The following is a 57671-nucleotide window of genomic DNA, read 5'->3' as shown; positions in this document are numbered from 1 at the left end:
CAAAGACCGGCACTGGATAAACACATTCCTTTTTGAGGGAAGCGTGAAAGGATTCCATTGGCGCATTATCATACGGACAACCCTTACGGCTGTATGAGTGGCGGATATGTAGCTCAGTTAAACGTTGATTGTAATCATCGCTGGTATACTGTGATCCTAAATCCGTATGGATAATCAGGTCCCCAGTAATGGTTCGATTTTTAACCGCGCTTTCAAGGGTCTTTAAGACTAAATCAGTAGCCATCTTTTTTGAGAACGAATAGCCGATAATCCGTCGTGAGTGCAGGTCCATGATGGTTGATAAGTAACACCAGCCATTACGCTTCGTTTGAATATAGGTCATATCAGCGGTCCATTTTTGATTTAAACCAGTGGTCGAGAAATCCTGCTTAAGCAAGTTGGGACGCTGTTCAACCTTGGTTTTGGAAGCCGAAGCCGCTTTCCACTTATTGACGGTAACGGAGTGGATATCCAGTTCCTTCATGAGCCAGGAAATCCGTCGTGGACTGCACCGAAGCTGCAGTTGTTGAAGTTCCAGATTCAATTCATGGTGGATCTTCATAACACCGTATCGCTGCTTAAATTCCGCAAAGATCCGCAGAATCCGTTGTTTCAAGCCCGCATCTTCGGCCCGGCGTTTTGAAGGTTTGGGGGATCGATAACGATAATACTGAGCTCTGGAAACACCGAGGATTCGGCACATCTTGGTTACCTGGTGGTGATGGCTTTCTTGGTGAATGTAATCAAAGATATTGGTTACTTCTGCGCAAGGAAGCCCAGGGCTTTTTTTAGGATTTCGTTCTCCTCAGACAGCGAAGCCAGTCGCTTTTCCATCGCTTTGATTTCGTCTGGCGATTTACCGGATTGAGTTTTGGCCTGGCCCTGGATCCACTTATGAACTGTTGAATAGCCAATGCCATATTCTCTGGCCAGTTGGGCAGCTGATTCGCCTTGCTTATATAGGTTGATAATGTTTTGTTTGAATTCTTTGTCGTAACGAGTTGGCATGTAAAAATTCCTTCCTTTTGAGAGATGATTTATTCATTATACCCTCTCTTAAAAGTTGTCTCAGGAATCAGCTTACATCCAGCTCGTTGTTTAACTATTTTGAGCAACAACGCGATGTCAACGTCGGCTTCATTGATCAATTGTTGATGAGTGAGCCACTACCCGCCATTGCGGGAGAATTCATGGAACTACCGGCTGGTGCCCCTAGTCTGGTAGTCAAAGATGAAACTTATCTGACAACTGGTAAAATGCTGGCATTTTCAAAACAATATTATGATTATCGACGCGCCCGGTTATTCATGGTGAAAAAGATTCGCTGAGGTGGCTATTGATCTGTTGCGGGGATTACATAGGTGGGAGCCTGGTAATCCTTGTTTTTGTGTGGGGAGGGTGATGTTATAAGATGAAAATATAATTGCTTTTATGATGTTGATTTGGATATTGGCAAATATAGTTGAATAAGAGTGATTTAGTTAAGTTATTTTACCTCCAAATAAGATATAATTAACTTTGTATAAGTAAATAATGAACGATAATTATTGATATTTAGTAATGATTAAATGCGGGGGAAGTAAAATGCACTTTTGTCCAAATTGTGGTGTAAAAATAACAAATAAGGTCAACTTTTGTCCAAACTGTGGACAAAAATTAAATTCTATTGTCGAAACGACGGTAAGCACGACAAAATCAGAAAATGAAAGTGATAATCGTGCAGTTGTAGGGGAGAAAAAAGTTCAGCACAAATTTGTATCAGGTTCCCATGATGAACCATCTCGAGAGCAACAACTATTGAATGACCAATTAAGCAGAGCTTTGAAAACTTTATATTCCATATTATTAAGTACCTTTGATGCTCCACGTAGTAATGGTACGTTAGAACAAAACTTTGGACGAATTCGAGTTCGAAGTTCAGATAAAATTAAAGGGTATGATTCAGATGAATTAGCTAAGCGTGTGGAGCCACTCTGCCGACCCAATTATGTGGCAACTTCGGCAGATGTCCAATTCATTCAAGAATTAATGAAAAAATATGAAAATTATTTTCAGAAAAGCAAGCTTGAAAATATCTTAAATATGTTATCAGGACAATCAAGTACGGCGATTGTTGATGATAAACATTTAAATCGCGTTCAAGAATATTTACATGTGGACCGTGGCAATTTAGAGCAAGATTTTCATGATGTATTGATGCAGTTCAATAATCAACGCGGAAAGCTGGCGTTTTTGGTTGGAAATGTGGGTGACGGAAAATCCCACTTAATTGGGTATATGAAGTCACAGTACCCAGATGTTTTTAGTCTGAACAAAATAAATATTCATTACGATGCAACTGAAAGCTTTGACCCTCAAAAGACAGCGATGGACACACTAATGGAATTATTACAGCCGTTTTCTGATAATTATGTGGAGAATAATCGTGAAAATTGGGTCGTTGCCATTAATATGGGTATTTTGGTGAACCTAATCAACCGAATGAAAGCATCTGGACAATTTACTAAGCTATTGTCATTTTTGGCTGAGACGGGAATTACAGAACAATCGTCAAGTCTCCATATAACTAAGAACGACTTTTTTGAATTACTGTCGTTTCGTTCTTATCCTGTATTTCAAATTGATGAAACTGGGGTCAACAGTGCTTTTTATGATGAGCTATTCAGCAAAGTTACAGTGCAGTCTGAAAGTAATCCATTCTATAATGCATATCTTGAAGATAAAGAAAAACACATTGTCCATCTGACACACCATAATTATGAATTCTTTAGTAACAAAAACACGCAGAAAGCTTTGAAATACTTATTAATCAAGGTGCAAGTAGAATCTAAAGTGATCATTTCCACCCGAGCGTTATTGGAATTGATTCATGATATCCTGATTCCGGCTAAATTAGAAGAGCATCAAGTGATAAATTATGAAGGATCATTACCATACTTGTTATTTGCAGGTTTTGGCGACTCCCCGTTAATTAAGAAAATCAACGAATTTGATCCAATTGATTTTCAAAATGATCAGATTGAACGGCTGACAACTAAAGTCTATAGTTCGCAGCGGCAACTGAGTGATTTAGCGCACGATGTTTTAAATCGTGATGATCTTCAGAATATCCAATGGTTGTGGAGTTACATTAGTGAGGAAAGTGGAGATCCTAGTGGAAAAATCGATTTTAGTGAAAAAGTTGGATTGTTGATCCGGATTAAATATTTGGTTGATTATCAGGATGCTGCATTTAATGATCAGTATTACCTAGATTATTTGAAACTTATAAGAGATGCCAGAGAAAATGGACAACGGGCTGAGTCAGTACGACAATTATACAAGCTTATCAAGGCGTTTGTCTATCAGTGGTGCGGCAGTCCAAAGAGTGATTTTGTTTATACTTTTATTAACGAAGAGAAAAAGTTTGGGATTGCAATTCCATTTGATATGAACTTTACAGGTGTTACAGTAGTTGGAAATAATGTCGTTTTGAGTCTTAAAAATTCGGATGTTAACACAAGTTACTCGTTGTCCGTCGATTATGATTTATTCAAGCTGATTGAAACAGTGAATCAGGGGTATTTATTGAAGAATAAGGATAAGCGGCAATTTGTTAATGTTGCTAATTTCATTGAGAACATTATTAAGAGCAATCGAGCAGTCAAGGAAACTGTGATTGGAAATATTGAAACTAAGGAATTTTATCGTCTGACGGATGATGGCTTTGAAGTCGAAATGGAGGCTATGAATTAATGAATAACTTGGTGTCTGAGCTTGGCCGTGCACTGAATTTTGATAAAACACTGAAGTATAAGCATGATATCAGTACTTGGTTGCTACCGTTTTATACAAGAAATCCGGAGCGAGTAAAATTCACTGAAGGGTTTGGGGCCATTGTAGGAGTAATTGCCCGACAACTAAATGGTGAAAGCGTGGAAATGATTCAGAAACCTTTCGCACTGACGTCGACTTCTTTGGAGACCACTGTCGATACTGAAAAAGTGGCCGAGCTGTTTGATCGGAGCAATTATCAACAAATGCAAAGTGCTAAGTTACTACAGTATCAGCCACTATCAACGGATCAACAAAGCAAAGGTGAAATTAGGCTAGGCCTTTTTCTGATTCAACTGTTGAAACTACAGGATAACCAAGACTTTGTGAATGCATTTAAGGCCGAGCAACCGTTTAATTTGTATGAAAAGATTCTATACGAATCGTTAGCGAACTCGGATGAACATACTCAGGGAACTGATATGGTCTTTACTTTTTATGATCATGAATGGTTTAGTAAATGTTTTTCTAGAGATATTCAGCATTTCTTAACGAACAAAGACTATTTTTATCAACACATCGATGAACTACTAGAATTTTATTATTTCACGTATGTTATTCAATTAATCAGCCGTATTAGTGACGCAACAGAGCAAGAAACAATCATACCGCTCTACTTTACGTTGGAAAATGAACCTGTGTCGCAATCACGACTCTCAATTCAGCAAGGTTATCAATTAGTCTATCAGCACGGACAAGATTTATTAGTTGATATGGATGTTATAAATTACTTGAATGCGTTAATTCCAGCTGATTGTTTTTATTGGAAATCACAAATTTTAGATGAGACGTTCAAATATCGTATGGAACTAATGGATAATTTGAAGCAATTTATAGAAGCATATCGCGAACAAGTTCCAGAGGGAAAGCTAGATGATATCGAGTTTAATTATACAAGTTTGCCGTCTGCAATTAATACACTGAGAATGATCCTGGAAAAACAAAAGGGTGCTCCAGATTCACGATACGCTAAGTCATTGGACGAGATTGCGCAACAAGGATATATTCGGCAGCATGGTCGTTTAGGGCGCGTTTTTTCATTAAGTAATCAGACTGTATTGATGTTAACAGCTGCAATAGTTGGAAACCATAAGATGTTGTTAAAAGATGTTTTCAATGAGTTGCAACAACGCGGTGTCTATTTTGATCGCTTAAGTAGGGAAAGAGTCATTAGATTGTTTGAACGTGTCAATGTTTTGGAAAAACTGAGTGATAGTGGGGATGCACAATATGTTAAGGGAATACTATAAATTTTTAGGCAATCGGCTGATTGATTGGAGTCAAACAATCACTATACAGGCCGGAGACAGATATGTCTTAAACTTTGAGAATGATGATCAAGTAAGACAATTTATGAGCGTATTATCTGAATTTAATGACATTCATAATTTTCAGTTAATGGATGAGCAGTCTGGTCCTAATGCGCTGGCATTTGACATAGATACAGATAGTCATATGCAACTAGTTGTTGTTTCCACAGTTGAGGTGACCCCTGATTATTTAGTTAATTTGAGAAATAGAATTGGACAACAGCAAGGTGTTTGGGAAAATACGGCGCTATTGTTTGTCTCAAATAAAGTTTTGGATAGTATCAATAGCGGTGCTAAGGACATCGGGCGTCAAGGAGGACCTTTTAATACGGGCGCGCTTAAACGTAATGTGCAAGCTACTGTCGATAAGAGTGAAAAACTCAGTAAAGACGATAAAGATGTTCTGAAATTTATGGTGAAAACCATTTATGATGGTGAACAAGAGCTTACGTTAATGGATTTTGCTGATGTGTACGGCATCATCGAAAAAGGTGAGTTGTCTGATTCTGACTACATTCAAATGGGGTATTTTCAAGATCAGGATTTATCCACATATTCATCTAAGGAAGAACGCTTAGCGGAAAATCATGCTGATTACGTGAATATTAGCTTGGCACATGGCTTTGGCGATGTACGTTCTCGAATTACTAAGATTGTTGATGGTGAGAAGCTCATCAGTGATTTATCTGGCAATAATTGGCAATCTGTTAACTATAAGCAAATTTTGGCAGGAAAAGAACGGTTAAAGCAGAATAAGAAAATCAGTTTAGTGTATGATGCAGAAATAATGCAGGGAATCAATGAAGACATGCTAATTTGGGATCGTCCAAAAGGAACTAGCAAAGCTGGGCAACGAACACGTTATATTATCGTGTTTAATGATAAACACCAAAACAAATTAACGGTTAAATTCCCCTTCGACGCTACAGTTCAAGATAAATGGATTACTCAGTCCAAAATCAATCATAAGCACTATACGGTTGGAACACATAAGAATCAGTTAGTGGTTGACTTTTCTGATTTGAAAACTAATGAACCTGAAAGTGTCAAAGTACGATATCGACACCATGATATTGGTAGTCTAGGCTTTACTTTTAATATACTGATATTACCCTTTACTGACAACAAAATATTGGGGTTGCGCCCATATTACAGAGTTAAAGTTAAAGGGGAGAAAAAGGCTAACTTAGAGATACCGAGTGATATGGACGAACTAATTTTGGGCTCCGGGATTCAATCTAAAAAATTGAATGTTGATAAAACAAGCCAACTTGATAATCTGATGCTCGGTCCAAATGATCAATTAAAGGCCGATCTCAGTCAATTATCGCTTGATGATGATAATGAAAGCTTTACAGTAACACTAGGTAGTGTTCCACTCAATTTTAATGTCTTTGATAATGATGATAATAAAATTCAGCCTAAAAGTGCGCTAGATATTGAACGTTATCGTCGCGAACATTCATATGATGGTCATTATCAGAATCAGCGAATCATTTTTGGTAGTGAAATCAGTAGTGTTTTTAACAATCAGAAAACTTTTTTTGATTTAGAAGAGAAACAAATTAATACTGAAACACTGATTGAAGATGGTGCTGAAATTTCAGCGCAATTGACAGAGAAGTATCGGCATTTATTTGGTGTTTTGAAGAAACGTATGACATTGATGAGCTTAATTAATTGGGATCAAGAGGTCATTGAGAGTGTACGTGATATTTTGGCTGAAGTCGAACAAGAAATTACACATACTGAAGACGGTGTAGAGTTACCGACAGAAGTCCGCAACATAAGCCGAATCGGTGAACATTGGAACAGTAGCCATGAAGTTAGTTATTCCCCCCTCAATCCGATGCAATTAAGCTATCAGCTTCAGGTGGAAAGCGATGTTCATGATGAAAAACTCTCCAGAACCTTAGAGCAGAAGTTATCCCCAATCCATCTGGTACCGTTTTTGAAACGCAATCAACTTAACTATCGTGCGTTTACTTCGGAAAATGCGCCACGGTGGTTGTGCTATTCAGAAAACAATAGATCAAAGTTCAGTCGGGTTTCGCAAGCGATTATTACAGAACGACTCAAAGATTTTAAGAAGCATTTCAATTACTTGTTTGATATTAACCCTCAGAGTACTTATAATATCAAGTTTGTTAATGTTACTGATGAAAAGCCGTTAATTAAGAGTTTAGTTGATTATTTGTATTCGGAAATTGAACAAGTAACTAAACGTCGGCAGTCTATCAATGAAATCAATCCAGTTAATGTTTATATGTTACGCGCTAGCCACGATGCCGTTAATTCCGACTTTAATGGATTTTATCAATTGAGTAACCGAGATGAATTTGCTGACTTCTTCACTGAACCATTGAAGAAAAATAAAGAAGTTTCCGATGAAGAAGTTCTTGAGCTGATGAAAGAAAAAATCAATGTCTTTTATGATTTTGAACCAGACGAAGGCTTTCACATTACTTTCTATCAATTTGCAAATGAATTAACATTAGATGGTGCCGATAGGTCAAATCTAGAGATGAACTATTCTTTAAATGGTGTCATTGGTGGTACAGAGTACACCAGTATTCAAGACAGTTTAAAAGATGGATTTGGAACTAAGGGGCTAAATGATGGTGATAGTGCTCAAGTAGTTCATTTTGCAGAATCCTGGAACGAGTTATTAGTGGCGACGGCGCAGAAGCATGTTGCGATGACCCATGGTATGACGTTGACGAATAGTATTGAAGAAGTGGATAGTCGTGATTTTCAAGCTCAATTTGATAAAAGTAATTGGGTAACAGTATTAAATCCAGAAGTAAAATTGGATTATTTTAATAAGTTAAGCCAAGATATTTATGTCATTCATTATACAGACTACACGAATTCAGTAAATTATGAGTCAATCACATTAACAAAGCAAGTCGATCAGTATCGCACAATTTTATCTGAGAATTTGCCACAGAATATCAAGCAACGTAATAGTAGTTCGTATATTGATAATGTTATTAAGACATTTAATATGATCAATGGTGAGTGGCTATTGCGTTTAGTCAGTCATAGGCAGCAGAAAACGACAGTCAAAGAAAAACTGAGCATTCTGGCAGTTTCAAAAGAAATGTTGGGAATCCTTCAGCGGGATGATGTAATCTGGGTACCATTGTCCTTAGAAGAAATATTACGTGTTTCTGGATCATTTGTCGGTGAAAGTCGTTCTGATGCAATCTTTAGTGCAAAAAGCCTCGGAGCTAAAGGTAAAATATCTGATGACTTGTTATTCATGGGATTAAAGGAAGATGGAGCTCATTATGATGTGATGTTCTTGCCGACCGAAGTTAAGGTTGGTGTGAATTCCAGTACAGTTATTGATAAAGCAATTGAGCAAGTTCAGCATACCGCTGCAGTCTTGAATGAGACATTAGTAAAACAACAGAATTTTAAAGCAAAGTTCTACTTAGACTTTTTCATGAAACTATACTTTGCAAATGCTGCAAAGTTATACTCCAACGGTGAGATGGACTTGACTAGTTTTAATGGACTGATGTATGCCAAACAGCGGATTGTCCAAGGAGACATTGAAGTAAACCAATCAATGTTGAGTTGCTACCATAACAAATTCATCTTCTCATTGAAGACAGGTTATACGAACCGGCAAATTCGAATTATGGACGATTATACTTCGGTTGAAGTACCGGAAGATGATGCCTTTTCATTTGCTGGTCAAGAGACGCAATGGATAATTGATGAGATTCAAAATAATCACTTCGGTTTTGATCAACATCGGTTATTAACAAATGAAATGCTAATTAATGATATTGAAACTAAAAGTATACAAGCCGAGCAGGCTGAAGTGCATACGGAAAATGATGAAGCAGTACCAGATTCCGACAATGGAGAAGTGGAAGCAAATGAAATGACAGAAGCAGAAGCGCTTAGTTATCCCGGCAAGCACACTACGCTTCAAACTGTTGGTGATGTCTTCGAACCTGAGGGTAATGAGGTGTCACCAAATGAAAATCAATCACATGTTTCTGCTAAGGACGAAGACACATATAATAAATTGGACGAGGAAAATGATATGTTGGATGAGAAAGAAGAAATTGAGGCAACTCGTCGTATTCGTATTGGAACAATTGATGGTTCTACTAGTAAAGTGTACTGGGAGTATGGAAGTGATAAGCTAGCAAATCGACATATGCTGATTACTGGTAAATCAGGTCAAGGAAAGACATATTTCATTCAGACACTGTTGCTAGAGTTTTCAAAGGCAAAAATCGATACAGTGGTTATTGATTATACAGATAGTTACATGCCTGATCAACTAGACCCGACATTTAAAGAAAACGTCAATCAAATTAACCAGCATATTGTGCTTGCTGACGGGTTACCGATTAACCCATTTGCGCCACAGCGATTTGATATTGGCACTTATCACAAATTGGAGGACGCATCTGGCATTGCACAACGAGTTGCTGAGGTTTTGGATTTTGTCTTTAGTCTAGGCATTCAGCAAAAAAGTCGATTAGTCACTGTCATGACTAGTGGCCTTGAGGGCAATCCTAACTATACGTTTGCAACGTTGAAAAAGACGCTTCTGGATAGCGGCGAATCAATTGATACTAAGTTGTATGGAAGACTGCAAGCGTTACTGATGAGAGATCCGTTCACATACAAAGAGAATTTTGACTGGTCAAATTATTTTGGAACGACAGGGAAAACTAATATTATTCAACTAAGTGGTTATCCAGCTTCATTACAAAATGCAATGATTGAATTTCTATTATGGGATCTTATTAATTATGCCAAGCTTAATTCTGACAAAAAGTTAATTTATCCAATCTTTTTAGACGAGGTTCAGAATTTAAACTTTGATAAGGATTCTCCAACTGTTAAGATCCTACGAGAAGGTCGGAAATTTGGGTTCTCAGGATTATTTGCGACACAGTCTTTGAGTAGTATTAAAGGCGAAGTGGATGCAATTTATAACGCTGCAGAGCAGGTTCATTTCTTGCCTCCCGAGAGTCAAACTAAAGCAGTTGCAAAAATCCTAAGCTCCGATCGAGTTGAGCAGAATAAATTTGAACAAGAATTGACAACTTTGAAGAAAGGTCAGTGTGTCGTCAGCGGACCAGGATTAGTTGAAAAAGGCGACTTAGCTAAACAAGTGAACGTTGTGAAAATTGATGATTTAGCATCACGTTTAAGCTAGTCCATGATTATTTAGCACAGCTTGAAAGTTGCCTCTTCTACTTTTTGGCAATTTGAAATTGTTTTAGATGCGAAAGGTAACTGATAAAAAATCCCCCGAGTCGAATTTCCAACTCAGGGGATTTTTAATGCTCTCAGTACCAACACAATGCCAGTAAATCACAACTCACATCGCAATCCGCAACGCATCTAGGTACTAAAAATTAATTCAAATTAAGTGTCGCATCGTAGGTCTTAAAGTCGTTGTCATCATCGTAATCATCCGTATCGTAGCTGGCGTCCCATTTGAGGCGGATGCTGGTAATATCTTTGACGCTGGATAATTTTGATAATTCAAAGTATAAATTACCGTCAGTATCCGTGCCGCTGTTTAAGTCGCCGTCGAAGTCGTCACTATCCATATCAGCGTCGACCTGTTGGCCATCGTTGGTGCTGAGCTTGGCCTGGGTGGGGTAGGCTGAAATGTCGCGACCAGCGTGGATACTCATGTGAACTTTAACAACACCGTTAAAGTCACGTTTGTCACTGCCGCTACCGATGGTGTAAGCCCCATCAGTTTTATAAACTGTAACTTTATCGATTTTGAAGGTAGAACCCGTCCAACTACTATCGCTGTATGAAGTGTTATAAGTTTTTTGATCAGAAATATCAATGTCGTCATCGCCAACGGTAATACTGTCAGTGTCAGAGCTCGAGTCTGATTCCGAATCGGTGTCTGTACTATCACTATCGTCATAACTGTCACTATCCGTATAGCTGTCGTCAGAATCACTCGTCGAATCAGAGTTGGACGTCGTTGTCAGCGCAGAATCAACGGCATTTTCACGTGCGACGATATTTACTGAACCGGCGTACAGGAGTGTGAATAAGACGAGTAGGCACCAAGTCCACCATTTGTGCGTCCATGGCTTGGGCTGACTAGCCAAACGATCGAACCGTTCGCCAGCTGGTTTTGACCGTTGGCACATGAAAACGATGATCAAGATTGGTCCGACGATTGGAATCAGTGAGAACCATAAGTAATGAGCTGAACGATTGGAGTCGTGTAGCCGCCGAGCACCTGCAGTGAACTGCATCACTGAAATCCAGGACATGAGCGCTGAATAGATGAGAAGCAACACCGCTTGAAGCACATTCACGTGCGCTGCAAATGCTGGAAAACTATAGACTTTGAGGCCGAGTGTGAACGTCAAAATCAAGGCGATGAGCACTAAATCCAAGTAGAGCCACCAATATTGTGGCCGGGTGATACGCTGTGACCAGGTAAAGGTTTGCTTCATTCCCAGCTTGAGTGCTGTCCACATGTTGGTATGTTCTGGTGGGGTTGGCTGTTTGCCGGTTGTCGCGGTCGCATCAGTTTGCGTTTCAGCGGTTGCGGCCGTTTTTTGATCCGTACCACAAAATGAGCAGAACGTTGCGTTTGCAGGAATTTCCTTCCCACAATTAATACAGAACTTTGTTTCGTTCATCGGTGTTCCTCCTAGAATTGACACATCGGGCGAAATAATATGAATAAAATTGATACTCGAAAATTATTAAAATCCCGAATTTAAAATCTAAGTGCAACAAGCTCAAATTATACAAATAGGCCATGGAGACCTAAACTTAAAGTACCTAAGCTCTAAAGAAAGGACATCTCCATGACCCAATTCAAGAATAGCACTACCAAACATTATCAACAACTTACCCCAGAAGAAAGAGGCGAGATCGAAGCGTATTTGAATGCTGGAAAATCCCAAGCTGATATTGCGCGCCTGATCAACCGCAGTCGCAGCACTATCTCACGCGAAATCAAACGTGGTACTGTTCAACAGCGTAATTCTGACTATCTATTTTTCACTAAATACTTTGCGGATACTAGCCAAATTCGTTACGAGAAGGCTCGTCAAAATTGCCGTTTCAGAGGATTAGAGGAAGTCTGCTGGCTATTCTTCAAAAGTTGTTTTCCGACTCATAATGCCGACCTGCTTTCTTGACGGCGTCGCCGTCAATGAATTATTGGTCCCATTATACTGGAATTTTTTAACCCAGTCTTGAAGTTGCTTGGTACTTCTAAGTCCAAAACGATTTTGAATATCAATCAAACTACCTTCCTTGTTCAGGTATGCTATCACGGCTTGTTGCTTAAGCTCTGAGTCATATCTAGTCCAGCTGTTTGATTCCCTTAGCCCGTCCAAACCACCTTGCGTATAAGTCTTTGCCACCTGATAAAGGTGTCTCGAGCAATGCCGTATGATTTAAAGTATGCTGATTGAGTTAAATTAGTTTTTGCTAGCCCCAGAAGAATATCTAACTTTTCTGTGGCCGTAAACCTAGTTCTAGGCATAATAAAATCCCCTTAAGGTTGACAGAAGAATTATACTTTTTCATCTGTCAACCTTAAGGGGACTATAGCATTGAGGGCGTGCCTTTTTTGCTGTTTTAGGGGGATTAGGGGGGCATGGGGGTGTAAATACTGTTTCTGTAGATTTATGCAGTCGATTTAACCGGATTTATAAATATATATTATTATCTTGAGGAGATAGTGTAATGGCAATTGTTGTCGAACGCTATCTCTATTTTTATGTATTCGTGAGGTGATGATAATGTTTTGTATTCGGATAGTAATTGGTGATGATGTACAAAAGCGGAAGGAAAGGTGTCAAAGCAATGGTGTCTTTTGATGAAATTCTGGGTCGGATTTGTGAGTTGTTTAGCGACAATGTTGGCGAACCAGTGACACCTGATCAAGTCGGGATTGAGAGTATCCGACTATCCAAGGATGAAATTGATTATCCAGGCATTGAGCCAGAAACGTTACCTGAGTGGGTTATTGTGCACATGTTTATTTTTGAAGATTGGTCAGGCTATGCAGTAGTTGATTTGAAGCAAAAAAGTCTTTATGGGCTTGGGACATTTTGTCTCAATGATTCTTCTAGGGGGTAGTGGAATGGTAGAACCAATGGATATTGAAGCGCTTCAGCCAATCTATCGGCAATTGGATGAGTTGGTAGGCAGCAAGAACATGGTAAAAATTTTTGAGTATTATCGAGGTGTACAAGTAATTTTACCATTGTATTTATATAATCGTGAGGCCGCAAAGCAGCAAATTGTTAAACGATATGATGGTACAAATCAAGCCGAATTAACCCGGCTATATGGTTATTCAGAGAGAGGGACCCGCGCCATACTACGAAATATGGAACATTGAGGAAAAGTGTACATTTGCTATTAAGTTCAGTGCAAACGAGATCTCTAGTGTTAAGTATAAGTAGGAATGACATGTACTTTGTCATGATAAGTGTGACTGTGGCAATGTTAATGAATTAATTATAATTGGTAGCGATGTCATAGGGGGGAGTTTGGAGTGGATTTATCAGATTTATTTGCCGTTAATAAACGTATTATTGGCACAAAAATCATGTCAAAACAAGTTAATGGCAAGGCAATTGAGAAAACAGTCCTTAGTGGTTTCTGTTGGTGGGCGTTCTTCTTTACAGTGTTTTATGCAATGTTCAGTAAGAAGTATAAGACTAAAGGATTTGTTACCAAGGTGTTTGTCAACGTTTTGATATTGATTTTGATCAACTGTGGGCTATCGTATCTTTTTGATAATTCAGATTGGTTATGGAATTTCGTTGAAGCCATTTATGTTGGGCTAATGTTCAATACTTGGTATTACAATCAACTGATCAAGAATGGATATCAAGAAGATCATGAGCATGCACCATTAGAATTTGAGTAACTGGGTAGAACAAGGGAGGTTATTCATGAATGAAAATGTAGACGTGGAAGCACTGCATTCGTTCTATCGTGGCATCAGCGAGCTAATTGGCGTTGAGGGTATGTTAAAAGTCTTTGAACAATATCGAGGTATGCAGGTTACGATTCCAATTCACTTGTATGACCGACATTTAGCCGCTGACCATGTGTTGCAGCAGTATAACGGTCAAAACACCTATGAATTAGCGAATAAATATGGTTATTCTCAGCGCTGGGTGGTGAAGGTCTTAAAAGAAAAGCAGTAGATGATTTTGAAAAAATATTTTGGAGGAATGTAAACATGGATTTTTCAGATTGGTTTGATTTTAATAATCGGGTAAAGCAAAATATGACATTAGTGAAAGAAGTGGATGGCCGAACAGTCACTAAACAAGTAAAGGGGTCATTTAATTGGCTAGGTTTTATTTTCACGTTCTTTTATGCATTGTTTAGTCAAAAATATAAGACCAAAGATTTTCTCAAAAAGGCAGCAGTTCCTTTTGTTGCACTGCTTTTAGTCAACATTATTGCAAGCCTTATCGTTGGCAGAGGATTGGCAGTGATTATCAATCTTGCAGGTGCTATTTGGTATGGCTCCATGTTTGATACTTGGTTCAAGAATCAATTGCTAGCTAATGGTTATCATATTGATAACAAGGCCCAGGTAGAGAGTGATACTGGACAACACGATTTTGAATAGATGGGATAAGTGGAGATTACTATTTCAGCAGTGACCACTTTTTCTGATGTCGTCATTAGAGGTTGAGGTGTGTGCCATTGAAAGGAAATGTTGATGTGTCAGTACTTAATCCTGTTTATCAAGAGCTTGATAAATTGATTGGTACTGAAAAGATGTTGTTGATTTATCATCAATATCGGGGCGGCCAAATGTGGGCGCCAAAACGTTTATATGGAGTTAAGTTGGTTAAAGAGCTTGTTCAACGAGAATGTGATGGTCACAATATTCATCAGTTGGCGCAACAATATCATTTTTCTGACCAGTGGATTGAAAAGGTCTGGCGGGGGTCAAAAGAAGTTTAGGAGTTGTTTGAAAAAATGAAACATTGTACAAATTGTGGATACGAATTGAAAGCGGGGGTTAAATTTTGCCCGAGTTGTGGACATGCGGTAAATGCGGACAACGAGGGTGAAACTGATCATAAGGTGGAGAAAGTCGTCAATCACCAAACTGATACAGAAGAAAAGGCCCATTCAGAAGAGCAAGCAACGCCGCGTGCTCCTGCTCGTTCACAAGATAAATCGCGAAATAATACGATTGTCATAGCTGCATTACTGGTTTTGGTTGTGTTGGCCGGATTTTTATTCATGAAAAAGCGAGTAGTTGTCTCACGCGACCAACTTGCAAGTAACATCACGAAGGCCGTACAGAACCAGGATGGAAAGTTGTTCTTGAAGCAATTCTCCAAGGATGACCAAAACCTGAAGTTTAGTGATATCGGTGCCAAAAGTGTTGTCAAAGATATTCATAACCATTCTCGGGATTCGTTAGGTGAGACGGGACGGATTATCGTTGATGGTCAACGGGTTGCTGGAACTAAAGTTAAGTATGATTTCAGTGTTGAAAGCAAAAAAGTAATGGGAATGTTTACCAGTTATTACTTAACAACTAGACGGACACCTGTCCGAGTTTTAGACTACACCGGTAGTGGCGGTCCGGTAACGATTAAGTTGAAGGATGCCGATAATCAACGTGTGTCTAAGCAACAGCTAAGCAGTGGATTTTTTCCTGGCAAGTATACTTTTGATGTACAATCAGGTGATACGCAAGGTGATTATTGGATTTGGGCTGCAGGTGATGGTGAGACAATCGATCTGACTTTGACTTCAGATGATTAACTATAAGGGGAAGCTTAATATGAAGAAAATCTTGAAAAGGGTTGGAGTTATCAGTTTACTTGGATTAATGATGATTGGGCTGGCAGCATGTGGTAACCAACAGTCAGCTGATAATAAGGATTCAGGATACAATAGCTCTATCAGCAAAGGGCTTAATGCAGTTGCTGAAAATAAGTTTGATAAGGCACTAACTTATTTTGATAATGCATTGACGCAAAAACCAAAGGACAGCAAGGCTAAGGCTTATCGTGACCAGACTCAGGCCTATTTAGATACACAATCTGAGCTTAAAGATGGTGAGGTTCAAAAAGCTGTGAAAACAGTGACTGCCGGGACAAAAGTTACTAATGGTGCAAAGAGTCTCAATACTAAGCTGAGCAATTTGAAGAAGACTGCTAAGGCTGACCTGGCTGAGTATCGGCAATTAAAACAAGATGTTGCTGACCAATTAAAGGTAACGGACGGCAGTTATGACACTGGCGTTGTTAGCAATGCCAGGATATTAATTGGTGTAAGAAGCCGTATCTTAAGAAACTGAAACCAGATGTTGATAAATTATTGAAGCAAGCTGGTCAGCTAAGTAGCACCAGTAATTCTAGTAGTTCGACAGCTACTTCGAGTAGCAGTAGTTCAACAACGACCAAAACAGTAAGTGCCGCGGATAAGAAGGAAGCCGAACAGATGCGGACTAATATTGTTCAATCTGATCCTGATAGTTGGGATAGTGCGGCTTTAGCACAGGTTCCAGACTCGGTCATTGTCGCGGCTACCAAGAAGTCTAACGATATGGGTGGCGATCCTGGCACCACGGCTAATATGATTGCTGAGCAGTATCCTAATATTAAGAAAAACGGTTCATCAGATTCTGATATGGATGGCTCGGCCAATGGATTATCAGCCAGTGAGGCTAAGAATAAACTCAATTCGTTTGAATTTTATATTAAAAATAAATCTCACATTGAACTGACCGGACAGGAGCAAACGTCAGATGGTTGGGAATTTACTTATAGCTTTGTTGGTGGTAGCACAGGTGGTGTTCTCGTAGTAAATAATGATGGGAAAATCGCTGATAAAACCTTCCGTGGTATTGAAGGAGAAACTGGTAGTTGGAAATAGCTTAAATAATAATATTCAAATGTAATACCAAACAGTTTACAAGCTATTTGGTATTTTTTGTGCAAAAAAATCGGAGGAAAAGTAATGAACATGTGGATAAAAGTTGCTTTGGAAGTAATAGTCGTTGCAGTCACTAAGTTATTAGATGAAGTTGGAGGGATTAAATAATGGCCGAAGTGAACCGTAAGCATATGGAGAAACTAAACGTTACTGTGGAACAAAAGATCAAGGGTGAGTTCACCTACTGGAAGAAGTGGGTCTGGAACAAGGATGAACCACTAGTTATGGTATTAGCTAATTACCCAGTGACCGGTTCTGTAATGAAGGATAGTTTGACTGGTATCTTGATTCGAAATGCGATTGTGGATCGTGGAACTTTTGGTGGTGTTGTGATTGCAAACCTATTTAATGCGCAAGTTAAGTGGCCCTGTAATAAACGTTTAGATGAAGCTTCTGCACCGGATGGTATTGAAGAATTAATGGCTGTAACTAAAGATGTGGATAAAGTAATCCTTGCTACTGGTTCGTTATCCACAAAGTATGAAGCAGCAACAGTCCGATTAGCTGATTATATTGATCAATGTAAATCTGAAAAACAACAGCAGAAACTGTTTTGGTTGCTAAATGATGGTGGCAAGAAGGTCCATCCATTGGCATTGAGAGATGCGCCATGGGAGTTCGGTCAGGTGAATACTATTGATGAAGATACAACTAAGTCAGAAAAGTCACCTGTAAAGCCTGAATTGAAAGCGGTTACTAATGATGGAAAGATGAAGGTGGTTAAGAATGAGTAGGGTTTATCGCAATCCACTTAAAGGACGTAAATATAAAGCAGAAGTCAGTGTTGGATCTGGATCTACGCGTAAAAGAAAATCTAAGACTTTTAATGATATGACTGAAGCCAGAATCTGGATTCATCAAATGGAAATTATGGCTGACCGTGGAACTGACTTTGAAAAATCACGTTGGCTCTTTATTGATTATTATTGGCAGTGGGTGCAACTGTATAAGAAACCAGTCGTTTCGGCTAACACTATGCACACTTACTGGACCAGTTATCAACATTTTTCACAGGGTTTAGGTGATGTTCGGCTGGAGGATTTGACTCGTAATCGAATTCAGAAGTACTTAAATGGTTTGGACTTAAGTCATGAAAGTATTCGAAAGGATCTCATGCAACTACGAAGCTGCTTGCGTGATGCGGTTAGTGATGGTGTGCTGACTCATAATCCAGCAGCAGGTACTTTAAGGATTGTGGCCAACCCTAGCCGAACGAAAGGTGATGACCAGAAGTTTATGTCGATCCATGACTTTAAACGGGTTCGAAACTTTCTGCTAAGCTATCATTACAGAATTAACGACGTTGACCGGTTGGCTTTGTTGATCATTTCGCAATCGGGTTTACGGGTTGGGGAGTGCTTGGCACTAAAATATGAAGACATCGATTGTTTGCATAATACCATCACCGTAGATGAATCGTGGGACAGTAAGCATAATATTTTAAAAGAACCGAAGACCAAACATGCCAGAAGGACCATTCCTTTACCAGAACAAGTGGTGCATATCTTGGAAAAATGGATGAGTTACCAGCGGCGTTACTTGTTTAGGGAGGGTGTTGCCAATCCAGATCAGTTCATACTCATGAATAAACGTGGTCGGTTACCAAGAGCTGGTAGCATTAACGCCGCGTATCATCAGATTCAAATCAAGCTAGGCATGGAACCCAAGTTTAGTACTCATACTTTTAGGCACACGTTGGCAAGCTTGATGGTAGCGGATGAAAATATCTCAATGGTGTACGTTTCAAGGTATCTAGGACATGCAAGTGTGATGATTACTGAGAAGTACTATATTGGTTTGTTACCTGAACAAGTGGAAGTTGAGGCTGGGAAAGTATTGAAGGTGATTGAAGGATAATTAAGAAGATAGGCCAGTAATGGTCGCTGGCCTATCTTTTTTTATAGAAAGAAGACATTTATTTTGACATAACTTATAATTAATGAGATTCTATATTTATGGATAGTATACCCAATGGTTTTATCCGCGTTTTTGGGCCACATATAGTGGTGCTTGATTTATTCCCCGCGCATGCGACTGCAAATATGTGCGAGCTCCCAGCTACAAAGATGGCAACTTTTCAGTAGCGCAAAAGTTATGAGTGTCGAGACTCTGGATTCGTATCGATAGTAGAAATTATCTACGCCAAGGTAGATTGTCGATAGGAACTTATTCCAGGTAGCGTTGCAGTAAGTCGTGAAACTTTACTAAATGTAGTTGGATTGCCTCTACACGTAGGTTACAAGACACTAATCGTAACAGTATAAAATTTGTCACAATTGGCATCAAGCGGGTTTTTTAAGAAGAGACATGATATTTTAATTGGGCTTTTTCCTTCATGATCAGTGATTAGAGCGGGTTGGCTATTACCATTAATAGCTAAAATAATCATTGAAAGGGGTCTTAAAGATGAAACGATTCTTAAGACGAATTATCCATAGGAGAAAGTTGAGTTTTTCAGCAGTCTGGAGTGCTCTAAGGAAAGGGCGGTTTATAAAGGCTACATTGTTTTTATTAGAAGTTATGGAGGTGTTTGAGAAGGTACCTCTACTCCTGAAAGTATTAGCCTTTATATTGCAAGCAGCCGCTGTGCTATTAAAAACTATAGCTGTTGTATTGTTTTTTATAGCAAACTTTCTTTACCTAATTGTGTCTCTTTTTTATTTTGTCCAAAATTATATGGAGAAGACACAATGCAATTTACGACATGTAAACTTTATGGGATTCAATCAAAGAGAAAATTGTCATACATATTAAAGACTTCACTGGCGTCATTAAAAAATGTTGATCTATCCTTTCAATCAAAAAATTTTTATCAACAGAATCGTCTTTTAACAAATCCATCTGAAGAACTCAAAGTAATACTGCAGCGAATTACAAAGTATTTATTCACAATCGGTATACCTGAGTACGAATTTGGTGGGATAAAAGACCGTAGTTTTGTCACTAATGTAGAGATGCACGTGGGACATGGGTTTGTGCTCCGGACAGATATCCGACATTTTTTTCCGAACACGCATTACGGGGATGTGTACGTTTTTTTTCATGAAATAATGAATATGTCAGTTGATTGTGCCACTATTATGGCAAAGTTAACAACATACCGTTGTAATCAAAATTATAGGTCCCTCCCTCAGGGGTACCCAACAAGTCCAATTTTGAGTTTGTTTTCGTATTTAAACATGTTTGAAGAGATTAATACTTATGCTGTAAAAAATGGTTTTACGTTTACAGCATATTATGACGATATAACCATTTCTTCGAAACGTTTTATTGGTAGAAGCCATTTACGAGTGATTATTCATATATTAAAAAAATATGGATTTCAAGCTCATCCCCAAAAAACAAAATTAGTGAAAATTTCAAAAAATAGTTCGAGAATTAAAATTACTGGTTTACTTCTTCAAAAAGATGAAACACTTGTTCCTAAGAAACTTTACAAAAAATTGCATGTGGCGATGAAAAATATAGATTCAGCGTTGAAACAGTCAAATTCTAGATTAAACAAAGCAGATGCCAAAAAAATTGTTCAGCAAGCCCGTGGTTGCATAGCTGCAATTAATACGATTGGGTCTAACGATGAATTTCAAGGATATTCCGATCGAATTAGACAATTGGAAAAAAGGTGTTATTATTAAAAATATAATTTACATAATATACATTTGAGGAGATAACGCTTTGCAATTGTGGATTAAAAAAACAAGACTTATGTGGTCTTAAAAAGACATATGGAGTGTGTGACAATGAGTGGTTTGAACGACAATTTGATAATGCAAATTGTGAGGGAAAGCTTGTGGACAAGTGGAAATATTGAAGTACATGCTTCAAATGGGAATGGTGAACTTACCGCCGGAATTACAGATAGGACTAAAAGGGAGCACGTAATTAATGTTTATAATTGGAAAGAACTTTTTAGAGATATTATTAATGAAATAATTAGGTTTTCAAAGGACAACACTTTTGCAGAAAGTGAATTTAAACAAAAGATAGATAACGTTGTTCATAAGATGGAGACTGTAGATCAAGAAATAATTGTGAATACTATTGATAGCAGCTATACACCTGGTTCAAGGGCAATCCTTTCTACAAAAACAGTCATCTTAAAGAAGGGGACAATACTTTACAGATATACAGATGATAAGGATAATCATTTATATGCAAACCCTCACCCAGTAGCCTATGGCAGATTTACTGATCCAAATAGTATAATCAATCATAGCGTAATTTATTTAGCATATAAAAAAGAAGTTGCAAAAAAAGAAGTTGAGGGAAGTAATAGTACACAATTAGTTAGATACCGATTACGTAAGGATATTAAACTAAAAATAACACCGGGTATGTTGCCAAGTGCGTCTAAAGCCGATCTTTTTTTTACCGAACGGTTGAGAAAGTTTAATAATCTTGTGTTGACTTTAAAAAGCACGAATGCTTATTTTGATCATGTTGAAAATAAGGATAGAGTGAGCAAAGGTATTTACATTACCACCAATACAGTATTAGAGTATTTACAGAATAGTGATGATGTTGGAATAGTATATCCATCTACTAAAGTTGGACAAAATAGTACATTGGGACGCATGGACAATAACGAAAACTTCATTCCTAACAAGGAAAATGCGGATATTGCAATATTTAATGATCTTGAACGCAAAAATGGTGAATGGTTTTCCAAGTATCTTGAAGCATTAATTTGAAAATATATGTTCATTAATGCTGATTTAAATATTTTACATTAATGTTTAAACATTCTTAAGCATTTAAATACAATAATGAGTTGAAATCATCTATTTTGGGTAAACTAATATTTAGGTTAAATTTAGTCCCAGCAGGTATTCTTCGACGGTTTTGGATATTTAAATTTTAGTCAGAAATGCCGTTAACTTAAGATTTCATTAGGTGGAGTTGACGTAAAGTGGACACTGTAACATTTTCTGAAAACACTTAGGAATGTTAATGCATCAGTAGTTACAGGTGGTGTCTAACGTGCCTTTCTGGGAAGACCAAATCGCACCTAAGTTATTAGACGGCAAGAATGTAATCATTGCTGCCCACGGTAACTCATTACGTGCCTTAAGCAAGTACATCGAACAAATCAGTGATGATGATATCATGGACCTTGAAATGGCTACTGGCGAACCAGTTGTCTATGACTTTGATGAAAAGTTAAAGGTTCTTGGTAAGGAAAAGTTAGGCAAATAATTTAATAGTTATTTACTAGTTTTTTGGAGCACTCCGCTGTCTCAGGGGAGTGCTTTTTTGGGCGCTGAGGGCCGATAAGAGTAATTTCTGGAAATAAGACCAGCTCCCAAAACGGCAGAATGAGAATAAAGCAGAGAATTGGAGTTAAAGCTAAATATGAGTGAAAAAGTAGCAGCAGATGAAGTGACACAACGTGAAATGATCCGGATTATTGGTTTGTTCCGCAAGCAAGGTTTCAAGGGGAACTACCTGAGTTTTCAACATGTGGCTGATGAAGGTGCCGCGTACTTCGTGGTCATGGGTGACGAAAACAATGGTAACCAGGGCTTGTTCAAAGCTAACTTATTGACTGGTGACGTGGCGTTCCAGTACATGTTGGATGAGGACCATGTGGTAAGTAAATAGATACCGGATAATTAGTATAAAAGCGTAATCGTTAATTTTCATGATGAAAGAGGCTATATCTGTCGTAGCCTCTTTTTTGTGTATCGAGTTTTATGAATGTTAATTTAAAAACTGGTATACTTACGTATAATAATTAGGTTGAAATGGATGTGCACTACGTTATCGTATAGCTATGTTTTATGAAGCTGTATTTAACCATAAAATAAGTAAAAAAGATAAGTTCAGACAAGCTTGAAATATGAGCTTGGTGCGGGTTGCACAGTGTAATTAACAGAATTACTGAGCTGGACAAAACAAGCGAAAAAGATAAGCTGAGATAAGGTTAGATAAGCTTGAAATATGAAGCTTGGTGCGGGGTTCACTTTAGTGCCAGCCAGAGATTTTCATCTTTGGATTTTTTTAACTCAACTATCTGATTGTACCTAATGTCAGCTATTCTTTTTCTGTAAGAATAGTTCTGATAACATGCCGTAAAGGCAGGTACCAAGAATAAAGATGGCCCAAAATATATCGGTAGTGGATTCAAATCCATGACTGTAATGCATCAGGACAGGAATAAAGAGAAGTAAAGAAATCCAGAATCTAAAGCTACGATAAAAATTTTTTTGAAATTTAAATTTCATTTTTATTGCCTCCAAAATGTTTTACCATACACTAATGCTGATGGAGATATTAGTCCAATCATTAATGTTTAAAGAGATGGTTAACGAATCTTCACAGTGACAGTTAGTTGTTAAAGATTTCAAACAGCAAAATAAATTTTCTTTGAAGTTAAGTCGCCATTTTTTAATGTTCTTCTATGCTTACTATTTATCAGCACTTCTGGATGATTTGTATCATAATTTCTATTATATAAAGTACCCCCTTGAGTTGAAGTAAATCCAGACTCAGGGGGGTATTATGTTTTCAGCTAAAATAAAGCAACAAGTTTTAAGTAAATATCTCCAGGGAAATTCGTCCCTGTTACTTATGAAAGAATATGGTATCAAAGGAAGTGCGACGATTTATCAGTGGCTCACTCAATTTGAAATTTTTGGCATTCAAGGATTAGAGAATTGTCGTAGGAAGACATTTTATGACTATTCCTTTAAAATCAAGGTTATCAAATGGTGACAAGAACATCATGCCTCATATCCAGTAACGGTAACCCATTTCAGATTGAAGCAACCGATGATGGCTTGGGACTGGGAACGAAGACTGATTGAGGGACGTCTTAAGCCATCCAAAGGATGGTCTTTAAAAATGACAGATAAATCTAAACAATCTAAGACATTGAAACAACTTCAGGAAGAAAACGAGCTTTTACGAATCCGGTTAGCATACTTGGAAAAACTCGAAGCCTTGGCACAGAAAAAATCTCAAACCAAGAAAAAGCCAGCTAATCACTGAGCTAAGGCGTGAATTCAATGTTAAATTAGTTGTGGTTTTAAAAGCAGTATACATGCCGAATAGTAGTTACCACGATGCACTTCACCGTAAATATCAATCAGGATCATCAACGTTAATCACAAGGCAGTACTTTGTATTATGCGTGAAAATAATCTCCTTTGTCAGGCATTCAATCGTCGAACGAAGAAATATAACTCTTATAAAGGAACTGTTGGTACAGTTGACCATAACCGTTTAAACCGTCGTTTTAAAACGGATTGTCCATTTCAAAAAATCGTTACTGATGTAACGGAATTCCGTTAGGGGAATCAAACAATCAACGAACGTGCATACTTTACAGCTTATATTGACCTTTATAACGGAGAAATTCTTGAATGGGCCATTGGTCGTAGACCAACGGTAGCCTTCATCACACGCCCCCTTGAACGATTAGTGGCACGACGTTCGGGCTTACCATACCGTATGCAATTCATTATGATCAGGGGTTTCAGTATCAGAACTGTCGGTACGTGAATATTTTGCGACAAGCTCGCGTTTTCCAAAGCATGAGCTGCAAGGCCACATGCCTAGATAATGTGGTAGCTGAAAGTATCTTTCACATTCTTAAAGTTGGCACGGTTCACAATTAGCAGCTTAGAAATTCACTCCAATTTATGGGGTTCACTTCAGTTGTGTTTTTTATATAAGGTTACTGAAAAAACGAAGTTAGAGCGGTATTCAGCCGACTAATTGAATCGAGATTTTTAACAAGAATTTAAGCTCAATATCTGCGGAAAACTACAATTTCTTAATAAAGGCTCTTGAAATACCAGATAAGAAACTAGCACACTTGATCTTATTTGTGAGTATAATTGACTTATCAGGTTAACTTGGAGGTTGATGGCATGCAAGTGAGTCAATATCAAGATTTACGTGTTCAGCGAACAATCAATAGTATTTACGATGCTTTTAAACGGTTAATTTGCGAAAAAGAATATTCAAAAATTACAGTGACCGAATTGGCTAAGATGGCCCAGATCAACAAAAAAACATTTTATCGGTATTATCCGACTTTAGATGATTTACTGATTGAATTACAGACGCGATACTCTCAAGCCTATCTAAAAGAGATTGGTAATTTACAATATCCACGAGATCTAGCAAAAAGTGTGGAAGCTTTTTTCACCTATTCCGCTACTCAGGGTGAGGCATATGATCGAATTACGACGTGCTCAGTGGGGTCTTACGTTGGCATTCGGCAACAAATGATCAACGAAGTCATGACTAAAACTTGGGGCCAGTCCCAGGAGTTTAATCAGCTTGCGGATTGGAAACAAAGAATTTTACTAGATTTTGTGGAGCAGACGGGACTGAAGGTTTATACAACTTGGGTTGCAACTGGTAAGAAAGAACCCCTTGAAGCAGTTATTAGCGCTGCTACCGAATTAATGCAAGGCGGTGTAGAACAGTATTTAAAATTAGAGCAGTGAGTCAATTTTCAGTTTGAGTATGAGTATAAGGGTCGAGATTGTTAAAAATACAGTCTCGGCCCTTATTTTGTATATTGAAAGAATTTTGACGATTTTGGAAGCCTACTAGCGATTAATGTGTACTCTAAGGATGTTTATTACTTGATTCACGTTTTAATGGACGAAAAAATAATCAAATTGATATATTTTATGCGCCAAATTCAGAAAAAGTGTGGCATAAGTCCCGCTTTTAAAAATACTGCCCATTTTTTAGTGACGGAATCCATCGCATAATGAATCCATCAGCAACGAAATAACGGAGGCTATTAAATGACAGTTAAAATTAATGAAGAACGGGCAGTTGCTCGTGTTGTTCACCAACAAGTTCAGGGAATGTTAGAAAAAAATCTTGAATTGCTTGATCAGGTAATCGCACCAAATGCTAAGTTAGTGCACATCACAGGAACTGTTCAAAGCAAGGCTGAATGGCTACAACAGATTAGACTTGGACGCATGCACTACTTTAGTAGTCATGAGGTTTTGTTTCAAGTGGTTGTAAAAGGGAAGCAGGCGCAAGTAGTCATGCGTAACGAGTTGGATGCACGCATCTATGGATTCCGGAATACGTGGCCTTTGCAATCCAAGGTCGAGTTAGTTAAGGGACCACACGGCTGGCAAATTATTGCCTCACACGCGTCGATGTATTAGAAGGAGAAATGATGACAAAAAGAAGAATGGCAATCGCAACGATTGCGTTGTTAATTGCGAATTTTATGGGTGGCTTAGATGCTACCATTGTTAATACTGCATTACCGGCAATTACCAGTGATTTAAATGGGATTCGCCTGATTGGCTGGATCAGCTCAATCTTTTTATTAGGGACAGCAGTTACGACGGTTTTATGGGGCCGAGTGGGTGAATTGATTGGTAATAAGCTCACCTTCCAAATTTCGGTTGTGCTATTTATCATTAGTTCGGTAGTTGGTGGTTTGTCTACTAATATGGTCATGTTAATTATTGCCCGAGCCTTTATGGGAATTGGCGCTGGTGGAATGGTTTCCATCCCATTTATCATTTATGCGGACTTATATGAAAATCCTGCTGAACGAGCACGAGCCTTGGGATGGGTCACGGCGTTTTATACGTTATCCACCGTTGTCGGTCCCTTGATTGGTGGCTGGCTCGTAGACACATTGTCTTGGCATTGGGTATTCTTTATTAACTTACCCATTGGAATTATCTCACTCCTGTTATTGCAATTCTCTTACCGTGAGAGTGAGCATGAAGCTACTCAAAAACGATTTGATTATTTAGGATCAGGACTGTTGATTGTAACCCTGATTGTTTTACTGTTTGCTAGTGACGCAATCGCTTCAAATTTAACTCAAGCGTTGGTTTTACTGGTAATTGGTTTGATCTTAATGGTTATTTTTTACCAAGTTGAAAAACGGCAAAAAAATGCATTGGTACCCACTGAATTACTGAAAAATTGGCGTATCCAATCGCAAAATGTCATCATGTTTCTGATTAACGGTTTCTTCATCGGTTATAGTGTCTACGCACCAATGTGGTCACAGGGACTGTTAGGTACTAGTGCCACGTTAGGTGGTTTGACCCAGATTGCTGGTTCGATCCTATTATTGGTGGGGACAAGGTATACTGCTCATTTGATGGTAAAAATGCCGTATAAACGAATCGTTATGTTTGGAATCCTTAGTGTTTTACTATCAGCATTATCGATGGTGATGGCGACCCAATTTGCGCCTTATTGGTGGTTATTAGTTAGTGGTGGCTTTAATGGTTTGGGAATGGGCTTATCGTTTACACCAATGCAAGTTTCACTACAGGATGGCGTTCGACGAGATCTAATTAGTGTTTCAACAACTTTCGGGTTGTTATTCAGAACACTTGGTCAAACGTTTATGTCTTCAATTTTTGGTGCGATTTTGAGCATTAGTACTGCTAGCCAGATTGGTGGGAAAATTACGACGCAGATGATCAATAAGTTAACGGATGCAAGTTCGGCACGCTCGTTACCACAGAACTTGTTACCACAGCTCCGCACCATTTTATTTAATGGTATGCATTTAATTATGGTGATTGGTTTGATTTTGGTGGTCATTGCGTTTGTAATTAATCTGACTCGCAAAGGACCTGCCAAGCAACCACGGTAAAATATTTTAAGCGTCGGTTATGAGTTAAGCGTGGCATATGTCTCAATTTTTAAAACATTGACCATTTTTATATAAGCCAATTCACGCGATAATCAAGGTGTAATCAAGAAAGGAAGTCCCAAATATGATGGATATTCAAGAAGTTTCAGATCGGTTAGCTTTAAAGCAGGTTGTTGATTTATTTTCAAATTACTCAGACACTAAAGAAAATGAGAAGCAGGTTCAACTCTTTTTACCAAACGGTAAAGTAAATATTATTAATGATGGTAAAGTTACGTTTACGCTGAATGGGCGTCAGGAAATTCTGAACGCTTTCAGTTCTTCAATGGACGATTACTCAGCTGTCTTTCATATGAGTGGACAACAAACCGTTAGTTTCACGGACGCAACCCATGCGGATGGCATTGCTTATAATTACGTTACGCTGGTTAAAACCAATGAGCAAGGTCAAACGGTGACGACTAATGAAGGGGTCCGTTATCAAGATAAGTACGAAAAAGTCGATGGTCAGTGGTATATTGAAGAACGGAATTCTAACTTCATTTGGCATACGGAGGACGTGAAATAAATGAAAAAAGGTTTAATTATTGGTGCAACCGGATCAATTGGTAGTGCCGTACGTAAAATATTGTTAGCAAAAACGGACGTACAGTTGACTTTATATTCGCGCCGTGCAGACCGGTTAAAGTTGATAGTTGATCGTGAAACGGCGGTGGCAGGGAGTGTCACTGATGATGATCAACTAGATCAAGCGATTAAAGGACAGGACTTTGTTTTTGTCGCATTAAGTGGTGATATGGATAGCTTTGCAGCTCATATTATCTCAGCGATGGAACGCAATGGCATTCAACGATTAATTTTTATTACAACGATGGGAATTTATCAGGAAATTCCAGCGTGGTTAGGTGATTCGCCTGAACCTTACCACAATCCGATTTTAAAATCGTTTCGGCAGGCAGCTGACCGTATTGAACAATCAGATTTAAACTACACAATTATTCGTCCTGGTTGGTACAATAACGGGCCAATCAATTATGAAATTACGCAAAAGGGCGAATCATTCGGTGGTCATGACGTTTCACGCGATAGCATTGCCGATTACGTCATGAAACTAATTACGGAACCAGCGCTCGACAACCGAGCTAGCGTTGGAATCAATACCCCAGAATAGGAGCAGCTAATATGAAAAAAGAAATCACATTAAATAATGGTTTGAAAATGCCAGTATTAGGATTCGGAGTCTTCCAAATCCCCGATTTTGAAGAATGTAAGCAAGCAGTCTTGACTGCTTTAAAACAAGGTTACCGGTTGATCGATACGGCAGCTGCGTATGGCAATGAACGAGCGGTCGGCGCCGCCATTCGTGAGAGTGGCATCGCCCGTGAAGAAATTTTTGTAACGACTAAGTTATGGGTCCAAGATGCGGGTTATGAGCAAACACAAGCCGCTATCCAGGCCTCACTTACACGTCTTGGACTTGATTATATTGATTTATACTTGATCCACCAACCGTTAGGCGATGTTTATGGTTCATGGCGAGCAATGGAAGCTGCTTACCACGATGGTCAATTAAAGGCACTGGGAGTGGCCAACTTTGAAAATGACCGGTTACAAGATTTGATTATGCATAATGAAGTCAAACCCACAGTCGATCAGATTGAACTTCACCCATTTTATCAACAACCACAACGGGTTCAGTGGTTATTGAATCATGACATCGTACCGGAAGCCTGGGGCCCATTTGCAGAAGGCAAGAAGGGAATTTTCACAAACTCAGCCATTCAAGAAATTGCTGAAGCACATGGGAAGACGAACGGTCAGATTATTTTGAAATGGTTGAACCAGCGTAATATTGTGGTGATTCCTAAATCCGTGCATGCAGCCCGCATTGTTGAGAATTCTCAAATATTTGATTTTGAGTTAACTCAAGACGAGATGCAACAAATGACAAAATTAGACGAGGGCACGAGCCTATTTGGCAACATGCATGATCCTGAAACGGTAGCGCAATTGGGTGGCTTTAAGTTTGACTATTAATTGGCGGTGATACGTAAGAAATCAAAAACTGCTTAAGACCAACTTGTTGACTGGTGAAGTAGCGTTTAAATCTGTATTGGCTGAGGAGCACGTGATAAGTTCAAATTAATGATTGATAGTGAGCACGATTACTGATTCTAGTCATTGTGCTTTTTACTGTAAAACGCGTAACTATCAACTTTTCAGCTAATCGTTACGCGTTTGGCAGGCTTCGTATTATTACTGGATATGAACAGGTGTGTTTACTGGGATATGCTCGTACATCCACTTAGCATCCGAAATGGACAAGCGGACGCAACCATGTGAATCGGACCTTTTGCCGAGTAAGGCTGCCTTGCTGGCAATATAGTGATCGGATGCGTCTACTGGAACCGAGTGAAAGAGGTAGACGCCGTGATCCTTAAATGAGACCCAGTAATTGGCACCTTCGTTCAAGCTAGCATTGTAAAAATGCAGGCCGCGTTCAGGTTGGATAACGAAATCGCCTTTGGGAGTTGCATTTGCACCGGGTTTACCGGTAGTGGCAAGCATTGTGTACAGGAGCTTATTGCCAGCTTTCAGGTAGACCCGCTGTTTTGCAACGGAGACATCAATCCTCAAGTTGGGATAATTTTGCACATTCGGATAAGGATGGTTGGATTCAGAAGGGCCGTGCCAATCAACCGGGGTTGCCGTTGCAGCGGCTGTTTTATGGCTGACACTACTTTTACGCGTTTTAGATTTAGCATGGCTTGAATTAGAGTGACTTGTACTGGCAGCTTGAGCCCTAGTTGCTTCGAAAGCGAAACTATTTCTAACCATACTTCTAATCCCAAATAGTAGCACTATTCCGGAAAAAGATAAGGTTAGATATAGAATAAACTTTGTTGTTAGTTTCATGTAATCATACTCCTTAATTTTACATTACTGCATAGCGGAGGGTGCCAGAGCCAGAAATGTATTGTAACCGTCAGCAGTAATCTGGGCGTTATAAATAACAGAGTCACCGGGGTAGTAGACCCCAACTATTGACGCTGACGTTGATGGTGCAGTTCGGATGTTGGTTTGTTGAGTAAAGGTAAAAGTACCCGAAATATTGTTGGTATTGTATTGTGCTGAGGTGCCACTCATTGCAACGTAACGCGTATTGCCAGAGCCGGAAAGATACTGTAACCAGATATATCCCTCAGCGTTAACTTGACCTGTGTAAGTAACTGAATCACCAGGATAGTAAGTACCGACAACGGGTGCCGATAGTGAAGGTGCAGTCCGAATGTTTGTGTTCTCAGTAAATGTATAAGTGCCAGATACATTTCTCATAGGATTGGTTGGCGTATATGTCGATGTTGACGGAATACTTACCGTACTTGGCAAAGCAACGTAATGGATTGCACCGGTACTAGCAAGATATTGTAACCAAGTATATCCTTCAGCTTTAATCTGACCTGTGTAATTAACCACGTCCCCAAGATAATAAACACCAATGATAGGTGCAGATAAGGATGGTTCTGTCCGGATATTCGAATTCTGAATAAAGGTATAAGTGCCGGACCTGTGGTTACCGGTGGTTGTAGTTGTCGAACCAGTATTGCCTGTAAAGGCTTCTTGATCCCATTCCTGCAGATCGTAATCTTGAATGGCATTAATTAATGAAGTGGCATAGTTAGGTGCCGTTGCGTAGCCATCGTTTTGCAAATCCCATGCAACGGTCGAATAATTTTTTACTCCAAGCAAATTACGGTAACGAGAATTTTGATTAAGGAATGCGCCATGATCAACAATACTAGTTGCCCAGTCTGGGTATTTTCGAAAGGTAGCCTCAATCGTTACGTCTTCGCCATTTAAATATTCTGTTGTTGGCATTTCAATAGAATGACCATGATATGAGCCTTTGATTCCAAATAAATTATGACCTTGAACTGATAATGTGGATTTTCCCCAACCACTTTCGAGTAATGCTTGTGCTCCAGAAATGGATGGTAGAATATGATATTGTGACCACCCAATCATTGCACCAGGTTTAATTGCAATGAAAAAGTTTTTTACGTAATTTGGAACACCTTGTTCAACGTCATCGCGAAGTAAAGCAACATTAGGAAGTGTGAAGCGTAAAAATTGACCTGGTTTAAACGAAAATGAACTATGTACTGTAAATGGTCGAACATGGATAGAATTAGTTGTAACGGGTGTCGGGGATGTGATAGGGGCTGAATCATCAATAAATTGCGTGCTATGACTAGGAATAGCTGGTGCTGCTACCGTTGTCGGAGTATTTGCAATAGTTGACTTGATGTTGTCGGTGAAACTGACATTAGATTTTGCTGGTATATATGGTGCCGTACTGGCTACGGAGGTAGCCGCGCTATTACTTGTAGTTGCTGTCTCATTTGAATTTAGCTTACCAGTAGTGGATTTAGATATTTGTTTGCTTGCTGTAGTTGTGGAAATATTACTAGTGGTTGAACTGGCCTGCTGGCTAGTAGTAGTTGCTGTTGAAAATTGATGGATTGCTGAAGACACGTTAGTAGCACTGTTAGCCGTAATTGTACTAATTGATGATACTTCTGAGGTAGCACCTGAAGTTGCGGCTTTAACTTTAGTGGTACTAGGACTTGATGTTTGATCAGCTTTCCCTTGTACAGGCTTTGCTAATATAATTCCTAAAACACTGCTCATTACGACAATAGAACTGAGTTCGACAATCTTATGACTAGTGTTCTTGTTATACGTACTCCATTTTTTTATAGAATATTCCTCCAGTTTCTGTGCGATAAATGAAAAAATCACAACAGCCACGTGATTATTTCCACGAGTTGAATCCTAGCACCTGGTTATTCGGATGGAAACGTCAAATTAAATGAATAGTTGTAAGTAAGGTTCGTCTTGATGATTATAGCGGGTGTAAACTGACCTGCTTGGGTAACTGTGGATTTTTTGAGACTGATACGGTGTGGAAAAATCATAGTCAGGAAAGTTTCCAAATTAATTTAGGGTCGCAGTCTTTTAGGGTGGGCGCTAAGTGGTAGTGATGTGATTGTTGGCAGTAAAGTGGTAGCCGTGTAGGTATAATAAGACTAACGACCATTGCTTGCACCTTTAACGCGTGACTACTGAAAGTACCAATGTTTTGTGGCGATGGCGATAAAAACAACGGTTATTAGAGGTTGCTCAACGCGGACTTGCTGATTGGCGAATGTTTACGTTATAAGCCAAACACAAATAAACCAGCAAATACCAATGTCCCTGATTATTCAGGACATCGGTATTTGCTGGTTTTTAAATTAGGTGAATAACAAAATTAGTTAATCAACATATTGCGCGTAGTCGATCCCTAGTCGCTTGGCGATTCCGGTAACTTCTGCGAGTGTCTTGTCATCAATCTCGATGCCGTTAGCTGACCGGTCTTGATACGCGGCAGCTTCCTTATCGCCGGCAACGATGACTGGTTTGCCGGGAACGGATGGTAGGTCGCGAATGGCTTGCAAGTAAGCTGAAAACTTAGCAATAATGGCATCCTTATCACCAAAGATTGAAGGATCGATGGCGACAAAGCTCTGACAAGGGCCCACGGAAAGGTCGTCCGGAGTAATTTCGTTGGAGGTGTTGCCCATTGAAAGGATTGCTGTGAAAACCTCGACGATGACACCGAGACCGAACCCTTTGTGGCTACCGGTGTCTTCGGTAACGCCACCTAATGGAGCTAAACCAACATTGGAATCTAAATCACGGAGGGCATCCAAGTCTTTGGTATCGTTATGGCTATTAACGGGCGTTTCGCCATCCTTAGCGACCCATAATGCGGGCATATCTTTACCTAATTTACGATAAACTTCAATTTTACCTTGTGGCACCGTCGTTGTGGCCGCGTCGAAGATAAATGTGTTCGGGTTGGCTGGCATGGCAAAGGCAATTGGGTTGGTGCCGACCAATGCTTTGGTAGCATGAGTGGGTAACATCGCTGAACGTGAATTGCACGACGACAGGCCAATCAGACCTTCTTCGGCAGCCATGTTGGCATAGTAACCTGCAATACCATAGTGACCGGAGTTACGAGTCGTAACGATACCGATACCGTGTTGTTTTGCTTTTTCAATGGCTAGGCGCATGCTATAGATACCGTTCAATTGACCCAAGCCAAAGTGCGCGTCAACGACCGCACTAACATCGGTTTCTTTAACAACTTCTGGCCGATTATGTACGCGAATCTTACCGTTACGAATGAAGTCGTCATACATGATCATTCGCTGGACGCCATGGGATTCAATGCCAATCAAATCGGTGTAGATCAACATGTGGGCGACTTCTTGGCTTTCTTCTTCGGTAAAGCCGTAACCTTTGTAAATATTGTAAATCAGTTGTTCAATTTTTTTGCTATTGTATCGTTTTACCATTACATTCACCACGTTATTTGAAATAGACTTAAGTGACAGCCCTGTATATTATAATATGATAATAATAAGGACTTTGAATGTCAATTAAATTTTAATAATCCGTTAATCGTAAACTAATTAAAAGTGTCATCATATAACAGGTCAACCTGAGTCTTCAAAGCGCATGGAATTGAGGTCAGACTAACTCAAAGCTAATGCCGGGTCATATGGCACGGACCAATCATAAATTAGGTATAACTAAAGGGGTCATCAATAAAGTGTGCCGTTAACTGATGGCCTGTTTAGGGTGGCCCTCATTAGTAGCTGGTGATGAATTGGACGAAATAAATTGCGGCTGCGACGTTGGCTGATGCTAGCGCTGAGACCGCGAAATTGCGGTTTAGGTATTGCTGGTCAATGTGCAGACTAGAATGGTAAGTTGAATTAGTTGCGAATGGTTGCAGTTGTTGCACGCGTGCTTGTGGATAAGTTAAAGGAATTAGATGACAAATCGGTAATTAGTTGGGACTAATGACTGTAAATGTTAATAACATGACTTATTTGTGGGTAAGTGCATGAGTATCTGGGGATAAGTAAGGAAAATGAGGATAATTGTGGTGAATCCAGCCATCCACAGTGCATAACTTTTATGATGTAGAAGTTATCAACAGATTTATTAGATATGATGTGAAATTAATAGATGGGGATTACGTGGTTAGTAATAACTTTTTGTAATCTGATTCAATGAAATTCTTTAGTTTAGGCACTGGCTCAATTAGAATTGTTGCGTCTATATTGATTTGAAATTCTGATATATCAATGATTTTGAGCACCTATCAAATAAATTGTTAGCTATTTAGCTCATAAAATGGGTAAATAAGTGTAGTCGGAGGGGGAAGAATAAATGGGAGATTCAATTGGACAACGTATTAAAGCAAAGCGATTAGAATTGAAGTTAACGCAAAATCAAGTTGCGGAAAAATTATTTGTTACACAGCAGACTGTTGCTAGGTGGGAAAATGGAAAGCATACATTACCAGTAAAAGCTGTTCAGGATTTGAGTGAACTATTTGATGTACCAACAGCTTGTTTTTTTGGTGAAGATCAAATTATTATGCGTCGATTTAATTTTTTTGCATTTGTTGGTAGTGTTTTTGTTAACTTTATCTTATTTTGGCTAATTGCGATTGTATTATTAACAGTTTTATTAACAGTGTGGGGTATGCTAGGTGCCGGTTTGGCTGCACCAGTTGTGATTATTTGGCAGTTCATCACTGCTGCTCATATTTTTGACATTGGTCGTTTGATGATTAGTTGTGGTATGTTGCTCATGTCGTTGGTTGTTATTCCAATTGCTTGGAAAATTACATGTTATATCGGTTGCATTTTAAAAGCCTATTATCGGTATAATGTAAATTCAATTGTGTATGAGGTAATACCGAGGGAGGCTAATGATGATTATCGCAAATAAGATTAGCAAGCAAATTCAACTTGCGGATCATGATGTTGAGATATTGCATGAAACAACGATTCACGCTAAAACTGGCGAGTTTTTAAGTGTTATTGGTCCTTCTGGCTCAGGAAAAACGACTTTATTGAACTGTCTATCAGGATTAGTAAAACCAACCTCTGGTGAGGTTTACATTGATGGACAGTGTATCCAAAGCTTATCTGCACAAAAATTGGCGCAATTACGGCGCACAACGATTAGTACGATTTTTCAATCGTATAATTTATTGCCAGCGTTAAATGTTTTAGACAACGTGATACTACCCTTACGTTTGAACCATCAACGAATAAGCAAAGTTAACGTTGAGACGTTATTAGGTGATTTAAATTTTAAGGCTAGTTTAAGTCAGTTTCCTAGCCAATTATCAGGTGGAGAACAGCAAAAGGTTGCGATTGCTAGAACCCTAGTTATGCATGCCAAAATTATCTTTGCAGATGAACCAACAGGTGCTCTAGACTCAATGTCCCGGGAGGTAATATTTCAACAATTACGAGAGTTGGCTAATAATGGTGTCTGCATCATCATGGTAACTCATGATATTGAACAGGCAGCCCGTACTGATCGTGCATTAATCCTAAGCGATGGTCACATTGTTTCTGAGATCGAACGCCCGTCAGTTGATCAACTCTTTACTCAAATGGATAGTATACGGGGGTAATGACTATGGTGTCATTAAGTATTCATCAATTTCAATATTCTTGGAAGTCTTGGATGACGGGAAATTTTATTTTTATTATTTCTGGCTGGCTTATTGGCTTTTGCTTAACTGGTATCGATACGTTGAGCCGTGTAACGTTTTCTTCACACATTGATCCATTACCATTGTTTATCATGCCAATGGTTTTTGGTGGAATAACACTATTATTTGTTTTAGGTGAAGTTATTCGACTGATTATGCAGGAGTTGGCTAATGAATACCAGTTATGGGTGGTTTTAGGTGCTAATCAGCATCAATTGGCACTTTTAATCGCTGTGCAGATGGGGTTGACAGCTTTCTTAAGTAGTTGGGTTGGTTATAGTTTATCAATGCTAAGTATAAAGCCGCTATACGGATTATTGCAATTTTACATTGGCCGCACATGGTTGCCGAACTTGGTCTTTAGACCATCTGTCAAGGTTGGCCTGATGACTAGTTTAATTGTAGCGGGGGTTGCAGTTTTATCTGGTCTAATTAACACATACCGATTATTGCGACAACACCATAGACGAATTTTCAACATGCTCTTATTCGCTATATCGCTAGTGGGATTGAGCATAGCGAATTACCAAGTGTTAGTGACCAATACACAAGAAGATAGTGGAGGTGTTTTCCTTGTACTATTATTTTGGTTAATTCTAGTCCAGACTCAAATTGGCAGACAATTACTGATGTGGCTTTCTGGACGGATAACGAAGTTAACACCATCTGGACTATTCAAATTAGCAAGTTGCCAAGTGATGATTAATGCCAATGTTAATGTGCCAATACTAGCATTGCAATCCCTCAGTTATGGGTTAATAGTGTTACTTTACGGACTTGGTGGGACTGGTGGTCAAGATATTAAGAATGTCATTGTTTCGTTTATTGTTTATGTAGGGGCACCGGGACTACTAGTTATTGCTAATATAATTTCTGTTGCGATGTTAAGCGGACGCCAACAAGAGCAAAACTTCCAACAATTAGAGCAATTAGGATTCAGTGCTAGGATGCTGTTGCAGGAACGTAGCTTGGAGTGCTGTTTTCAAATTGTACCGCTGTTAATAACGGCGATGATTACGAATCTTACTTTGTATGGTGCATTGCTGATGCTTGCATGGCATACGCAAGTTAGGATACAAATCAGTTTAATGTCGGCCTTTGGGCTACCGATGGGTGTTTCAATGCTGACATGGGTAACGTTGACGATGGTTGCATGGAAAGAAGTTTTTGCTCACTTGGAGAGGGCTGAAACGGGTAGACAATAATTTGCTGATTTATTTTCAACAGCTATATGGCAACCTTGGCGTAGTAGTCGTATAAAGCTACCCATTTACGCTCGCCACGGTCAAACAGGCCCATCTTGATTTTGAACAGGGTGGTAATCAAGGTAAACGGGTAATTGTCTTTGACCAGGAAACGACCAATGTTTAGCTGGTTTTATCGTGAGCGGACGCGCTTACCCGAGCACTAATCTGTTCTAAACTAGTATTAGTAAAGAAATAAAATAGCTATCTAGACAAATACGGTATCATGAACGACGGTGGCCGGACAATCTTTAGTATAATAGTGGTTATCAGTTAACGTCGTACGATTGATTAATTATGAACAGGGATAGTAAATATTATGAATGAATCGGTATCGGATGAAAACTTTTTGGATTGTCCATTTGCCAGTGTTCAAAAAGTCGTTCGCGGAAAATGGAGCATGGTTATTCTGTATTTCCTTAGTCAGCGGGTCTTGCGTTTTGGTGAACTCAATCGCAAGGTTTATCCACCGGTGTCACCAAAGGTTGAATATTCACTCACCCCATTAGGAGAGAAGTTCTTGCCTGTTTTGAAGGCTTTGGAGAACTTTGCGGTAGACTATCAGGATTACCAAGCTTAATTAAGTGAAATCGGTTAAGAACGAGCATGCTCCGGTTTATTCACGGCACTAATTGTCGTCATAAAAATTAAAAAACGAGATCCAGCGACGTCTTCATACGTGCTTGGATCTCGTTTTTAGGTAGAACTAAGTGACTATCGAGCCCAGAGTTGGGTCGAATGGCGATGTCACTTGCCCTTGAACCGCATAACTAAAATGATAATATTGCTTTTAAATTCTGAAAGCTAATGAACAACTCTTCTTTGAAACTTTTATTGGGAATATTGTTTTATTTAATACGCATGATTTATCTATCCAAGAAGGTGTCTGCATTATGCGGCAGAATTTGGCGCGAGTGTTGACGTTGTTTTAACTGACAAGATTAGTTTTTGGAAAAACTTAGCCGAACGGATTACCATATTTTTGACAGTATTGGTAAAATCCTAAGCGGTATAGATCGATAGTTCGGGTTAGTTCTTCACTAGATTGAAAATGAATTAGTTGTAAAACGGCGGCAGTAAATGCCAGTGCCGCTGTGCCGTTAGCTGTGACTAGATTCTTGTCGCTAATGACTTGCTGTTCATGAAAGTCGGCTGAGTTTTGATAGTTAGGATAATTGTGCCACATCGCCAGTGAATTGCCGGTATGCTGATAACCAGTTAAAAAACCGTTTTGGGCTAAGTAATCTACCGCACCACAGATTGCGCCAACTGGTTTTGAGGCATTGAGGTGTTGCTGAACTAGTGAATATAATAATGAATTATTGATATTCCAAGAGTTACCACCAATTAGGATTAATAAGTCAATAGTTGGTAAACAATCCAGTTGATAGTCAACTTTAGTGGTGAAGCCACCAATTGACGTAACCAATGGTGTTGTTGAAGTCGTTTTAACTTGCCAGTCAGTGCTTTGATTTAATTGACTAGCTAGATAAGAAGCTTCCCAATCTGCGTATTGATCTAGCATTAGAAATAATGCAGTTTTCATGTTGACCTCCAGAGGAAAATATATTTTCAGAACCGAATATGTTATCCTTAATTATAGGAACGTACGTTCTAAAAAACAAGTGCATGATTAAATGTTGGAGGGCAGTAAATGAGCAAACAATCCGTAATTCTTGAGTTAATTAGAACACATATTTGCTATACACCACGGGTCTTTCAACGTATTAATAAGAAATTAGCCGTTAATTTAAGCGAAGTTGAAATTAAAGATTTAGTCAATCATATTCTGATACAACCAGATGAAATCAAAAGGTGTGGGAAAAATTATTATATCCGAAGTCGTAAAGCGCGGGTAGAACTAACAGTCAATGCTGGTAATTATCGCTTAATTACAGCTAGTAAATACACAGAAGTCGACGGCTTTTAATCAATAAAACAGCTAAAAGTAATAAAAATATTAGTGAATCCGTGTGGTGGTTGAGTATTTTGGCAATGGAAAATGGGTTTTACTTGGATGATGCAGTGAAGTGCTTCTTACGAAATAAAGCGAAATACTTAAAAAGTTAATTAATGTTAGTTGAGAATAATTACAGGAGTGTAGCACACTTTAAAAGCAATAAATCCCCCTATCAGGCTAGTATGGAAATCTAGCTGATGGGGGAATTTATTGTGTGTATATATTTGGACGTGATTTAATTACGAGCCGTCACCGATTTGACGGATTAAACAGCTTATAAACCAGTATTAATTGATAACTAGTTTAAATTAAGCGTTGTGTCAAATGTCTTATAAGCGTTATCGTCGTCATAATCGTCAGTATCATAACTAGCATCCCATTTTAGGCGAATACTAGTGATGTCTTTAACGCTGGATAATTTTGATAAAACAAAGTATACGTTACCGTCAGAATCGGTACCACTGTTTAAATCACCGTCAAAATCATCGCTATCCATGTCGGCTTCGACTTGTTGACCGTCGTTCGTGCTGAGTTTGGCCTGGGTCGGATAGGCTGAAATATCTTGCCCAGCATGGATACTCATGTGAACTTTTACGACGCCGTTAAAATCTTTCTTGTCATTACCGCTACCGCTAGTATAAGTGCCGTCCGTTTTGTAGACCGTGACTTTATCGATTTTAAATGTGGATTTCGCCCAGCTACTGTCGGTAAATGAGGTACTGTAAGCTTTTTGATCGGCGATATCGATGTCGTCATCGCCAATCGTGATACTGTCAGAGTCTGAATCTGATTCTGAATCTGAGTCAGAGTCCGTGCTATCACTAGATTCTTCACTGTCGCTATCGCTGTAACTGTCGTCAGAGTTAGTTGCAGCTGACTTGGAAGTTGTCGTTAGAGCAGCGTCCATGGCAGTATCACGGGCCGTTATGTTAATGAGAGCGGCGTATCCCAATGTCAATAAGACTAGTAGGCACCAAGTCCACCATTTGTGTGTCCAAGGTTTTGGTTGGCTAGCTAAACGGTCGAAACGTTTTCCAGCTGGTTCAGAGCGTTGGCATAGGAAAACAATGATTAAAATGGGGCCGACAAGTGGAAGCAGATAGAACCATAAATAATGCGCTGACCGATTAGAGTCGTGGAGTCGCCGCGCACTGGCTGTGAATTGCATCACTGAAGTCCAAACCATGAGCGCTGAAAAAATCAATAACAGCACGGTTTGTAAAACATTAACGTGTAATGGGCTGAGGATAAAAGCTGGATAACTGTATGCTCTGATACCAAGTACGATGGTTAAAACTAGGGAAATTAGGACCAAATCTAAGTAAAGCCACCAATATTGAGGCCGCGTAATCCGTTGTGACCAAGTAAAGGTTTGACGCATTCCTAGCTTTAGTGCGGTCCACATATTGACATGTTCTGGTTGATTAGGTGTGTTGTGCTGCTCGGAAGTAATGGTGTTCTGATCTTCAGTGGAAGCGACTTTGTCCTGAGTTGCGCCACAAAAAGGGCAAAAGGTCGCGTTAGTAGGAATCGCTTTTCCACAGTTAATACAATACTTTGTTTCTGACATCGATGTTCCTCCTGGAGTACTTATACTAGGCGAAATGTTATGAATATAAGTAGAATTTTATTATATGGCCGAGTGAATGATTATGGCAGCCGAAAACAAGCATATCATAACTAGTTAAAAGTATTAACAAAATATTAATACTAAATTCATATTTTGTTCAATAATAGACTTAAATAGTTATTTATTTGCTTTGTTGAAAACTAAAAGCGGTAACTCTAAGCCTCAGTAAAATAACAATGAAATAGAGATTAACTTTGAACGGGAGCAACGTTGAACTATCGGTCCTGAGTTCAAAAGTAGAAATGGTCTACTTCCGGACGGCCATTATGAACAAAGCTGATTAATTGAGTTATCACTCAACGGTATCATCCGTGATTAAGTAATAGTTTGAAAACTATAAGACTCCTGAAGGCATGCCAATTAATATGGTGTGCTTTTTGTTTTTGCTATTCATGGTGTTCAAACGATGTATCTATATTGTTATTTGCTGCTTAGATTAGTAGTCTAAAAGAACGAGATGTGAGTATTTTACATTTGTTTTTTGAACATAGTAGGTGAAATATAGAATGTTTATCTTTCTTTGAATCATACATTTCTACCTAACAAGCAAATTTGCACAAAGTATGACTGAAAATATTGCACTTTTTAAAAATGATAGCGTTTGCAATAATGAGCAGTGTAGGAGGGATTAAGCCATGGCTGACAAACTTACTAATCAAGAAAGACGACTTCTACAAGTGTTAGCAGAAGGATCACACTATTTATCTACTGAAAGTTTAGCGGCATCGTTACAGGTTTCACGACGCTCGGTCTATAACTACTTGAATAATGTTTCAAGAAAATTAATTAGTGTCGGTATTGAACCACCACGAAATGTTAATGGATCAGGGTACTACTTAACACGTGACAGTAAATTATATGTTAAAGATTTAATAAATGGAAAAGATGGTGAACCTGATAAGCGAGTGCATCGTGTGCAGTTCACAGATCGACGAAATATTTTATTATTAGCACTATTTGTTGGAGAACGTGATATTACAATCTCGCAACTTATGAATATTACAGGTGTCGCTCGTAATACTGTGATTTCAGACTTGTCGAGAGTTCGAAAAGAACTTGGCGAAAACCGGATTGAATTAGTTGGCACGAAGGATGGACACTCACTAAGGGGACAAGAGCTTACGATCCGTAACTATTTTCAAGTTCATTTTACCGCTTTAATTGATGGCTATGATTGGGTCCAGAAATATCAAGCGGATAATTCATTCTTTGCGGGCAAAGATACGGTTGGACTTAATACGATGTTAAATGACTGGATACATCTGGTTGAGCGGCAAAGCGAGCGGGCATTTTCCGATGATGCCATCAGAATGATTGAGTTTTATTATGCGTTTGTCTTAAAGCGTATTCTGTCAGGATGTTTTATCCCACAAGATACATTTCCAAGCAATATAGATGATCGAAGAGAGCTACGAAACAAAAAAGAATTTGGACTAGCTAGTAATTTGTTAGCTCAAGTGGGCGTTGAAGTTGGAAGCCATGATTCAGAGGCTTTATATCTTGAAAGCTTGTTATTGAGTGGACAATTACATTCTGTTGAGCCGGATGAGCGAGACAATGTTAAGACTAAAGTTTATAAGGCTGCAATTGAGGTCGTTGAGAGTTTCCAGCAAATTACAGGTTTTTCATTTTATGATCGTCGTCAATTAACAAGTGAGCTATATGTTCATTTACTCTCTACTTATTATCGAGTGAAATATCATCGACAATATCGAGACGGCATGGTGAAAGCAATTGAAGAGAATTATCCAGATATTTATACCTATACTGAGTTATCAATTCGCCCATTTGAGAAATTAAACAATTATCCATTGAATGAAAATGAGTTGTCATTGATTGCTATCTATTTTGGGTCGCAAATGTATCAAGATGAATCGCACTTGGGATCAGCTTTACTGGTTTGTTCAACAGGACTTGGAACTTCAAGAATGCTGAAGGTACAACTTGAATCGGCGTTCAAAGGTTTAAAATTTGTAGGACCAATTACGAAACGCAATTATAATAGCATGACTCAAATATCTGAGAGTGTTGTGCTTTCCACAATACCACTTGATAAGAAAAATAGAGAAGTACTAGTGCTACATCCTATCATGAATGATCGGGAAATAAATGAATTAACAAAACAACTTGCTGTTCAAGGGATTGTAATGCCGACTTTGCCGCCTAATAAAATTTCAGCCTTGTTAGATGTAATTTCTGATAATGCGAAGATTATAAATCAGACTGGTTTAATTACAAGTATTAAAGAAGTGCTTAGCTTTTCTGTTAAACCATATTCTAAATATGAGAGGGGGTATCAACCGTTGTTAAGTGAACTGATTAATAAAAATACAATCCAGTTTGCAACTGCCAGTCATTTAGATTGGCAGCAAGCAATTGCATTAGCAACATTACCACTTCTCAGCAGTGGCAATGTTGAACAAAGCTATATTGATGCGATGATTCAAAACGTTTATAGCAATGGACCTTACATTAATATTGGTGATCGAATTGCATTCGCACACGCAAGACCAGAAGAGGGTGTCAATAAACTCGGAATGGCATTGTTATGCTTAGATGAACCAATTGAATTATTGGATAATCAGCACCGGATTCAGTTAATTTTTGTTTTAGCAGCATCAGATGATCGCTCACACTTAAAAGCGTTGGCAGAATTGGCCAGTATGCTTGGAGATAAGAACCGTTTAAAGCAGTTATTAGATGCTAGAAAGGTTAGTGAAGTTGAGAGCGTTATTGCGGAAGGAGAAAAACAGTTATGAAAACATTAGCAGCTGTATGTAGCACCGGACTTGGTTCAAGTTTTATGGTTGATATGAACATGGCAGATATTGTTAAGGGATTAGGTCTAGAAGACCGTGTTAAAACGACCCATATGGATATGGGGAGTGCCAATGAAAATTCTGCTGATCATTTCTTTGTTGGTAAGGATTTAGCGGATGCGGCTAAGGATCGTCTTGGAATTGATAAAGTGACTGTTCTAGACAGTATTATTGATAAAGAGGAATTGAAGACTAAGGTTACGACATATTTAAAAGATGCAGGTATTGAAAATAAATAGGAGGTATTGTTTACGATGCAAGCTACATTAAATGCCATTATTAGTATTGTTCGTACGCCAGCTATTTTGGTTGGATTAATTGCTATTCTAGGACAGGCATTACAAAAGAAGTCCTTTTCTGACACAGTTAGCAGTGGAATTAAGACCTTCATTGGTTTCTTAGTTTTGAGCGGTGGTGCTGGTATTGTCAGCACTTCATTAGCGCCGATGAGCAAGATGTTTATGCATGCTTTTGGTGTTCAGGGAGTTGTTCCTAATAATGAAGCCGTCGTGGCAACCGTTTTAGTCGAATATGGGACAGCAACGGCTTTAATTATGTTGGTAAGTATGATTGTTAATGTAATCTTGGCACGATTTAGTCATTTTAAATACATCTACCTTTCAGGCCACGTAATGTTGTATATGGCTGCAATGCTTGCAGTTATTATGCAAGTAGCAGGTTTTGGATTCGCTACAGAAGTGTTATTCGGAGGTCTTATTTTAGGAATTTGGGATACAGTTAGCCCTGCTTTGGTACAACCGTTTCTACGTGAAGTAACAGGTGGCAATACAGTGGCGTTAGCACATACCGGTGATTTTGGTTATGCGTTTGCTGGATTAATCGCTAAGTTTACTGGTGACAAGAGTAAGTCAACTGAAGACTTAAATATTCCAAAGAGTGTATCGTTTCTACGTGATTCAACGGTTGCAATTACCATTACAATGGCCGTTATTTACATTATTTTGGCTTTGTTTGCCGGGCCAGAATTTGTTGGAAAAATGAGTTCAGGGATGAATTATATTGTATTTGCCTTAATTCAGGCCGGAACTTTTGCAGGTGGTGTTTACGTTATTCTTGCAGGTGTGCGGTTAATTTTAAATGAAATTATTCCTGCATTTAAGGGGATTTCGGAAAATCTGGTGCCTAACTCTGTACCAGCACTAGATTGCCCAATTATTTTCCCATATGCGCCAAACGCAACGATTGTTGGCTTTTTTGCTAGCTTTATTGGCGGAGTTGTTAGTATGTTCATTATGATTGGCTTACACACAGTTATTGTCATTCCGGGTGTTGTTGCACACTTTATGTGCGGTGCTACTTCTGGTGTCATTGGCAATGCTGTTGGGGGACGGCGTGGCGCAATTATTGGCGCATTTTCTCAAGGTATTTTAATCAGCTTTCTTCCATTAGCCTTACTACCGGTTCTTGGAAAAATTGGTTTAGGTGGTGCAACCTTCTCAGATGCTGACTTTGGTGTGATTGGTTCTTTGATTGGCTGGTCGGGTGTTAACGGTGGCGTTGTAATGATTATTGCCGCGATTGTTATTTCGCTAATCTTATTTATTGTTGCTTCGATTATTGCAAGTAAACATAGCGCTGATAAGACCGGGCAAAATAAGGCTAATGCCTAGATAATAATTCTTTTCTTCTGAGTATTCTTATTAATAAGGTGGTAGAAAAATGAGTTTTGATGAAATGGATACAAAAGCAGTCAATGCGATTCGAGCACTTAGTATTGATATGATTGAACATGCTGAATCCGGGCACCCCGGTATGCCGCTTGATGCCGCGCCGATGGCTTATGTCACGTATAAAAAGCATTTACGGATTGATCCTAAACATCCAAATTGGCCAAATCGCGATCGATTTGTATTATCTGCTGGGCACAGTTCGTCGATGTTGTACGCGATGCTATATTTGGCAGGTTATGGTATAACCGTAGATGATTTGAAAAACTTCAGGCGTCTTGATAGTTTGACACCAGGACATCCAGAATTGATTACACCTGGTGTTGATGCGGCCACTGGACCGCTTGGACAAGGCCTTGGTATGGCTGTTGGGATGGCAATGGCCAGCAAACATTTAGGAACTAAGTATAATGTTGATGACATCAAAATTTTAAATAGCCGTGTCTATGTAATTGCTAGTGATGGGGACTTAATGGAAGGAATCAGTCATGAATCGGCAAGTTTGGCAGGCCATTTGAAACTGAATAATTTGATTGTTATGTATGATTCAAATGACGTAACGTTAGACGCACAGGCAAGTAAAACGTTGGGCGATGATGCAGGAGAACGATTTAAGGCATATGGCTGGAATTATTTGCGGGTTGAAGATGGCAATAATCTAGATGAGATTGACAATGCTCTAAAACTAGCTGAGGCTGAACAGGAACGACCGACGATTATTGAAGTTAAAACGGTTTTGGGGTATGGATCGCCACATGCAGGTGAAAACACTGTTCATGGAAATCCACTTACAGCTGGTGAATGTCGACAGACAATGCATGATTTGGGCTGGGATTATGAACCATTTGAAGTTCCTGATGAAGTTCATCAACGTTATGCCGAAATTTTGCAAGAAGGACAACAACGATATGTATCATGGCAAAACGAATTGCATAAGCTTAAAAAGGTAAACGAAGAGCTGGCACAAAATTTTGAAGTTAATTTTTCTAATCAAGCCGCTACGGGAGATATCAGTTTACAATACAATGCTGGTGATACAGAGGCTGTGCGAATGACGGTGCATAAACTCATTCAGAAATCAGCTCATACGCCATTGAATTTTTGGGGCGGCTCGGCAGATTTGTCCAGTAGTAATAAAACTTATTTTGAGAATGATGATGGTTTTGAACCAGGTCAGTATCAAAATAAAAATGTGTTTTATGGTGTACGAGAATTTGCACAAGCAGCAGCTGTAAACGGAATAACGTTATTTGGGGGAAGTAGAACGTTTGGGAGTACATTCTTTGTCTTTAGTGATTATATGAAAAATGCGATTCGTATGGCAGCTTTGCAAAGAATTCCTGCAATCTTCGCGTTTAGTCATGATTCAATTGCGCTAGGGCAAGATGGGCCTACGCATCAACCAGTTGAACAATTGGATGGATTACGTGCGATGCCAGGGTTGACTGTATTTCGGCCAGCAGATGCGATTGAAACACAGTCAGTATGGGACTATGCATTAAATAAAAATCATGGACCAGTGGTGATTGCAATGTCACGCCAAGCACTTCCAGTACTTGAAGGTTCATTAAAGTATGCAAAAGAGTGTGTTAAAAGGGGTGGTTATATTGTATCACCGTCTGGTGTAAGCAATTCAGATGGGATAATAATTGCAACGGGTTCAGAAGTAAGTATTTCAATAGAGGCTCAAACCAAATTGAAAAGGCAAAATATCAATGTAGAAGTAGTTTCCATGCCAAGTACTGAGCTGTTTTTACAACAACCTAAATCATATCGAGATAAGGTGCTTGATCCGACCGTTAGAAATCGCATGTCGGTAGAGATGGGCTCTACTCAATCTTGGTATCGATTCACTGGTCTTGATGGTGTCAATATCGGTTTGGACCACTTTGGGGCTAGTGGGCCGGTTGATGAAATTATTCAAAGATTTGGGTTTTCCTCAGAGAATATTGCTCAAACTTATTTACAACATTTTCGTGGATAGTTATATTCAATTCGAAGTTGAATGATATAATATTAAGCATGTAATTTTTAAAATGGCATGGAGTCCGTATAGGATACTATGCCATTTTAAATTTTTGTGTGAAATAATAGGTGATCATCTGACCTATGTCATTACTTTTGGATTCTATTCAGTGCTGCTTGGGGAATGTCTTTTTGATTAACTTTTTCCCAGTTAATCACTTGTTGGCGTTTGTCATTATAACCGACTTTGAGATAAGCGTGCATCTTGAGTGAGCGTGGTAGGACGCTATCAAAATCGAGCTCTTTCTTAAAACCATTGTCGCTGTATCCAGGTTGTGAGTAATGGTAGTAGACATAGGGCTTGCCGGAATCATCTTTCCCGGTTTTACGTTCACCTTTAGTCGTGATTTGAGTATAGTATGTTTTTGTTCCGTAATTTGAGTGGTACCAGTTGAAACCGAGACCAACTGGTACTAATACGATAATAGTGATGATTAGTCCCAAAATTCCCGCTTTTTTCATTAATAATCCCTCCAAATGATTAATTTAAATCTGATATTAATCATAAGAGGTATAGAAAACGGTGGATAGCAGTTTATGCAATGCTAAACGAAAAACAAGTAATTAAATAAAAAATTAAAAATAAGCCAATCATTCGGATGGTAGCTTGTTGGAAAGCTAAGACTATTCGATAGACAGTGGAATAAAAAAATTTGACATTTTTAATGTAAAGGCTTACATTGTTACTTGTAGATAAATAAATTAGACATGTAACTGGTAATGCAGGCAGGATCTAAAAAAGTAACGGGCTTAGTCCGGATAACTTTTTAGGTCCTGTTTTTTGTCGTTAGGAGTGATTAAGATGGATTTTAATGATAGTGCACAGGCAATTATTTTAAACGTCGGTGGAGAAAAGAATATTAACTCGCTGATTCATTGTTCGACTAGGTTGCGTTTTACATTGAATGATTTTGCTAAGGCAGATTTGGAAAAATTGAAAACGGTTGATGGCGTTCTTGGCGCTGTTATTGCCGGTGGTCAATGTCAGGTAATTATTGGTAATGATGTTGTTGAGATGTTCGATGCAGTTCAGGCATTGTTAGGCAACAGTACACAGCAAAATACTGCCAGGGGACCCAAGCAATCATGGGGAAAAGTTGTCCTTGATTTTATCATTGGTGTCTTTCAACCGTTAGTACCAGCAATTGCTGGTGGTGGGATTTTAAAGGCCGTGTTAATGCTGTTGGCCATGTTTGGTTGGATCAGTGATAAGAGCCAAACTTATCAAATCCTGAACCTAGTTGGTGGAGCGCCTTTGTACCTACTGCCAATTCTAGTAGCAATTACAACGGCTCAGAAACTTAAAGTAAACTCGCTTGTGGCAGTGTCAACAGTCGGTGTGCTGATATTACCAGACTTAGTAGCAATGCTGACTAAAGGAACTACTTTGTTTGGATTACACGTTACGAATGTTACTTATAGTTCGCAAGTATTTCCCGCAATTTTATGCGTTTTGTTTTATGCATTAATGGAACGTTTCTTTACAAAGTATTCACCTAAACCAATCCGAATTTTCTTTGTGCCCATGATGTCAATGCTGATTACGGCACCAATTACGCTACTATTCCTTGGACCATTGGGTTATGTTGTTGGGGAAGGTTTTGTCAGTGTTATTTTATTCCTAAATACGCATCTAGGCTGGGTAGCGACAGCATTATTAGCCGGTGTTCTACCATTCATGGTCGCAACTGGCATGCACAAACCGATGATTCCATACGTTGTGTCGACGTTTAGTACAGTTGGCAAAGAATCATTGTATTTACCTGCATCATTGGCACACAACATTTCAGAAAGCGGAACATGTTTTGCAATTGCACTTCGTACCAAGGATACCAAACTACGAGCGGTTGCGCTTTCTGCTGGAATTTCGGCGCTGTTTGGTATCACTGAACCTGCACTGTACGGGGTTACCTTACAACACAAACGAGCACTCATCAGTGTTATTACTGGTGGCGTGATTGGGGGTGCCTACGTTGGAATTGCCGGTTTATCTGGCTTTACGATTGTGGGACCTGGATTAGCGAGTCTACCGATGTTTGTAGATAAAAGTAATCCAGCTAATTTAATTCATGCTCTGATAGGATTTGGAATCTCATTCGTTGTTTCATTTGTTATCGGTCTAATTATCTGGAAGAATGATGAGGAGATTAGTTCTGCAAGCGATACTGGCGAAGCAACGACAACTGTAGTTGCTGAAGATTTGATGGCACCAGTTGCCGGAAAGATTTTATCGTTAGCTGATGTTCCTGATGATGTTTTTTCACAAGGACTAATCGGTCAAGGGATCGCCGTTGAACCAAGTGAAGGAAGCTTAATTGCACCCACAGATGGTACCATTGAGATGGTTTATGAGACCAAACACGCATTAGGCATGCGTACGGATAATGGGGCAGAGCTACTGTTTCACATTGGCCTGGATACTGTCCAGTTAAATGGAAAGTATTTTGAATCTCACGTGCAAGTTGGACAACATGTCCAAGCGGGTGAGTTACTTGAGACTTTTGATGTGGCTAAGATCAAAGCGGCCGGATACAACCCTATTACTATGATGGTTGTGACTAACCAAGATAGTTATACCGTTGCTGTTGATGAGAGTAATGAAACACTTGATAATCAATCTGTTATGAATATTGCAAAGTTAGGAGTTTAGCTAATGGGATTACGAAAAGATTTCTTATGGGGTGGCGCGATAGCTGCCAATCAAGTAGAAGGTGCATGGAATATCGATGGAAAAGGGTTATCAGTTGCGGATGTTGCGACGTATAAGCCCAATGTGGATGTTAAAGATTATCGCAAACAGGTTGGTGTTACAAAGTCTGATATTGAGAAAGCAATCCAAGATACAGATACTAAGTACTATCCTAAACGACGTGGTATTGATTTTTATCACCGTTACCCCGAAGACTTGGAATTATTTCATGAAATGGGATTTAAAGCATTGCGTTTATCCATTGCCTGGACACGGATATTTCCAACAGGTGAGGAATTTGAGCCCAACCAAGCTGGTTTAGACTACTATAAAGCAATGTTTAATAAGATGCATGAGTTAGGAATTGAACCAATTGTGACATTATCACATTATGAAATGCCACTTGCATTAGCGTCTAAATATAATGGTTGGGAAAATCGCAAAGTCATTGATTTATTTGTTCGTTTTTGTAAAGTTTGTTTTGAAACTTACAAGAATGATGTTAAATATTGGCTGACATTCAATGAAATTGATAGCGTTACGCGTCATCCATTTACTTCAGCCGGTATTATTCCTGATCAGACTGATAATTTGTTACAAGCAGAGTATCAGGCATTCCATCATCAATTCGTGGCGTCTGCGCTGGTAACAAAATCTTGTCACGAAGTTATCCCTGGTAGTCAGGTGGGATGTATGCTAACAAAATTGACAGATTACCCGAATTCATCTGATCCGCGTGATGTGTTAGCATCATTCAATAAAAATACAATGAATTATTTTCCAGCAGATGTTCAAGTATTTGGTGAATATCCACCCCTAGTATTGAACTACTTCAAAAAACAGAAAATTCACATTGATATGACTGCATCAGACCTGGAAATTTTGAAGGAAAATACTGTAGACTTTGTAACGTTTAGTTACTATATGTCACTAGTATCATCATATGATGAAAATAATTTGACGTTGACGACTGGTAATACGATTGTTGGTGGTAAGAATCCACATTTGCCGGTTACGGAATGGGGATGGACAGTTGATCCGGTTGGCTTAAGAATTTCGTTGTTACAGTTATATGATCGCTATCACAAGCCGTTAATGATTGTTGAAAACGGAATGGGTGCTAAAGACGAATTAACAGCGGATCAGAAAATTCATGATGACTATCGCATCAAATATTTCCGTGCGCATTTCAATGAAATGATTAAGGCAGTGGACGCCGGTGTTGATTTATTAGGTTACACTAGCTGGGCCCCGATTGATTTAGTAAGTGCTTCAACTTCGCAAATGTCTAAGCGGTATGGTTTTATTTATGTAGACGAAGATGACTTAGGTAATGGTTCGCTTAAGCGTTATCGCAAAGATTCTTTTACATGGTATCAAAAGGTAATTCAGACAAATGGAACTAGTCTAGATTAGTGAAGGTGTGGTGATCAAATGCTACGGATTAAAAAGGTGCTAAACTCCAGCGTCGTTTTGGTTACCGATGAACATGACCAGGAGTTTATCTTGTTAGGTAAGGGGATTGGTTATGGGAAAAAACCAGGTGCTGTGATTATGGATGGCGATTTTAATCAGGTTTTCGTGGCATCACCAGATCCAAACGTAGAACAATTACTGGCAACAATTGCGTCATCGTCGCCGCAATTGATTGAGATTACCCAGACAATTGTTAGTGAGGCGACTGAGCAGCTTCAGAGTAAGTTGAGTGATACGTTGTATGTTGCTTTGCTTGATCATTTGAAATTTGCTCTTGAACGTGCTGCTAAAGGGATTGTTATAACCAATCGAGTTTATTGGGAAATTAAGACATACTATAGCCATGAATTTGAGATTGGCCAGTTAGCAGTTAGATTAGTTAATCGGGCGTTTAAAACTGACTTTTCGGAGCAAGAGGCTGCAAATATTGCTGCACACATTATTAATGCCGAAAACGGAACTGATGAGCGTAAGGATGCATTAAAGGCTGGTCAATTGATTGGACGGATCATTAACATCATCAAGTATCAGGCTGGTGGAATAGTCAATGAACATGATTTAAATTATCAGCGGTGCGTGGTACATGTAAAATTTTTAGTTGAACGGACTATTGCGGGAGAATTATTGGATGATGCAGATCCGGCAATGGTAGCTATAGTCAAAAGTCAAAATTCACGTGCTTTTGCAATTGCTGGAAAGGTAGCTGCATACATGAGTATGAAGTTTAAGATGCCACTGCCAGATGAAGAAGTGATGCTAATGGCTATGCAGATTCAAAGATTATTGCCATAGGTTAGTCTGGCATACTAACTAAATTATTATATTAGAATACATACCATTTCGAATGAGGGGTGAGGTGGTATGTATTTTTGTGAATAAGTCTGGCTATATAACAAGTTATAAATGATTCGTGATTGACAATTTATAACTTGTTTTTTGTTAGAAGAATTTTAATTATAAAAATATTTATTAACGGTGTAACTAGTTTGCATGGACACTCTATGGAGATTTGTAACCTAGATTGTTAGTATAGAAGTAAATGTGTATTGAACGGGGAATCTAAATAATGAGAAAGAAAAAATATATTAGTCAGCGTACACGTGCAACTCATACCTATTCTTTTTATCGTCAGCGTCGGAATGATCCTAATTGGCGGGCTGATTACCTGGCGGCTCGGGTATGCCGACAACGTCATATTTTGATCAGTCTTATTATTATCTTAGTCTTAATATTAATTGGGGTTATTGGATATAGAAATCGAGTAGTGACATTGTTGAATGGGTCAGAAACAACATCTCAAGTAACTACAGTGAAAAATGCTAGTGGGGAAGACTCAATTAAAGATTCTACCAAACAATCGGTTTCTAACGAGCAAACTAAAACAATAGATAATGTGCAAAAAACAGTAACGATTAGTGATTATCAAAGATATTCAGCTTATTCTGGCGAATATGGAAGTGAAACACAAACCTGTTCACTTGATTTTGCAACGGGTGAGCTAATGACCACTGGACCACAAAAACAACAAGTTTTTTATTTTGATAAAGTCATGTTGCATCCTGATAAAAGTCTAGTCATCAACATGCATGGCAATTATCATTATAATGCTTATGATGGTAAGGGTGAACGGTATAGATTGGTTCACCTGAGTGTCTTATTTGCACCCCGTGATCAGAAAATTACACAAAATTGGCAGACTGGAAAGTCACTTGAGGATGGTACTAATACGGCTGTCAATCGATTCTCGATTGCGTTGTCAAATGATGGCGGTAAAGTGTTTCAAATGTCACCAGCGTATACAGCATTTGAGACTAATCAAACTAAAGGTGATACATTAGCAGTAATTTATTCCGAAGCTAATTGAGAAGAGCTATTTTAGACTTAATATAACTATCGTAATTATCTTCAATACATCTCAATATGGATTAATTTCATGTGAAGTAGCAGTTGTAGTTAGTTAGTAATACTTTCAATGTTTCAAACTAAGTATTTAAGCTAAGTTAGCTTGTTTTAAAGTGCCGTTAGTTCCAGAACTAAATTGGTTTCCAGTATAATACGCTAGTAGATATTATTTAACGGTTATTTAATATTTGTACTTCAATCTGAATAGGGCAGTTTATGCTAAATCGATATAGGAAAAATCATTATGGTAATGCAAGGGGGAATAATGATGAAGACAGATATCATTTTACGGGTTGTGCTTGGCTTGCTGTTTACTTGCTTAGGCTGTTTTCAAATTTTTGCTGTGAGACGGTATTTTCGCCAGTTAAAACTGCACGGAAACGCTGAAACGTCCGCTTTTGCACCGCTGGCTTTGTGGAGCGCCTTTGTAATTGGCTTGATTTTTATTTTCGTTGGCATAGCTGCGGGCTTTGGGTTGATTTAACTAATATTTGTTGGGATTACTAAAAACACCATAAACAAAGTGCACTGCGGATAATCGTAGTGCACTTTGTTTATGGTGTTTTGAATTAAAAATATGATTTGATGGTTACGATAATATGATTTTATTCATCAATTTCCGGCGCCGACCCAAGCTCTGCCTGAATCATCCAGATTTTCTTTTCAATTGCGGTTTTGAGACCAATGAAAATATCTTGGGTACTGAAGTCTTTTTCAACATCGGATACTTCAATGCCGTGTTGGTAAAGGTCTTCCAAGTAACGATAGCCATCAACTAAGTGTGCGAGGCGTTCTGGGGTTGTTTTGTCCCATTCACCAGGCCAGTCTTGAATCTTAGTGTTTTCGGCCATTTCTTTTAAGGTCGAGTAAGGACTGCCATCAAGCGCAATCAGCCGTTCAGAAATGACATCGAGTTGGCTGTCAATTTCTTCCATGAACTCATCCATCAAGGGGTGCAACTTCAAAAAGTTGGGTCCACGCATGTACCAATGCGTCTGATGGATAATCATTGACATCTGGCTCAAATCGGCAACGAGTTGATTTAATACTGCTTTGGTTTTCGTATATTTCATTAGATTGATCTCCTTTCGATATGGTTATTATAACTTAGTGGTAGCTTAATCTGAAACGTTATACACTGGCAAATTAAGTTATTTATAGCCCGTAGAATTAAGTCGTTTTGAAAAGATGGAGACGTTATATGGTGGTAATTAGTGCTAACAAAAACGGCCACCGTATGGGTAGCCGTTTGGGTATCTTAATCAGTGTCGAATTAGACCTATTCCCGTTTCTTGAACTTAGCTGCCAGTCCTAGCCAACCTAATCCAGTAAATAAAGCGGCCAGGATACCACCCAGTGTTGCGGCGTGTTCAGATTGCTCACTGGTTTGCGGTAATTGACCCAAATTGTGCGTAGCAGCCGTTGCTGGTGCTTGCTGTTTTCCTGGTTGAGCCAGGGCACTGACTGGTGCAATTGGTGTTGGCTGTGGACTAGTCGTTGGCGACGATTGTGAAGTCGTAGTGCCTTGTGACACGGGCGCTTTTGCCAGCAATGAACTCTCTGGCTGTGGTGCCGGGTTTGGCTGCGGCACCGGGCTCGGTTGTGGTGCCGGGTTTGGTTGTGGTGCCGGGCTCGGTTGAGGTGTAGGGCTCGGTTGCGGCGTTGGTTCAGGCTGAGGTGCTGGTGTCGGCTGTGGTTCGGGCACAGGTTCTGGTTCCGGACCCGGCGTCGGTTGTTCAGGCCCACTCGGCTCCGGCGTGTAAGTGTAAACGACGTGCTGGGCGGTGGTGCCAAAGGTCCCGATCGTTGGACCGACAACTTTGTTGAAGACGTAGCCTGGAATTGACAACTGTTCAGTTTGATAATTTTGACCAAAGTCACCACTTAAAACAATATCCGCGTGAAGTGGCTTTCCATCCGCATCTTGATAACTAACGGTGACGGGAAGCACTGCTTGTTTTTCATAGACGTAAAGGACATGCTGCGGTTCCTTGGTAAAGCTACCGGTCGCGTTAGTTGGTGTCTTGATGAGTTGATAGCCTGGAATCTCTAGCGCTTTAGTCTCATACGCTGCGCCGATTTCACCAGTGTGGGTGATATCAGGTTGTAAGGTTTTACCATCTTCGTCTTGATAACTGGCAGTCACCGGCTGTGGAATCTGCTTGGTATAGATGTAGGTGACTTGTTGCGGTTCCTTGGTAAAGGTACCAGTTGCGTTGCCGATAGTCTTAACTAAGTCGTAGTCTGGAATCTCTAGCGCCTTAGTCTCATATGCTGCGCCGATTTCACCAGTGTGGGTGATATCAGGTTGTAAGGCTTTGCCATCTTCGTCTTGATAGCTGGCAGTCACCGGCTGTGGGACTTGTTTTGTATAAATGTAGATAATGTGCTGTGGTTCAGCTGTAAACGTACCGGCCGCGTTGTCAGGTGTTTTTGTGAGATCGTAGCCCGCGATTTCGAGCGGCTTGGTCGTGTATGGATCACCAGCCAAACCGTTGCAAGTCGTGTCTGGCTGCAGGGTCTTTCCTTGTTCATCCTGATAGCTGACCGTCACAGGGGCTCCAGCTGTTTTATCATAAACGTAAGTGACCGCTTGCGGTTCCGCACTGAAAGTACCTTGTGGGGCGCCTTGGGTCTCGACGTGGGTGTAGTTCGTAATATCAGCCGGGGTGCTTTGATAATCTTCACCAACGAGGCCGGTCAATTCTTCCGAGTCACGCAGAGCGGCACCGTTACGATCGACATGGTGAATGGTTACTGGGGCCGCTTTGGCTGCTAATACATAAGGCTGAAAGACATGGAACACCGGTGAACTGCCATCTGAGCCTTGAGCAACCAAATAAAAGTTTTTATCATTTGGGACAACGTTGATGCTGACGCCGTTAGTGACGAACTGACCGTTGGCATCACCAGTGAAGCCTGGAATCTGTGGTACTAACTGATTGAATGTCAACCCACCTTGACCGTCGGGTACCACGTTACTCAGGTCACCATTCACGGCTTTTCCCGCGCCGTTGAAGTAGAACCGGTAGTAGAATTGGCCGTTAGGAGTTAGTTGAACTGGTTTCAAAATGGCGGCTTGCGATTTAAGGACAGCTTGCTGCCCGTTTGGTAAATAAAAGCGGTTCTTTAAGGTTGCACTGGTCGTGTCTTGATCGACATAAACGAGCGGTTCTAGAATTGTCTGCCCAAGATAAGTAGTTGTCTTGAGGTTCGGTAAGTCTTTAAAGACTGACAAATCAGCAATATGGTTGTAAGCGACGTCCAGTTCTTGTAGGTTTGTCAAATGCGCAATCGGCGATAAATCACTGACACGGTTATGCTGAATATTCAGCACAGTTAATTTGGTCAGACCGGCCAATGGTGAAATGTCAGTCACGTCGCCGTTATAATAACCGCCAAGTGCGTTGAGACCGTTATTGAGCCAAATGGTTTTCAGGTTCGTCGCGTATTGCAGCCCTTCCAAGGAGTATGGTGTGTGACCATCAATATAAGTGTTTTCCCCATAGAATTGGGTTAATAATTGCATATCATCTTTAGTAATATCGTTAACAGATTTAAACTGATGGTCGGGGAGCTTCAACGCTTGTAACTCGCGTAAAACGGCTTCTTGAAGGTGCTTGTTCGGCATCCAAGTATCAATAGATTCATTTGGCGTCGTCGCTGCGGTCGGCACGACTGTACCAACACTAGTCGCGGGCTTTTCAGCTGTCGTTGCCGCTGAAGCAGCTTCTGCGTTAGCTTGTTCGGCATATTCGGAATAGGTACTGGAAGCTAAGCTATTAATAACACTGGTAATTTGAAAAGTAGTCGCTGCCGAAGTCGCGGTGCTAGCGGGAACAGTCGCATGCGAAGTGTCAGGTGTTGCGGCGCTTTCGACACTAGCAGCACTAGCGTCGGC

General features: G+C 39.4%; 51 protein-coding genes and 3 pseudogenes (2 of these 54 cut by a window edge). 43 read left to right on the top strand and 11 right to left on the bottom strand.

Going from position 1 to position 57671, the window contains the following annotated elements; genetic code table 11:
- Positions 1 to 739: the 5' portion of an IS3 family transposase gene (locus ACWQAU_RS09350; protein ID WP_261793265.1), read on the bottom strand. It extends 140 nt beyond the left edge of the window; the window shows 739 of its 879 coding nt (coding positions 1-739); the start codon lies at positions 737 to 739; its stop codon lies beyond the left edge, outside the window.
- Positions 740 to 756: 17 nt separating this feature from the next.
- Positions 757 to 1008, bottom strand: a complete 252-nt coding sequence (locus tag ACWQAU_RS09345; protein ID WP_002816285.1) for an IS3 family transposase — start codon at positions 1006 to 1008, stop codon at positions 757 to 759.
- On the opposite strand from ACWQAU_RS09345, the gene ACWQAU_RS09340 reads away from it, so the two are divergent.
- From ACWQAU_RS09340 to ACWQAU_RS09325, 4 genes are all read left to right on the top strand, one after another.
- Positions 1002 to 1328, top strand: coding sequence for a UTRA domain-containing protein (locus ACWQAU_RS09340; RefSeq protein WP_308705909.1), 327 nt, complete (start codon positions 1002 to 1004; stop codon positions 1326 to 1328). The two genes, ACWQAU_RS09345 and ACWQAU_RS09340, sit on opposite strands and share 7 nt — an antisense overlap.
- A gap of 256 nt (positions 1329 to 1584) precedes the next feature.
- Positions 1585 to 3735 carry a DNA phosphorothioation-dependent restriction protein DptF gene (dptF, locus tag ACWQAU_RS09335; protein ID WP_027821699.1) on the top strand — a complete coding sequence of 717 codons (2151 nt, stop codon included), beginning with the start codon at positions 1585 to 1587 and terminating at the stop codon, positions 3733 to 3735.
- A complete protein-coding gene (gene dptG, locus ACWQAU_RS09330) occupies positions 3735 to 5063 on the top strand; it encodes a DNA phosphorothioation-dependent restriction protein DptG (protein ID WP_027821700.1) in 1329 nt (442 codons plus the stop codon). The genes dptF and dptG overlap by 1 nt, the downstream gene beginning before the upstream one ends.
- Positions 5044 to 10317, top strand: a complete 5274-nt coding sequence (locus tag ACWQAU_RS09325) for a helicase HerA domain-containing protein (RefSeq protein WP_027821701.1) — start codon at positions 5044 to 5046, stop codon at positions 10315 to 10317. Before dptG ends, ACWQAU_RS09325 begins: the two co-directional genes overlap by 20 nt.
- A gap of 202 nt (positions 10318 to 10519) precedes the next feature.
- Here ACWQAU_RS09325 and ACWQAU_RS09320 read toward each other — a convergent pair whose 3' ends face one another.
- Positions 10520 to 11785: a DUF805 domain-containing protein gene (locus ACWQAU_RS09320; RefSeq protein WP_027821702.1), complete on the bottom strand. Its 1266-nt coding sequence runs from the start codon at positions 11783 to 11785 to the stop codon at positions 10520 to 10522.
- Positions 11786 to 11956: 171 nt separating this feature from the next.
- Between ACWQAU_RS09320 and ACWQAU_RS09315 the strand changes: the two are divergent.
- The 25 genes and pseudogenes from ACWQAU_RS09315 to ACWQAU_RS09195 form a co-directional block, all read left to right on the top strand.
- Positions 11957 to 12253, top strand: a pseudogene (locus ACWQAU_RS09315) (helix-turn-helix domain-containing protein); the annotation flags it as partial.
- A gap of 712 nt (positions 12254 to 12965) precedes the next feature.
- A complete protein-coding gene (locus ACWQAU_RS09310; protein ID WP_027821703.1) occupies positions 12966 to 13241 on the top strand; it encodes a hypothetical protein in 276 nt (91 codons plus the stop codon).
- A gap of 4 nt (positions 13242 to 13245) precedes the next feature.
- The gene (locus ACWQAU_RS09305; protein ID WP_033608032.1) at positions 13246 to 13506 is read left to right on the top strand and encodes a Mor transcription activator family protein; all 261 of its coding nucleotides are present in this window, start codon (positions 13246 to 13248) and stop codon (positions 13504 to 13506) included.
- 156 nt (positions 13507 to 13662) lie between these two features.
- Positions 13663 to 14040 (top strand): hypothetical protein, encoded by a 378-nt coding sequence (locus ACWQAU_RS09300; RefSeq protein WP_027821704.1) that lies wholly within the window; start codon positions 13663 to 13665, stop codon positions 14038 to 14040.
- A 25-nt stretch (positions 14041 to 14065) separates the two neighbouring features.
- Positions 14066 to 14323, top strand: coding sequence for a Mor transcription activator family protein (locus ACWQAU_RS09295; protein WP_027821705.1), 258 nt, complete (start codon positions 14066 to 14068; stop codon positions 14321 to 14323).
- Between the two features lie 35 nt (positions 14324 to 14358).
- Positions 14359 to 14757 carry a hypothetical protein gene (locus ACWQAU_RS09290; RefSeq protein ID WP_050482343.1) on the top strand — a complete coding sequence of 133 codons (399 nt, stop codon included), beginning with the start codon at positions 14359 to 14361 and terminating at the stop codon, positions 14755 to 14757.
- A gap of 71 nt (positions 14758 to 14828) precedes the next feature.
- Positions 14829 to 15098 (top strand): Mor transcription activator family protein, encoded by a 270-nt coding sequence (locus ACWQAU_RS09285; RefSeq protein ID WP_050482344.1) that lies wholly within the window; start codon positions 14829 to 14831, stop codon positions 15096 to 15098.
- A gap of 15 nt (positions 15099 to 15113) precedes the next feature.
- Positions 15114 to 15914, top strand: coding sequence for a zinc-ribbon domain-containing protein (locus ACWQAU_RS09280; RefSeq protein ID WP_079111850.1), 801 nt, complete (start codon positions 15114 to 15116; stop codon positions 15912 to 15914).
- Between the two features lie 19 nt (positions 15915 to 15933).
- Positions 15934 to 16452, top strand: coding sequence for a hypothetical protein (locus ACWQAU_RS09275; protein ID WP_050482345.1), 519 nt, complete (start codon positions 15934 to 15936; stop codon positions 16450 to 16452).
- Positions 16453 to 16472: 20 nt separating this feature from the next.
- Positions 16473 to 17030 (top strand): hypothetical protein, encoded by a 558-nt coding sequence (locus tag ACWQAU_RS09270; protein WP_050482346.1) that lies wholly within the window; start codon positions 16473 to 16475, stop codon positions 17028 to 17030.
- A 167-nt stretch (positions 17031 to 17197) separates the two neighbouring features.
- Positions 17198 to 17824, top strand: coding sequence for a DUF1643 domain-containing protein (locus ACWQAU_RS09265; RefSeq protein WP_050482347.1), 627 nt, complete (start codon positions 17198 to 17200; stop codon positions 17822 to 17824).
- Complete coding sequence (locus ACWQAU_RS09260; protein ID WP_027821707.1) at positions 17817 to 18947, top strand: tyrosine-type recombinase/integrase; 1131 nt, start codon at positions 17817 to 17819, stop codon at positions 18945 to 18947. The genes ACWQAU_RS09265 and ACWQAU_RS09260 overlap by 8 nt, the downstream gene beginning before the upstream one ends.
- A gap of 833 nt (positions 18948 to 19780) precedes the next feature.
- A complete protein-coding gene (locus ACWQAU_RS09255; protein ID WP_079111849.1) occupies positions 19781 to 20725 on the top strand; it encodes a reverse transcriptase family protein in 945 nt (314 codons plus the stop codon).
- 105 nt (positions 20726 to 20830) lie between these two features.
- Positions 20831 to 21781 carry a hypothetical protein gene (locus tag ACWQAU_RS09250; protein WP_027821709.1) on the top strand — a complete coding sequence of 317 codons (951 nt, stop codon included), beginning with the start codon at positions 20831 to 20833 and terminating at the stop codon, positions 21779 to 21781.
- A gap of 289 nt (positions 21782 to 22070) precedes the next feature.
- A pseudogene (locus ACWQAU_RS09245) lies at positions 22071 to 22286 on the top strand (2,3-bisphosphoglycerate-dependent phosphoglycerate mutase); the annotation flags it as partial.
- A gap of 156 nt (positions 22287 to 22442) precedes the next feature.
- On the top strand, positions 22443 to 22691 hold the full coding sequence (locus tag ACWQAU_RS09240; protein ID WP_003642404.1) for a hypothetical protein: 249 nt from the start codon (positions 22443 to 22445) through the stop codon (positions 22689 to 22691).
- Positions 22692 to 23591: 900 nt separating this feature from the next.
- The gene (locus ACWQAU_RS09235) at positions 23592 to 23804 is read left to right on the top strand and encodes a helix-turn-helix domain-containing protein (RefSeq protein ID WP_003642403.1); all 213 of its coding nucleotides are present in this window, start codon (positions 23592 to 23594) and stop codon (positions 23802 to 23804) included.
- A gap of 129 nt (positions 23805 to 23933) precedes the next feature.
- The gene (locus ACWQAU_RS09230) at positions 23934 to 24080 is read left to right on the top strand and encodes a hypothetical protein (protein ID WP_013355952.1); all 147 of its coding nucleotides are present in this window, start codon (positions 23934 to 23936) and stop codon (positions 24078 to 24080) included.
- A gap of 165 nt (positions 24081 to 24245) precedes the next feature.
- Positions 24246 to 24688: pseudogene (locus ACWQAU_RS09225) on the top strand (DDE-type integrase/transposase/recombinase); the annotation flags it as partial.
- 276 nt (positions 24689 to 24964) lie between these two features.
- On the top strand, positions 24965 to 25549 hold the full coding sequence (locus ACWQAU_RS09220; RefSeq protein WP_003642400.1) for a TetR/AcrR family transcriptional regulator: 585 nt from the start codon (positions 24965 to 24967) through the stop codon (positions 25547 to 25549).
- Between the two features lie 309 nt (positions 25550 to 25858).
- Positions 25859 to 26236 carry a nuclear transport factor 2 family protein gene (locus ACWQAU_RS09215; protein WP_003642398.1) on the top strand — a complete coding sequence of 126 codons (378 nt, stop codon included), beginning with the start codon at positions 25859 to 25861 and terminating at the stop codon, positions 26234 to 26236.
- A gap of 11 nt (positions 26237 to 26247) precedes the next feature.
- Entirely contained in the window at positions 26248 to 27702 is a 1455-nt protein-coding gene (locus ACWQAU_RS09210) for an MFS transporter (protein WP_033608033.1), read from the top strand.
- A gap of 124 nt (positions 27703 to 27826) precedes the next feature.
- Positions 27827 to 28270: a nuclear transport factor 2 family protein gene (locus ACWQAU_RS09205; protein ID WP_079111848.1), complete on the top strand. Its 444-nt coding sequence runs from the start codon at positions 27827 to 27829 to the stop codon at positions 28268 to 28270.
- On the top strand, positions 28271 to 28873 hold the full coding sequence (locus ACWQAU_RS09200) for an NAD(P)H-binding protein (RefSeq protein WP_003643431.1): 603 nt from the start codon (positions 28271 to 28273) through the stop codon (positions 28871 to 28873).
- Positions 28874 to 28884: 11 nt separating this feature from the next.
- The gene (locus ACWQAU_RS09195) at positions 28885 to 29739 is read left to right on the top strand and encodes an aldo/keto reductase (RefSeq protein WP_027821712.1); all 855 of its coding nucleotides are present in this window, start codon (positions 28885 to 28887) and stop codon (positions 29737 to 29739) included.
- Between the two features lie 219 nt (positions 29740 to 29958).
- Here the strand turns inward: ACWQAU_RS09195 and ACWQAU_RS09190 are convergent, their stop codons facing one another.
- From ACWQAU_RS09190 to ACWQAU_RS09180, 3 genes are all read right to left on the bottom strand, one after another.
- A complete protein-coding gene (locus ACWQAU_RS09190) occupies positions 29959 to 30618 on the bottom strand; it encodes a L,D-transpeptidase (RefSeq protein WP_027821713.1) in 660 nt (219 codons plus the stop codon).
- 24 nt (positions 30619 to 30642) lie between these two features.
- Positions 30643 to 32514 carry a glucosaminidase domain-containing protein gene (locus ACWQAU_RS09185; RefSeq protein WP_228402976.1) on the bottom strand — a complete coding sequence of 624 codons (1872 nt, stop codon included), beginning with the start codon at positions 32512 to 32514 and terminating at the stop codon, positions 30643 to 30645.
- Between the two features lie 506 nt (positions 32515 to 33020).
- A complete protein-coding gene (locus ACWQAU_RS09180; RefSeq protein WP_015825986.1) occupies positions 33021 to 34109 on the bottom strand; it encodes an Ldh family oxidoreductase in 1089 nt (362 codons plus the stop codon).
- An 883-nt stretch (positions 34110 to 34992) separates the two neighbouring features.
- Here ACWQAU_RS09180 and ACWQAU_RS09175 point away from each other — a divergent pair.
- The 4 genes from ACWQAU_RS09175 (at position 34993) to ACWQAU_RS09160 (ending at position 38161) form a co-directional block, all read left to right on the top strand.
- Positions 34993 to 35559 (top strand): helix-turn-helix domain-containing protein, encoded by a 567-nt coding sequence (locus ACWQAU_RS09175; protein WP_027821714.1) that lies wholly within the window; start codon positions 34993 to 34995, stop codon positions 35557 to 35559.
- Complete coding sequence (locus tag ACWQAU_RS09170) at positions 35543 to 36256, top strand: ABC transporter ATP-binding protein (RefSeq protein WP_027821715.1); 714 nt, start codon at positions 35543 to 35545, stop codon at positions 36254 to 36256. The genes ACWQAU_RS09175 and ACWQAU_RS09170 overlap by 17 nt, the downstream gene beginning before the upstream one ends.
- A gap of 5 nt (positions 36257 to 36261) precedes the next feature.
- Entirely contained in the window at positions 36262 to 37542 is a 1281-nt protein-coding gene (locus ACWQAU_RS09165; RefSeq protein WP_027821716.1) for a hypothetical protein, read from the top strand.
- 358 nt (positions 37543 to 37900) lie between these two features.
- A complete protein-coding gene (locus ACWQAU_RS09160; RefSeq protein ID WP_003645350.1) occupies positions 37901 to 38161 on the top strand; it encodes a winged helix-turn-helix transcriptional regulator in 261 nt (86 codons plus the stop codon).
- 378 nt (positions 38162 to 38539) lie between these two features.
- Here ACWQAU_RS09160 and ACWQAU_RS09155 read toward each other — a convergent pair whose 3' ends face one another.
- Complete coding sequence (locus tag ACWQAU_RS09155; protein WP_003645351.1) at positions 38540 to 39127, bottom strand: type 1 glutamine amidotransferase family protein; 588 nt, start codon at positions 39125 to 39127, stop codon at positions 38540 to 38542.
- Between the two features lie 108 nt (positions 39128 to 39235).
- Between ACWQAU_RS09155 and ACWQAU_RS09150 the strand changes: the two genes are divergently transcribed.
- Complete coding sequence (locus ACWQAU_RS09150) at positions 39236 to 39511, top strand: DUF3781 domain-containing protein (protein ID WP_003643422.1); 276 nt, start codon at positions 39236 to 39238, stop codon at positions 39509 to 39511.
- Positions 39512 to 39839: 328 nt separating this feature from the next.
- Here the strand turns inward: ACWQAU_RS09150 and ACWQAU_RS09145 are convergent, their stop codons facing one another.
- Complete coding sequence (locus ACWQAU_RS09145) at positions 39840 to 41111, bottom strand: DUF805 domain-containing protein (RefSeq protein ID WP_021356561.1); 1272 nt, start codon at positions 41109 to 41111, stop codon at positions 39840 to 39842.
- Between the two features lie 695 nt (positions 41112 to 41806).
- On the opposite strand from ACWQAU_RS09145, the gene ACWQAU_RS09140 reads away from it, so the two are divergent.
- From ACWQAU_RS09140 to tkt, 4 genes are read left to right on the top strand one after another with little or no spacing between them, the layout of a single operon-like run.
- Positions 41807 to 43930: a BglG family transcription antiterminator gene (locus tag ACWQAU_RS09140; RefSeq protein WP_027821717.1), complete on the top strand. Its 2124-nt coding sequence runs from the start codon at positions 41807 to 41809 to the stop codon at positions 43928 to 43930.
- On the top strand, positions 43927 to 44229 hold the full coding sequence (locus ACWQAU_RS09135; protein WP_003642379.1) for a PTS sugar transporter subunit IIB: 303 nt from the start codon (positions 43927 to 43929) through the stop codon (positions 44227 to 44229). Before ACWQAU_RS09140 ends, ACWQAU_RS09135 begins: the two co-directional genes overlap by 4 nt.
- Before the next feature lie 15 nt (positions 44230 to 44244).
- A complete protein-coding gene (locus ACWQAU_RS09130) occupies positions 44245 to 45621 on the top strand; it encodes a PTS ascorbate transporter subunit IIC (protein ID WP_027821718.1) in 1377 nt (458 codons plus the stop codon).
- Positions 45622 to 45670: 49 nt separating this feature from the next.
- On the top strand, positions 45671 to 47662 hold the full coding sequence (gene tkt, locus ACWQAU_RS09125; protein ID WP_003642377.1) for a transketolase: 1992 nt from the start codon (positions 45671 to 45673) through the stop codon (positions 47660 to 47662).
- A 131-nt stretch (positions 47663 to 47793) separates the two neighbouring features.
- Here the strand turns inward: tkt and ACWQAU_RS09120 are convergent, their stop codons facing one another.
- On the bottom strand, positions 47794 to 48165 hold the full coding sequence (locus ACWQAU_RS09120) for a YxeA family protein (RefSeq protein ID WP_027821719.1): 372 nt from the start codon (positions 48163 to 48165) through the stop codon (positions 47794 to 47796).
- A gap of 340 nt (positions 48166 to 48505) precedes the next feature.
- Between ACWQAU_RS09120 and ACWQAU_RS09115 the strand changes: the two genes are divergently transcribed.
- The 5 genes from ACWQAU_RS09115 to ACWQAU_RS09095 all read left to right on the top strand — a co-directional run bounded on the left by ACWQAU_RS09115 (position 48506) and on the right by ACWQAU_RS09095 (position 54254).
- A complete protein-coding gene (locus ACWQAU_RS09115) occupies positions 48506 to 50353 on the top strand; it encodes a PTS beta-glucoside transporter subunit IIBCA (protein ID WP_027821720.1) in 1848 nt (615 codons plus the stop codon).
- A gap of 3 nt (positions 50354 to 50356) precedes the next feature.
- Positions 50357 to 51808, top strand: coding sequence for a glycoside hydrolase family 1 protein (locus ACWQAU_RS09110; protein WP_003642374.1), 1452 nt, complete (start codon positions 50357 to 50359; stop codon positions 51806 to 51808).
- Between the two features lie 18 nt (positions 51809 to 51826).
- Positions 51827 to 52660, top strand: coding sequence for a PRD domain-containing protein (locus ACWQAU_RS09105; RefSeq protein WP_027821721.1), 834 nt, complete (start codon positions 51827 to 51829; stop codon positions 52658 to 52660).
- Between the two features lie 274 nt (positions 52661 to 52934).
- Positions 52935 to 53732, top strand: coding sequence for a hypothetical protein (locus ACWQAU_RS09100; RefSeq protein WP_027821722.1), 798 nt, complete (start codon positions 52935 to 52937; stop codon positions 53730 to 53732).
- A 306-nt stretch (positions 53733 to 54038) separates the two neighbouring features.
- A complete protein-coding gene (locus ACWQAU_RS09095; protein ID WP_033607647.1) occupies positions 54039 to 54254 on the top strand; it encodes a hypothetical protein in 216 nt (71 codons plus the stop codon).
- Positions 54255 to 54375: 121 nt separating this feature from the next.
- On the opposite strand, the gene ACWQAU_RS09090 is transcribed toward ACWQAU_RS09095, so the two are convergent.
- Together ACWQAU_RS09090 and ACWQAU_RS09085 are read right to left on the bottom strand one after the other, a co-directional pair.
- Complete coding sequence (locus ACWQAU_RS09090) at positions 54376 to 54843, bottom strand: Dps family protein (RefSeq protein WP_003587210.1); 468 nt, start codon at positions 54841 to 54843, stop codon at positions 54376 to 54378.
- 206 nt (positions 54844 to 55049) lie between these two features.
- Positions 55050 to 57671: the 3' portion of a MucBP domain-containing protein gene (locus ACWQAU_RS09085; protein ID WP_027821724.1), read on the bottom strand. It continues 963 nt past the right edge of the window; the window shows 2622 of its 3585 coding nt (coding positions 964-3585); the start codon falls outside the window, past its right edge; it ends in the stop codon at positions 55050 to 55052.

The sequence above is a fragment of the Lactiplantibacillus sp. 3062 genome (assembly GCF_055413545.1).
Note: the sequence above shows the minus strand (reverse complement) of the source record. Positions and strands in the feature narration are given on the sequence as shown.

Excerpts from the sequence above, each read along its gene's own strand:
- ACWQAU_RS09210 (WP_033608033.1), top strand. The coding sequence starts at position 26,248 with ATGACAAAAAGAAGAATGGCAATCGCAACGATTGCGTTGTTAATTGCG.
- ACWQAU_RS09205 (WP_079111848.1), top strand. The coding sequence starts at position 27,827 with ATGATGGATATTCAAGAAGTTTCAGATCGGTTAGCTTTAAAGCAGGTT.
- ACWQAU_RS09190 (WP_027821713.1), bottom strand. The coding sequence starts at position 30,618 with ATGAAACTAACAACAAAGTTTATTCTATATCTAACCTTATCTTTTTCC.
- ACWQAU_RS09105 (WP_027821721.1), top strand. The coding sequence starts at position 51,827 with ATGCTACGGATTAAAAAGGTGCTAAACTCCAGCGTCGTTTTGGTTACC.
- ACWQAU_RS09160 (WP_003645350.1), top strand. The coding sequence starts at position 37,901 with ATGAATGAATCGGTATCGGATGAAAACTTTTTGGATTGTCCATTTGCC.
- ACWQAU_RS09295 (WP_027821705.1), top strand. The coding sequence starts at position 14,066 with ATGAATGAAAATGTAGACGTGGAAGCACTGCATTCGTTCTATCGTGGC.
- ACWQAU_RS09145 (WP_021356561.1), bottom strand. The coding sequence starts at position 41,111 with ATGTCAGAAACAAAGTATTGTATTAACTGTGGAAAAGCGATTCCTACT.
- ACWQAU_RS09305 (WP_033608032.1), top strand. The coding sequence starts at position 13,246 with ATGGTAGAACCAATGGATATTGAAGCGCTTCAGCCAATCTATCGGCAA.
- ACWQAU_RS09090 (WP_003587210.1), bottom strand. The coding sequence starts at position 54,843 with ATGAAATATACGAAAACCAAAGCAGTATTAAATCAACTCGTTGCCGAT.
- ACWQAU_RS09175 (WP_027821714.1), top strand. The coding sequence starts at position 34,993 with ATGGGAGATTCAATTGGACAACGTATTAAAGCAAAGCGATTAGAATTG.
- ACWQAU_RS09155 (WP_003645351.1), bottom strand. The coding sequence starts at position 39,127 with ATGAAAACTGCATTATTTCTAATGCTAGATCAATACGCAGATTGGGAA.
- ACWQAU_RS09255 (WP_079111849.1), top strand. The coding sequence starts at position 19,781 with ATGCAATTTACGACATGTAAACTTTATGGGATTCAATCAAAGAGAAAA.
- ACWQAU_RS09130 (WP_027821718.1), top strand. The coding sequence starts at position 44,245 with ATGCAAGCTACATTAAATGCCATTATTAGTATTGTTCGTACGCCAGCT.
- ACWQAU_RS09260 (WP_027821707.1), top strand. The coding sequence starts at position 17,817 with ATGAGTAGGGTTTATCGCAATCCACTTAAAGGACGTAAATATAAAGCA.
- ACWQAU_RS09275 (WP_050482345.1), top strand. The coding sequence starts at position 15,934 with ATGAAGAAAATCTTGAAAAGGGTTGGAGTTATCAGTTTACTTGGATTA.
- ACWQAU_RS09280 (WP_079111850.1), top strand. The coding sequence starts at position 15,114 with ATGAAACATTGTACAAATTGTGGATACGAATTGAAAGCGGGGGTTAAA.
- ACWQAU_RS09235 (WP_003642403.1), top strand. The coding sequence starts at position 23,592 with ATGTTTTCAGCTAAAATAAAGCAACAAGTTTTAAGTAAATATCTCCAG.
- ACWQAU_RS09140 (WP_027821717.1), top strand. The coding sequence starts at position 41,807 with ATGGCTGACAAACTTACTAATCAAGAAAGACGACTTCTACAAGTGTTA.
- ACWQAU_RS09180 (WP_015825986.1), bottom strand. The coding sequence starts at position 34,109 with ATGGTAAAACGATACAATAGCAAAAAAATTGAACAACTGATTTACAAT.
- ACWQAU_RS09290 (WP_050482343.1), top strand. The coding sequence starts at position 14,359 with ATGGATTTTTCAGATTGGTTTGATTTTAATAATCGGGTAAAGCAAAAT.
- ACWQAU_RS09120 (WP_027821719.1), bottom strand. The coding sequence starts at position 48,165 with ATGAAAAAAGCGGGAATTTTGGGACTAATCATCACTATTATCGTATTA.
- ACWQAU_RS09240 (WP_003642404.1), top strand. The coding sequence starts at position 22,443 with ATGAGTGAAAAAGTAGCAGCAGATGAAGTGACACAACGTGAAATGATC.
- ACWQAU_RS09325 (WP_027821701.1), top strand. The coding sequence starts at position 5,044 with ATGTTAAGGGAATACTATAAATTTTTAGGCAATCGGCTGATTGATTGG.
- ACWQAU_RS09310 (WP_027821703.1), top strand. The coding sequence starts at position 12,966 with ATGGTGTCTTTTGATGAAATTCTGGGTCGGATTTGTGAGTTGTTTAGC.
- ACWQAU_RS09345 (WP_002816285.1), bottom strand. The coding sequence starts at position 1,008 with ATGCCAACTCGTTACGACAAAGAATTCAAACAAAACATTATCAACCTA.
- ACWQAU_RS09200 (WP_003643431.1), top strand. The coding sequence starts at position 28,271 with ATGAAAAAAGGTTTAATTATTGGTGCAACCGGATCAATTGGTAGTGCC.
- ACWQAU_RS09110 (WP_003642374.1), top strand. The coding sequence starts at position 50,357 with ATGGGATTACGAAAAGATTTCTTATGGGGTGGCGCGATAGCTGCCAAT.
- ACWQAU_RS09320 (WP_027821702.1), bottom strand. The coding sequence starts at position 11,785 with ATGAACGAAACAAAGTTCTGTATTAATTGTGGGAAGGAAATTCCTGCA.
- ACWQAU_RS09215 (WP_003642398.1), top strand. The coding sequence starts at position 25,859 with ATGACAGTTAAAATTAATGAAGAACGGGCAGTTGCTCGTGTTGTTCAC.
- ACWQAU_RS09165 (WP_027821716.1), top strand. The coding sequence starts at position 36,262 with ATGGTGTCATTAAGTATTCATCAATTTCAATATTCTTGGAAGTCTTGG.
- ACWQAU_RS09100 (WP_027821722.1), top strand. The coding sequence starts at position 52,935 with ATGAGAAAGAAAAAATATATTAGTCAGCGTACACGTGCAACTCATACC.
- ACWQAU_RS09170 (WP_027821715.1), top strand. The coding sequence starts at position 35,543 with ATGATTATCGCAAATAAGATTAGCAAGCAAATTCAACTTGCGGATCAT.
- ACWQAU_RS09095 (WP_033607647.1), top strand. The coding sequence starts at position 54,039 with ATGAAGACAGATATCATTTTACGGGTTGTGCTTGGCTTGCTGTTTACT.
- ACWQAU_RS09230 (WP_013355952.1), top strand. The coding sequence starts at position 23,934 with ATGACAGATAAATCTAAACAATCTAAGACATTGAAACAACTTCAGGAA.
- ACWQAU_RS09250 (WP_027821709.1), top strand. The coding sequence starts at position 20,831 with ATGAGTGGTTTGAACGACAATTTGATAATGCAAATTGTGAGGGAAAGC.
- ACWQAU_RS09220 (WP_003642400.1), top strand. The coding sequence starts at position 24,965 with ATGCAAGTGAGTCAATATCAAGATTTACGTGTTCAGCGAACAATCAAT.
- dptG (WP_027821700.1), top strand. The coding sequence starts at position 3,735 with ATGAATAACTTGGTGTCTGAGCTTGGCCGTGCACTGAATTTTGATAAA.
- ACWQAU_RS09265 (WP_050482347.1), top strand. The coding sequence starts at position 17,198 with ATGGCCGAAGTGAACCGTAAGCATATGGAGAAACTAAACGTTACTGTG.
- ACWQAU_RS09135 (WP_003642379.1), top strand. The coding sequence starts at position 43,927 with ATGAAAACATTAGCAGCTGTATGTAGCACCGGACTTGGTTCAAGTTTT.
- dptF (WP_027821699.1), top strand. The coding sequence starts at position 1,585 with ATGCACTTTTGTCCAAATTGTGGTGTAAAAATAACAAATAAGGTCAAC.
- ACWQAU_RS09150 (WP_003643422.1), top strand. The coding sequence starts at position 39,236 with ATGAGCAAACAATCCGTAATTCTTGAGTTAATTAGAACACATATTTGC.
- tkt (WP_003642377.1), top strand. The coding sequence starts at position 45,671 with ATGAGTTTTGATGAAATGGATACAAAAGCAGTCAATGCGATTCGAGCA.
- ACWQAU_RS09195 (WP_027821712.1), top strand. The coding sequence starts at position 28,885 with ATGAAAAAAGAAATCACATTAAATAATGGTTTGAAAATGCCAGTATTA.
- ACWQAU_RS09115 (WP_027821720.1), top strand. The coding sequence starts at position 48,506 with ATGGATTTTAATGATAGTGCACAGGCAATTATTTTAAACGTCGGTGGA.